Genomic DNA, 57,671 nt, shown 5'->3' with positions numbered 1-57,671 from the left:
GAATGAGAAAAACCACCCTATCCCTTGCGATATTGTTATCGTTCACCGGCCTTGTAGGCTGCCAATCCCAATCAGACCAAACCTCGCCAAGTAAAGTGGTTAGTGGTGAAGTTAGCACGGTTTCTTTTGCGCAGTTTAGTAATGCTTTTATCGATGATTTGTGGCAATTATCACCAACATGGGCGCTATATAGCGGCAAGCATGTTAATGATGGCTATTTAGAAATCCCCAATGAAGCTAGCCGTGTTAAGACACTTGCCTTTGTAAAAACCCAGCAGGCGAAGCTGAAACAGTTTGAAATTAAGTCTCTGAGCTCTAACGAAACCATCGATTATCATTTGATTGATAACCTGCTAAACAGCATGGCGTGGGATATCACTGACTTTAAATCTTGGCAATGGGATCCCTCTAGCTATAACGTGGCGGGCGGTTTTGCACAAATCATCAATGAAAACTTTGCGCCGCTGGATGACAGATTACGCTCGGTATTGGCCAGGATGGAAAATATCCCAGCTTATTACGCCGCAGCAAGAAGTAATATATCGAAACCAACCCTAGAGCATACGGAACTTGCTGTAATGCAAAACCAAGGTGCGTTTTCGGTATTCTCCGATGATTTATTAAAACAAGTGGCGGATTCCGGTCTGTCGGATGCGGAAAAATCGCTATTTAAATCCCGCTTCGATACGGCAACGAAAGCAATTAATGAACATATTCGTTGGTTAAATGCACAGGTTGACTTGCTGAAAAAAGAAGGCGCCCGTAGCTTTAGGATCGGTGAAGAATTATACGAGCAAAAATTTGCCTTTGATATCCAAGCGGGCATGACGGCTAAACAGCTCTATCAAAAAGCCATGGCAGATAAAGATAGGGTCCAAGGTGAAATGGCCAAGATCACCGATAAACTTTGGCCTAAATATTTTACAACGCCAAAACCAAGTGATAATAAAATCGCCATCCGCCAATTAATTGATAAATTGTCGACTGAGCACGTTAAACGCGACGACTTTGTTAGCGAAGTCCGTAAACAAATTCCTGAGTTGATTGAGTTTGTAAATCAAAAAAAATTAGTGACTTTAGACCCAAAAAAACCATTAGTGGTTCGTGAAACTCCTGAGTATATGCGTGGTTATGCTGGAGCGTCGATTAGTGCCCCTGGCCCCTATGATAAATTAGGCAATACCTATTATAACGTCACGCCACTCGATGGTATGAATGATGAATCCGCTGAAAGCTATTTACGCGAATATAACCATTGGATATTACAGATTTTAAATATCCATGAGGCGATTCCAGGGCATTACACTCAATTAGTGTATTCCAATGAATCGCCAAGCTTAGTGAAAAGCTTATTTGGTAATGGCGCAATGGTCGAAGGTTGGGCTGTTTATACCGAACGCATGATGCTTGAAGAAGGTTATGGCAATTTCGAGCCTGAAATGTGGTTGATGTATTACAAGTGGAATCTACGTGTTATCTGTAACACGATCTTGGATTACAGCATTCATGTTAAAGGCATGACTGAAGATCAAGCCATCAGCCTGATGATGGATGAAGCCTTCCAGCAACGAGCTGAGGCTGAAGGCAAGTGGCGCCGTGCTACCCTAAGCCAAGTACAGCTGACCAGTTACTACTCGGGTTACCGTGAAATTTACGATTTCCGCGAAGAATATAAGCAGCTCAAAGGTAAGGATTTTGATCTCAAAGCATTCCATGAGAAGTTTTTAAGCTATGGCAGTGCGCCAGTGAAATATATTCGTCAGTTAATGCTAGAAAAATAAGCCAATAATTGAAAGGGTGCCATCAATGGCGCCTTTTCACTGGCTGTTTTGATATACATTGCGTGGATGAATACGTCTGAATTGATACAACGATTAATTTAGGCCATACAGCAGATTCTGTACGGCCTTGTTATAATTGTTCTTTCTGGAAGGCTGTTTTCGGTATTATTTTTTGTTGGGTAACTCAGCCATAATAGCTAATACATCTTCGTATGAAATGTTAAACTCTCGAGAAAGGTTAATAATTTTAGTCTTATAGGTTTGAATATTTTCTTGCTGTGCAAGTTGGTGTTTCTTTTCTTCAACTAGTTCGTTAACAGTTTCTTGCAATATTAATAAGCGACGTAAACTGTAATCAAGGGATTTGATGTATTTCCCCATTTGTTGTTTATTACGGGCTTGCTCAAGATCCGTTGAGACTTTTTTCTCATATCCATATTCATCGAGTGCAGCGATAGCGCTTTGCAAATCTAGATCAGTTGTCATTTGGTGTTCACTTTATTACGAGACGTTGAGAAGCGAAAGAATGAATGCCTTAACCCAAGAGGGTATCACAAGCATTTTACTATCGCAGATTATAATGTTTATGCCAATGCTGACCAAGTATTAAAGTGCTAAAACCAATAAAAAGCTGGTTTTCTCATAGTACTTGTCGGCGTCTACAATAATGAGTAGTCTAAACTTTTCGCCAAGTGGAGATTGAAATGCTTGATCTATTACCCGATTTGTTTGATCACTATCCATCCAAACTCACTTTGTTGCCGCTAGCGTTTCGTGCTTATGGTGGTAAGAAGTTGTTTTGGGGTGAAGTTGTGACGGTCAAATGTTTTGAAGATAACTCCAAAGTGAAAGAAGTTTTAGCACAGCCAGGTCAAGGGAAAGTGCTTGTTGTTGATGGTGGAGGCTCATCCCGTCGTGCACTGCTGGGAGATTTAATCGCCCAAAGCGCCATGGATAATGGTTGGCAAGGCGTGATTATCAATGGTTATGTTCGGGACGTTGCTAGGCTGAATACTTTTAATTTAGGGGTTTATGCCTTAGGCGCGATGCCCATCAAGACTGATAAGAAAGATCAAGGACAAGTCAATGTGCCTATCGAGTTTGGCAGTGTTACAGTCAAACCCGGTATGATGGTTTATGTTGATGAGAATGGCATTGCCATCAGTGAGGAGTGTTTAAATTTCGCATTTTTAAGTTAAGTTTTTAAATTCAAGATGTTATTGATAAGGATGTTTTCATGAAATTCATTAAGTGGTTTTTAGCCATTCTGGCGACCTTCATCGTCGCTGTCGCCTTATATCTTACTGTTTTCTTTGACCCTAATGATTTTAAACCCGAAATTGTCAACGCTGTTAAAAAACAAACTGGGCGCGAGTTAGTAATAACCGATGACTTGTCATGGACATTTTTTCCGACCATAGGGATTAATTTAGGCGGTGTTTCCCTATCTAACCCTGAGGGATTTACCCCAAAATCGATGCTTGAAGTTAATAAAGCCGTAGCTGAGGTTGAGCTTATACCACTGTTTAGCAAGCAAATTGAAATCGCTCAGCTCACTCTTGATGGCGCAAAAATCAATTTGGTCACCCGTAAAAATGGTAGCTCAAGCCTAGATGGCTTAACGGGCAAGAGCACTGAGCTATCTGCTACCCCATCTGAACCAAGTGCTAAAGCACAACTAGCCAGTATCGATGTAGGTGGTATTTCTATTACGAATACGCAAATCAATTTAATTGATGAAGCTAAAGGGCAAACCCAAACCTTAACCTTAAAACAGTTCACTTTGGGGGCATTTTCACTCGATAAATTTGCGCCGATGGCCTACGAATTTGCCGCGACCTTGCCGGATATGACAGTGAGCAGCAAAGGCGAAGGGCAAATCAAGTTAAGTCATGATTTTAATCAGCTGGTGATTGAGAAGCTGGATATTGAGACTCAAGTTGAAGGCGAGGGGATCCCTAATAAAAAATTGACCGCTGAGGTTAGTCTAAACAGCCAAATTGCATTAGATAAAAAGCAGTTATCGGCGGACATCAGTAAATTAACGGCAATGGATATCAATGCAGCGGGTAAGTTGACCGTCAGTTACGGGAGCAAAGTGCCGAAAATTAGTGCGGATTTCCAACTTGGGGATATTGACCTCGATGCTTTGCTACCAAAATCTGACACTTCAGAAGAACAAACCGCAGCTCCGTCTTCACAGACTCAGGCTGTTGAACCCGATTTAACGGCGCTTAATGGTTTGGATGCGAAGCTAATATTGGCGGTTAAATCGATCAAAGTCGCGAATTTGTCTACGCAAAATTGGTTAATGGATTTAGGCATTAAAAATGGTGAGGTTGATCTTAAGCAGCTAAGTGCAGATCTCTACCAAGGTAAGTTAATGCTCAATGCTCAGGTTGATGCGCGATCAAAAGTGGCAAGTTACCAATTTGATAAGCAAATATCAGGTGTACAAATTCAACCATTACTTAAGGATGCGGCCAAGCTAGATATTCTGGCGGGAACGGCAAATTTTAATGTAAAAGGCAAAGGTAAGAGTTTGATTCCTGAACAATTAAAGAAAAACCTCCTAGCGAATGGTCGTTTTGATATCACCGATGGTGCCCTTTACGGTGTCAATATCCCGCAGATGGTCCGTAGTGCTCAGGCTAAATTAAAGGGGGATTTGTCTGCGGACACGAAAGAGGAGCGTAAAACCGACTTCTCGAGCCTAACCGGTAACTTCTCCCTTGAACATGGTATAGCGACAAACCCTGATCTCGCTATGTCTTCACCTTTGCTTAGGCTTGCGGGTAAGGGCAGCGCGGATCTCTTGACGCAAACTCTGGATTATCGGTTAACGACCAGTTTAGTCAATTCCCTTAAAGGTCAAGGTGGCAGTGAGAAAGATGCGCTGGCAGGAATTGATATCCCTCTCGCGATTACCGGTACTTTCCAAAAACCGGAATATGCCTTAGATACTCAAGCGTTATTAAATAATCAGTTGAAGGAAGAGACTGATAAAGCGAAAGAAAAATTAAAGGATTCGCTACTTAAAAAGTTGGGCGGCTTGTAGGTATGCAAGATTTGCGTGCTCGGTCATCTCCTACGTCAACAGTCGATTTGTGAGCGTAACCGGCAACGTTCTGCTCGAAAGATAACGGCGTATTGAGCCAATAAAAAAGCAGTAACCCAGAGGTTACTGCTTTTTTATGTTGATCTTTATTTTAGATGCAAGACGATTTTATTAACAAATTAAACATAAGGTATTTAGAGTGATTCACACTTAAATGCTCTATGTATTTAAATTGCTTTCATCTACAACCAGTTTCAACACTTGACCGGGTTGAATATATTGTGATGCGGTTAAGCCGTTCCATTCGCGAAGTTCAGGAACAGTCACCTTAAACTTGTTTGCAATTCGGGCGAGTGAATCACCAGCCTTAACTTTGTAGCTGACGGTTCGGATCTGCTCGTTATCGTGTTTTTCTTGTGGTGCAACAATCGTCAATTGTTGACCACTTTGTAATTTGCTGTCTTTGCTTAAATGGTTCCAAGTCATTAATTGTTTGACGCTAACATTATGTGCTTGGGCAATTTGCCACAAACTATCACCGGATTTTACTTTATAGGTCAACTTGTTACCCGAGGTGGCAACAGCGGCCTTTTTAGGTAATTTCTGACTGGTTGATAGGGCATACAGTTGTTTATCATCAGCAGAGACTGGGATAATTAGCGGTCTTCCAGCAATGATATTGTTGTTTTTCATACCATTAGCAGCACGGATCGCATTGATGCTTGTATGATGTTTTTCTGCAATAGACCCTAAACTATCTCCAGGCTTAATCGTATATCTAAGCCAGCTTACACGGGCCTCACTTTCAGTTTCTGCAAGTGCTTTTTTGAACTCTTCAGATTTATCAATGGGTAATACTAAAGTGTGTGGGCCCATTGGTGAGGTTGCCCAGCGATTGTAACCTGGATTGAGCTTTAACAGCTCATTGGTGGTCATATTGGCGAGACCTGCTGCCATGGCTAAGTCAATTTGACTGTCTATATCAACCACTTCGATTGAAGGGCTGTTATCAATGGGTGCCAGAGTAATGCCATATTCATCGGCATGTTTAATCACTTCGGCGAGCGCCAATAACTGTGGCACATAACGTTTGGTTTCTTTAGGGAGATCGAGCGACCAAAAATCGGTTTTAAGACCTTTATCTTCGTTGCGTTTAATCGCATTGAGTACGCGTGACTCTCCTGAGTTGTAGGCCGCAATTGCATAAAGCCAATTATTATTGGTTTTATCGTACAAATATTCGAGCATATCTAGGGCTGCTGTCGTGGATGCAGGCACATCGCGACGGCCGTCATACCACCAGTTCATCTCTAACCCAAAGTGGCTCGCCATCGGGGTGGTAAATTGCCAAAGCCCTGAGGCAGCACTGGCCGAAGAAGCACTGGGATCGAAAGCGCTTTCTATAATCGGTAGCAGGGCTATCTCGATTGGTAGATGGCGTTTTTCAAGTTCTTCGACGATTAAATACATGTAAGGCGCTGCACGCTCAGAAATCAATTCAAGGTGTTTAGGGTTGTTAATGTACCAATCGCGATAATAGTTAACGAGTTTCTTGTCTGGAATGGGTAACTGCATTCCTTGACGAATTCGTTCCCATACATCAGTAATTTGCGCCGATTCAGGTTCGGTTGCGAGATAATACTGTGGGACGGTATTTTCGGTCGTGACGGTTTCAGCTTCAGGTTTGGGCACCTGAGGGTTGTCTAACGTCTGACAACCTGTGAGTAGGGCAAATCCCCCTACTACAACATAAAGTGATACTCTCATGGAAAACGATAGTCCTCTGTTAGTGCATTGCCACTGCACTCTTCGTACAACGTAAATTATCTAACGAATTGATTATGTGAAAAAAAGTGGCAACACAGAGCGCAAAGTATTCACGCAAAAACGAGCCATTCTATGGGATCTTTTCGAGCTTGTCCCTAAATTATCGTACATCTTGTAGGGTCACTTTTGATTTACGTCATCAAAAGTGGAAAAATCTGTATAAATTTCAGCCATAAATGGATCGTTTTTTACTAAAAAATATCTTTCCACTGCCGAAGTAGGGCAAAACAGCTTAGTTCATCAGCTTTAGTCAGATCTTGGTCACAAAACTTACTTTTTATGCTGTTGACTATGGTAGGCGCTAACGGACGAAGGAAGGGATTGATTGCCCGCTCTAACCCTATGGTGGAGGGGATGGTGGCTTTGTTTTGGGCACGCATTGTGGTGGCTTGCTCTACATACTTGTTGAGTGCAGCGTTATCAGCATCTACCTCTTGGGCGAATTTAAGATTCGCAAGAGTATATTCATGGGCGCAGTACACTCGAGTCTCATCGGGTAACGCCGCGAGCAAACTTAAGGATTGCCACATTTGTGCAGGGGTGCCCTCAAATAAACGACCGCAGCCTGCACTAAAGAGTGTATCACCACAAAATAGGGCTCCATCAAGTAGATACGCTATATGACCAGCAGTATGCCCAGGTACAGACAAGATGTGTATGGGCGCATCGATAAAGGGCAATGTAAGTGTATTGCTCTGTGTAGGGTCGATTGGCTGATTGATGCCTTGAATAGCTTCACGTTGCGGACCGTAGACAGCCAGGATCTGGTCTGTTGTCTGCTTAACATGGGCGGCGAGGGCGGTTATTCCACCTGTATGATCATGATGATGATGAGTGATCAAAATACCCGCTAACGTAAGTTGATGTTTACGTAAGTAGTCGAGCACAACATGTGGATCGCCAGGATCAACCACATACACCGTTTGCTGGGAGTCTTGTCGCAACACCCAGATATAATTGTCATTAAAGGCATTAATCGCTGTTATAGTGAGCATAGCACCGCCGATAGCTGTATTTTGATTTCAAGATGAGGTTATTATCCACAGGTGTATATCAGTTGGCGACTATTGTGATTTTTAAATCACCTAATGATGGATGTTCAATGAAGATCTTAACTTGGTAAAAGTAATAAGGTAACGGAAGGGAGGTGAGTTGTGTCGTATAACAGTTCTGTGCGTAAACCTGAGCAATGGGAAGATTTACCCAATGGCGACGCACTCCAGCAAGCTGTTACCGATAAACTCACTGATTGGTGGCCAAGGGTGTTTGGTTATCATTTGTTGAAGTTGGGCCCCTTAAGTGCACAGCTCTCCAGTATGGCATCCCCTGTTGCTCATCATTTTTCACTATGCTCAGCACCAACAGCCTCGTTAATGGGGGATTTTTGTCATTTACCGATACAAAATGGGGTGATTGATGCTGTGGTGATGAGCTTGCTACTAGAGTTTGAGGCTGATCCTTACCGTATTTTACGGGAAACCGACAGAGTGCTGATCGCCGGTGGTTATTTATTTATTGTGGGCTTTAACCCCTTAAGCTCAGTGTTTCTTGGCAAGCTGTGGCCGAAATATCAAGATGATCTACCTTGGTGCGGACGCTTTTTTATGCCATCTAGGGTGCGAGATTGGTTAGGGCTACTTGGTTATCAAGTGGTGAGTGATGAGCGTTTGGTTTACCATCCCCTGATCGGCGAATTGAATCGTGGTCGTTTTTTACAGCAAACCTTAGCTTCATGGCTTCCCAGTGCGGGGAGTTTGTATTTGATTGTGGCTCGAAAATTAGAATCACCATTAACCCCAATCCGTGACAAACGTAAAGTTCGACAACCCAATTGGGCCACTGCGCCAAGTGCCGGACGCACTGGGCATTTATCCGAACATATAAAATAACATCATCGATTAATGAGTCCGATATGCGAATTACCCTAAGGCAACTTGCAGTTTTTGAAGCCGTCGCACGCAGTGGTCAGGTGGCAAAAGCGGCTGAACAAGTTAATCTATCGCCGCCTGCGACCTCTATGGCCTTAGCCGAACTGGAAAAACAGCTCAATGCTCGGTTATTTGAAAGAATTGGCAATCGTCTGCAACTGAATTCGCAAGGTAACCTCTTGTTGCCGTTGGCCACCGATCTTTTACATCGTGTTGAACAAATTGAGCAGGCATTTACTCGTCAAGATGGTGATTTGGTTGGACACTTAAGTGTGAGTGCAAGCTCAACGATTGGTAATTATTTACTGGCGAAAGCGGCAGTCGCATTTTGCCAGCAACATATCCAAACCCATGTAGACGTGGCGATCACCAATACCCAAGAAGTGATTCAATCCGTTGCACAATTTCGTGCCGAAATGGGGTTTATTGAAGGGAATTGTACTGATAACCGTCTTCATATCGAGCCGTGGCACAAGGATCGATTATTGGTGTTTTGCCATCCCGCTCATCCATTAGCAGGGCAAACGGTTAAGCCTATGGCCGTAAAAGGCCAATCTTGGGTGCTGCGTGAAGAAGGATCGGGAACTCGGGAATATTTTGTTAATGCGGCCAATGAACTGGGTATGCAACCGGAGGCTAAGTTCTGCTTTACCACGCCAGATGCCATCAAGTTGGCGGTAAAACAAGGTGCTGGTTTGGGGGTTTTGTCAGAACTTGCGTTGGATAAAGACATTAGTCGAAAAGAATTGGCTCTAGTCACCATTGAAGGATTAGTGCTAGAGCGGCAGTTTTACCGCATAACTCATAAGAGTCGCCAAGCAACGTCGTTAGGGCTGGCCTTTGTGCAGTTTTGCAGTAATTTTTTCCATTTATCACGAGAATAATGGTGTTCTAGCAGCGATAAGTGTTAGGACTCCGCCTGATAACCTGCATCAATTTGCGTAGGATTTGCCTCTGCGGCGGCGCGAGCAAGTTGATCACAGCGTTCATTTTCCGCGTGTCCGGCATGGCCTTTTACCCAGCGCCAATCAATTTGGTGGAGTTGAGCGGCGTTATCTAAACGTTTCCAAAGATCGACATTTTTCACCGGCGTTCTATTAGATGTCATCCAGCCTTTTTTCTTCCAACCGTGGATCCAAGTGGTGATCCCTTGGCGCATATATTGGCTATCGCTGGTGAGAATGATTTTACAGGGTTCTTTTAGGGCCTCAAGCGCAACGATTGGGGCTAATAATTCCATGCGATTATTGGTTGTCAGGGCAAAACCATCGGATATCTCCTTTGTATGGCCCTTATAATTCATTACAATGCCATAGCCACCGGGGCCCGGATTGCCTAAGCAAGAACCATCGGTGAAGATGTGGATTAGTTTTAGTTCAGTCATCAAGTGGTTACCAGCGGCGTAAATATCGGCCGAGTATAACCAAAAAAAGTCATAAGAAGCGCATAAAAGTATGAATATTATCTCAAACGCAAGCCGTCAGGTTATTTTGGATACTGAAACCACTGGTATGAACCAGGGGAGTGGTGCGGTGTATTTAGGACACCGAATTATTGAGATAGGCTGTGTTGAGGTCATCAACCGCCGTTTAACGGGGCGTTATTACCATCAATATATCAATCCTGGCCAAGCGATTGATCCAGAAGCGATTGCTGTTCACGGGATCACCGATGAGCGTGTTGCAAATGAGCCAAGATTTCATCAAATAGCGCAAGAGTTTATCGATTTTATCAGTGGCGCAGAAATTGTAGCCCATAACGCAAACTTCGACGTGAGCTTTATGGACCATGAGTTTTCCTTACTACAACCGTTAGGACCAAAGACTCGCGACATTTGTGATATTTTAGACTCCCTCGATATCGCTAAGTTTTTGCATCCTGGGCAAAAAAACAACTTAGACGCTCTCTGCAAACGTTATGGCATCGACAATTCCCGCCGTCATTACCACGGCGCATTACTCGACGCCGAAATTCTTGCCGATGTGTATTTGTCGATGACGGGAGGTCAGACTAAGTTCAATCTCTCTAACGAAGAAGTTGGTCAAGAGGCGGGAGGCATTCAACGCTTTGATCCCGCATCACTTAATCTTAAAGTGATCAGCGCATCGGCCGATGAACTCGTTATACATGAACAACGCCTTGATTTAGTCGCAAAATCAGGAAAGTGCCTCTGGAGAGGATAATTTTTAGCCTATGACGATGTCGCTGCGAAAATCTCTAGTCAATACCACGTTAATACTCGGCTACCTTAGCTTGAGCACGTCATTGTTTGCGGCTGATACGGAACCAGTGACCGCTAAGCCAACAAAGCCGACTACCGATATGGCAGCTAAGGTTCAAAATACTGCTGAGCCAAGTTCTGAGGTTAAGGTAAACAGTGCTGAGGTTAAGGTAAACAGTGCTGAGAGTATGGTAAACACGTCGTCCAAGCCCTCGAATATGAAAGTCGTGCCCGTAGATACGGCTTCTGAGCTTAAAAATCGTTTTCGGGTGGATCATATGGTCAGCAGTATGACACTCATGATCCAGCGAGAATATGGTTCGGCCCCTGTGGTGATTGTCTTGCCTGATGGCAGTAAGTGGTACGCCAATCGTCATCCAGAAACGGTCAAATGGGTTGATGGTATGACCGGGGATATTATTTATATCGAATCACCTCAGCCAGGCCCTTGGCAATTGGTGGGTAAAGTGGTTGCGGGCTCGAAAATTAAACGGGTTTCAAAGCTTGAGATTGAAGTTCAACGATTACCTCAGCCATTATTTCAAGGCGAACAAACCAAAGTGATTGCCCAATTAATGGGAGATGCAGAGCGCGTTCGCATGCCTGGGATGGACTATTTAGTCGAGTGGACCGCTCACTTTGTCAGTAAGCATCGGACGGGCGATGAAAACTTTGCCGCAGGTGACATTATCGTTGGTTCCTACAAAGATAATGGTGAAAAGTTCGATGAAAGACCTGATGACGGCATATTTACAGGCGATATCAATCTTAAGCAGCCATGGGGTGAGTACGACTTTGTCGTTCAAGCGCGTAACAACGTATTTGAAAGGCAAGTCTCATTTCCTTTTAGCTTATCTCCACGACCCGTAAATGCAGAGGTGATAACTCCTGAAGATCCTTTAACGGGTCAATGGAAAATCATGCTACATGCCGATAGTAGCGTATTACAGCTAGCTGAAACCCATTTTTCATTTGAGCTTGTTGGACCTGCTGGTTTGCAACTTCCCCTCGTAGTTCATGGGCTTAAGGAGAGCGACACTGAACTGCCGATACCGCCTGTGACCGAGTTTGGCAGTTACCGAATAAAAGGCTCTGCTGCGACAACGACAGTCACTGGCCGTGAAATAGTACTCGATTTACCTGAACTGTTCTTCAACCTAGTGCAACCGCCCGAGCCACCACCTAGCGAAGAAGAGCTCGCAGCTGTGGCCGCGCAAAAGGCTGCAGAGGAAGAGGCTCTCGCTAAGCAGGAAGCGATCTTCTGGATTATCACCGTCAATGTGGTGTTAGTGCTACTGGGTGTGGTTGGGCTGATTATTTGGCGTAAGCGTCAAAGTTTGGCACAAGCATTAGCCGCGGCCGAACAGCGGATTTTAGATGAAGCGGAACAAAATAAAGCTGATGTCCCATCCCTTGATGAAATAGATTTAACTATGCCAGATGAACCTGATAATCGTAGATAAAAGTGAAGGAAAGGGTGAGATTTACATCGGAATTTGCAGATATTTTGTTCACTTATCATGGGGTTTTGTTAAGTTTGGCGAAATTTTAACTAATCGATGCAATTGAGTGAAAAAAACGGTTGACGCTTCGAACGCTCAACCGTATTATTCACCGCAACTTGAGTGGAGCGGTAGTTCAGTTGGTTAGAATACCGGCCTGTCACGCCGGGGGTCGCGGGTTCGAGTCCCGTCCGCTCCGCCAGTCAAGTTATTGAAAGTTAAAATTATAGTGCTGTTATAGCGGTATAATAAAAAGTTTGGAGCGGTAGTTCAGTTGGTTAGAATACCGGCCTGTCACGCCGGGGGTCGCGGGTTCGAGTCCCGTCCGCTCCGCCAAATATGAAAAAGCCTCATCATTTGATGAGGCTTTTTCATTTGCGATATCAGTAAACCACTAGTTGCTACCGTCTAAAGAATGTTGATATTTTAAGATTCAATTTTGTTCGTTTGAGCAAGTGCTGCTCGCGAAGCGAGTAAATATGGGTCGTTATTTTACTCAAATTACCAGCGTCTCTAATCACTGAAAGTACAGAGAAAAGTCTTGCCAGAATGAACTCTTCGGGCAGTATTTGGCTGATATTTCTGCGGAGTTATCTTAGTTTTATGTAGCTTAACTATGCAGTATGGACTTTGCCTCGCACAACCAGCCAAACTGCTGAAACAAACCACTCTTAAACATCGCCAACACGCCCTAATATGGTCGTATCTGTTATGTAGTTTTATTCTTATATTGCACTCGCATTCATTTAACACTATCTGTTCATCTATTTTCAGCCAAGTTAAAGCTACAAATGACTGTTTAGCTAAATTTTCATCTTGAAAGCAACTGGAATGCAATCAAGACGGTGAAATAGTTTTACTAGTTTGTTGTTTTGGCATGAGTTATTTTTTAAGTTGAACCTTATCGAGAAAATCATTGTGCTGAAGGTTCTGCTAAGATTCTTATTATTAGCGCTTAACATTGACGCATAGTGAATAACGACTAATATAAGACAGATGAGACACTCATGAGGTGATGCTATGCCAATACCTGTCACAATTGCTGATGATTCTTTAATGTCCAGAAAAGCGGTAAGACGAGCTTTACCGGAGGACTGGGATGTTGAGATCACTGAAGCGTGCAATGGAAAAGAGGCCCTAGAAGCAGCTAATTCAGGTAAGGCTGAGGTACTATTTCTTGACCTGACCATGCCTGAACTTGATGGATTTGGAGTACTTAAATGTCTTCATGAACAACAATCAAAGACGGTTGTGATTGTGATAAGTGCAGATATACAGCCAGAAGCTAAATTGTTAGTTGATTCCCTAGGTGCTTTTCGTTTCTTACAAAAACCGTTACAACCCGCACAGTTAAGAGAAGCACTTTTCGATGTGGGGCTAATATGAACATGTTGCTATCTGAAGAACAGCGAGACGCGCTCCAGGAATTGATGAATATTTCTATGGGGCAAGCAGCTAATTCACTTGCTCGTTTAATCGAAGCTAAAATTACACTATCAATTCCTAAAATCAGTGATGTTACTCCTGAACAATTTGTCTCTATGCTATCGGACGAGGCAATGTGGTACACACGCCAATCATTTTTAGGCAGTATTAAAGGTGAAGTTATTTCAACGCTATCTAAGCAGGGCTGCGATGCGATTGGTACATTAATGGAGTATGAACTGCCACTTACTCAAGACCGGTTAAATGAATTGTTGTTAGAACTTGCCAATATTTTAGCTGGTGCATGTTTAACCGGATTTGCTGAGCAACTTTCATTAAACGCAAAGTTAAGTATGCCGACAATGTATAATGCGGCTAGTCAGCATTACCACTATAGATGGGCAAGTACTTTAATGATGGAGGTTGAGTTTAAAGTGGAAGTGAGTCAGTTTGACTCAAAAGTTGTGATCTGTTTGGAAGAGGCATCAGTTCAAACTTTATTAGTGAAACTACAGCAGCTGCTGGAGTAATTATGAGTCAGTCACAGCTATTGCAGAAGCTTACTTCACGCTTACCACTTGGAATTTGTGTGGTTGATGAGTTTTATCAAATTATTTACTGGAATGAATTTTTTACCGATAGATTGTCAACCGATAATAAGTCAGTTACACACGAAAATAACTTACTCACGTTATTCCCTGATGCCGCAAAATTTCTTCAAAAAAAAATTAATAGCGTTTTTGTGCTTAATAATGCCAGTTTCTCATATTGGGAACATCGTCCACATGTATTTGACTTTAGTAGCAGTCGGCCTATTACAGGTGAAGAGACTGCTATGTACCAAAATATTGAGTTTTTCCCGCTCGATATAGAAAATAATCAAGTGAAAACAGTTTGTTTAATTGTGCAAGATGTAACTGAGCTTGCAAGTTATTACCAAGCACAAAAATGCCTTTCTGAACAATTGGAACAAGAGCATACAGCACTGAGTCTTCTCAATAAAAAACTAGAGGCTGCTCAAAATCAATTATTACAATCTGAAAAAATGGCCGCAATTGGGCAGTTAGCTGCAGGTGTTGCTCATGAAATTAATAATCCAATTGGTTTTGTGAATTCAAACTTACAAAGCTTACAAGATTATAATGATAAGTTATTAAAATTACTTAGTTTTTATCAAAAACTAGTACATAAAATTGGTTCTCCGCCTTATTTTGCACTTGAGCAAGATATGTTGAAGCGACATCAGTTTGAATTTATATGCTCAGATTTACCTGATTTAATCAATGAATCGATTGAGGGATTAGATCGCGTTGCCGTAATTGTGAAAAGTCTCAAGTCTTTTTCTCATGTCGATAGTAGTGAGTGGCAATATGCTAATGTAATAGAGGGTATTGAAAATACATTAAAAATTGCTGCTAACCAGATTAAATATAAAGCTGTTGTTCTTCGTAATTTCCAGGATAATTTGCCAGAGCTATATTGTCAGCCAATGCAGCTTAATCAAATATTCCTTAATTTGTTAGTTAATGCTGCGCAAGCTATAGAGGAAAGAGGTGAAATATCTATCGAAGTAAGTGCGACAGAATCAGAATTTATGATTGTTATTCGTGATACTGGTTCTGGTATTGCAGCACAAGATATACGTAAAATATTTGAACCTTTTTACACCACCAAACCTGTAGGAACAGGCACAGGGCTTGGTTTATCATTATCCTACAGTATAGTTCAAAAGCATAAAGGTGAGATTAAAGTCACTTCTACTTTAGGTGTGGGCACTTCTTTCACTGTGATATTACCTATCTTAACTCCTGCTGATGTTTTTGAATGTTAGGTCTGACTCATGTGTTATCATTGATATTATATCCTATTATTTTTCATTTTCAGCTAAAAGTGCATCCGTTATAGCGGTTGACAATTCGTTGATTTCATCTAGGGTTATCATTCGATTTTTTAGTTGCACATTGAGATGTGCCGCACATGACGATATATTGCTAAGCCCTAAACACGCACTTGTTCCTTTTAGCTTATGTAATTCATGTCCTAACTTTGTTATTTCTCCATCATTGATAAGTTTATTTAATAAGGACAATACATTAGGTAAGGTTTTTAGATATTCAATTGTTAAATCATTATCTAATATGTCATCTTCTTTTTTTTGCTTATTATATTTTGATTGGTTTTCTCCCAGAAAATATTGCAAGGTATCAATGAGTTGTTGTTTGCTAAAAGGTTTTGTGATTTTTTTGTTGAAAGCGCTATTTTTTTCACTATCATCATAAAAAATATCAGCACTTAATAATAATAAAGGAATATTTTTATTCATCGCACGTATTGTATTTGCAGCGGTAAGTCCATCGATAACTGGCATTTGTTGGTCTAATATGATCAGATCGTAATGTTTTAGAGATGCTAATTGTATTGCTTCTTCACCATTGACACCAAAATCTATACTTATTCCGGTATCTTTTAGGTAAATGGCTACTAAGTCTCTAATATCCTCTACATCATCAACAAATAAGATGCTTTTCTTTTTCCAGTCTACGATGTCATTTTGAATAATGTTGATTTCATCATGCGTTATGGCAACGTTATTAATTAATTTTTCTGCGGGTAATGTGATCGAGAAACAAGACCCAATCCCAACTGTACTATGCATATTAAGTTGTAAAGACATAGCATCAGCTAATTGTTTACTGATAAATAATCCTAGACCTGTACCGCCATAATCTCTACTGGTACTGGAGTCTGCTTGAGTAAATGCATGAAATAAACTCGATGCTTGTTCAGATGAAATACCAATGCCGTTGTCGATAATTGCAATATATAACTCATTTTTATCTGTTATGTTCGCAACTAATTTTATAGTACCTTTTTGCGTGAACTTTACTGCGTTACTAATAAAATTGAGTAATATCTGCTTAAGTCTATAAGGGTCTGTTTTTATATATTTAATATTTGATAGATTAATGTCTAACTGAGTGGTTAAATTTTTCGAATGTGCTAAAACAGTTAATGCATCACTTAAGCTGTTTAAAAGCGGTTCAATAGCAACCGATTGCTCAGCTATAGACATTTTTCCTTCATCAATTTTAGCCGCGTCTAAAATGTCATTAATTATACTTTGAAGGTGAGATGTATTTTGTTCAATTTTGCAAAGAGCAGTATGTACTTCACCATGGGTAATGGGTAAAATTTGTTCAGTGAAACCTTTAATTATCGTTATTGGAGTACGAATTTCATGGCTCATATTAGCAAGGAATCTAGTTTTAATTGCTGCTAGATGATTTGCTTTATCGCGCTCTTCTTCTAATTCTCTTGTTCGTTTTTCAACTCTTTCTTCTAACTCTTCATTAAGAAGTCTTACCTCATTCATTGATGATATTGTTGCGTTGTGAGCACCAGTTACTCGTCGTTGCATATTTATAAAGCTATGCGCTAAAGTGTCAATTTCAAGCGCCGATTGAGTAAGATTCAATGCTTTGCTATTTAAGGTTTTGCCATCCCATTGTTGAGTGTAATCTACCAATTGCTCCAATGCCTGTGTGTAGTTTTTTACAAATCTTTTTGATAGTCTAACAGATGTTTCTAATATTATAGTGATTAAGGCTAGAGCAAGAAAAAATAAATTGAAAGTTTTATGAAGAGATCGTTCGTGTCAATGAAAAAATATAACTCCCAACCAGTTAAACCTATTTTTTCATTGATGATAAAGTGATGCGCATCTTTGCTAAATGTAATAGGATTAAGTGGGTTGAATATACTTTTTCTTAGAAATGTATCTTTCATCGGCTCGCTATCTTTAGGTCGAGTCCAGACACTGCCGATATCACCACTTACATTGTTTCCCCATACTTTTCTTCCTGATTTATCTATGAGTATACGATGTGAAATACTATCAATATGTTTATCAAATAATGTCAGTAATGAATTAAGTTTTATTGCTAATTGTAGTACACCATCAAATTTATTTTCTCTTATTATAGGTGTGCTTACAGCAAATAATTGATCATCTCCGAGTGATCTTCCTTTGAAGGTATCACTTATAAAAGACGTTTTTGTTTGTTTTACCAAATAAAAATAGGGACGGTCTGCAACGCTCAAATTGCCGATGTTGTTTGTGTTTGCATCAACTTTGTAGAAATCTCTAACAATACCATTATTATCTGTTACAAGTGAAGATATAAATTCTGGAGATTGTTCCACAAGAAGTTTTAAAGTTTTTTTGGTAACTTGTTTTTCTGTTGTATTAACAATAGTTTCAATCTTTACGATGTAATCTTTTAGTTTTAACTCAATATTGTCCTTAAGAGAGTTAATTTCATTTTGATAATGAACCATTTGTTTCACAAGTTCTAAACTCGTCAGTCCATTGAGACCAAGTGTAATCAGTAATGTTGCAGGGATTGCTGTGTATAATCCGACTCTAAAAGATAGTTGATGTTGCAATGACTGTTTTCTTAATTGCTCATTATTAACATATAATGCAAGGAGTAAACGTGCAGCTTTTACACTCCAAATAAATAATGCCGTTGATAAAGAGCAATATATAATCAAGAAGGATAAATTATCCTTTATAGCTTCCAGTGAAAACATTTTTATAACGAGAATAGCTGCTAAAAAATAAATCACAGTAATTTGCGTTGTGTTTGAGCTATTTTTTTTAATATAAATATTAAATAATACGACTTGTATAAGGCTTAGTATTATAGCAATAAAAGAGGGGAGTGGAGATGCAACAAAAACAAAACATACTAACGCCCACAAGGGACCTAAACGTGCTAGAATCAATAAAGCTGCAACATTGCCTACATTGAGAGGTACTGCAATTGGAACGGTTACAACTGATAAATTGGCAACCAATCCAATGATAATACAATATAATAAGAATAATATTCGATGTTTCTTAATGGATTTATTATGTCTTCTAATTATTGCTAGCATGGCTAGACTCCGGTAGACCTATAACAAATTTTGTACCCGAAGGCCCTGTGTAGTCAAGAGTAATAAATCCATTGTGTTGCTCTACTATAGCTCTTGATATTGATAGCCCTAACCCAGTACCTTCACCAATTTCTTTTGTTGTAAAAAAGGTTCAAAGATATGTGGTATATCAGTCTCATGTATACCGTTCCCATTATCCTTTATTTCAATGTTTATCCAATGATTTATCTTCATGATATCTATTTCAATTAATCCTTTTTGATGTTTTATTGAATAATAGGAGTTGTTTATAATATTTAATATTGCTTGACTTAGTTGTGTTGTGTTTCCTTTGGCTAATGCACTTTCTAAATGATGAGTTAAATTTATTTTTATGTGTTTTTTTAGATTGACTTTAGCTATCTTTACCGTATCTTCAACAAGCTTTACTATGTTTATAGTTGATATGGTTTGTTCATCTGGATGTGTGAAGTTACGTAGGTTTTTAATAATATCTCTCGCACGTCTAGCACCTTCTTGACTTTCATTAATTAATTCAATACTGTCTTTTAATATAAAATCAAGCTTGTGCTTTTTAATGGACTTATTAATTTCTGGATATGTATTGTTTACTTCGTTTATGAATGAGTTGATATCTTTTAAGTACACGTCAAGCGTTTTCAAGTTGCTATAAATAAATCCTAGTGGGTTATTCAATTCGTGGGCAACGCCGGCTGCAAGTTGACCAATTGCCGCTAATTTTCCTTGTTTCGCTAAACTGTTTTCAATTCTTTTTTGTTGTGCAAATAAACTTTCGCGTTCAGCTGCAATATGGCGATAGTCTCTCAATGTGAGTGTGTTTGCGATAAAACTACAGTAGTTTGATATGATAGATTGCGCTCCAGAGTTAAAGCTATAGGGCTCTTTTTTTAGCAAGATGACGGCATAATCACTGTTGTTAAATTTTACAGGCTGAATTAGTGCTGATGTCGCTTGGGGCAATAGGCGTTTTAGAGTGCTTGACCAATTAGAGGTAGAGTCTAAATTGATCACTGTTGTTTCTCTAAATTCAAATTTTACAGTTTTAGTATTTTCGAATGTAATGTGTTTTCCAATTAGTTCCTCATGTGTGCATGCTAAAATACTCAGTTCAGTACTTTCTGGGTTGCAAGTTACGATTAATTGAAGATCAGGTTTTAACTCCTGTTTGACTAGTGAAAATAAGACGCTAAAGGGCATAGCTTGGTCTATGTTTTCCGTCAAAGCTTGCATTGATTTTGAAATTAAATTATTGAGTATTTTAAACTCTAATAATTCCTGATTTTCTGCTCTTAATTGTATCAGCAATTGCTGTTGGTCATTTTTATTCATTCAATAGTCCAAATTGCACAGCTAACTTTATAAGAGTATTAGTCGTTTTGACACAGTTGAAAGAGAGCACGTATGTCAACGTTACAAATGCTAATGGAAGGGATGGAAGTTAGCTTTGTACCAACACTGAGTATAGCTTCGTTTAGCTTGCCAATAATCACCGCAATGGTCATAGGGATGATAACTGTTGAATATTTTCGCTCCTGTCGGACTTTTAACATCACAGCGTGGGCATTTTACATGTATTCAGGGAGTCATATATTTAAGTCATCCCATTGATCTATAATGTTTTAAGCTTTAGTTTGTTTCTATTTCAACTAACAATTGCTCCTTATGTTTTAGCTGATACTTTGATAATTTATCAAGTGAAGCAGAGGTTAGTATATGTCCTTCAGGTAACAGCAGTATGTGCTTAAGATTGTATAAGTTTTGCTTTAATTTCATACCGGCTTTAAGTGCACTCACTTGTAGTCCTCTTCTAGCTTTGTTTGCTATGTCTACTTCTTCGGAAGTGACTAAAATTGACAAAGCGTTGACTATCACTGGGTCATAATAACTGCCCTGGCGTAGTTTTATTGCGTCAAAGCCGTCAGCCATGCTTTTTTTATTACCATCGTATCGGCCTTCAACATGCAGCCAAAAATCTCTCGCTACTGCCAATATTCGTGACCCAAGAGGGATGTCTACGCCTGCTTTTTGAGCGGGTTCACCACCGCCATTAAAGCGTTCTAATTGATTGACGATGATGAGTGACATTTCGCTTAAATGTATCGCGGGCAGTAAGATCTCTTCGGCATGTAATGGATGTTCATTAAATAAACGACGTTCACGATCATAGAGGTCGGTATATGCCGTTTCAGCTATTTTGGTGGGGAGCGCGATTTTACCGATTTCTGAAAATAAGCCCGCTTTTGTTATCGTAACTACCTGTTCTGCGGGCAATTGCAATGCATTTGCAAGATATTCGCAGGTGGCGCTGATTTTACGGGCCAGTTCGCCACTGAGTGGTGGATAACTCACGATGATATTGTAGAGTACCTCTAAGGTAGCAGCTTCATCTTTTTGTCGTTCACTTGCTAAGTTTTTGAATTTTAATAGTGTTTGCTTAAGTTGTTCTGTACGTTTTTGAACGGTTTCCTCAAGGGAGTTATTGAGTTCTTTTAACTGTTTGTTTTGTGCGGCTACCTTGGCAGTAAGTTGTTTGTTTTGACGAATTAAGTGGTACATTGCTAATCCTTCGTCAACCACAGTTAATAGTTCTTGATTATCCCAAGGTTTTTGAACATATCTGTGGATTTTTCCAAGATTGATTGCAGAGACCGTCGAGGCAAGATCAGCATAACCGGTCATTAAAATGCGGTAAGCGTCTGGTTGTAATACCGCCGCTTTAGCTAAAAATTCTGCCCCCGTCATATTCGGCATACGCATATCGGTGATAATGACATTGATTCTATACTGCTTCATTAACTCTAAAGCTTGGCTCCCGCTATCAGCCAATAAAAGCTGCAGCTCCTTACCGATAAAAAGCCGCTGTAGCGATTTTAGAATACTGGCTTCATCGTCTACACACAAAATCAATGGCAGAGTGCTTTCAGATGGGGTTGGCATTAAGTCACCTATCGCATTTGTCCTATTTGTCTTATAGATTAAAATTATGCTATAAGTGTTAACTAAGCAAGAATAATCATGGGTACGAGAGCATGAAAACGCTCAAGCCAAGCGATATTGCTCAATATTGCGATGTTCATCAACGCACAGTGAGTCGCTGGATCGCTAAAGGTCAATTAAAAGGTCACAAATTACCTGGACGGGGTAATTATCGAGTCTTGGTTGATGACTTCATTAGTTTTCTACATCAACAAAACATGCCAATGCCAGAAGCCTTTTTAGCCTCAAATAATAATGAGTTAATGGCTGATAAAAAGTCTATTCTTATCATTGATGATGAATTATCGATGCGAAATGCACTCAGGCGGGCACTCCATTCAACACCCTTTGCAATTTTATCGGCACAGGATGGTTTTCAGGCTGGGGTGAAAATTATTGCTGAAAAGCCAGATTTAATTGTTCTTGACCTGTCCTTACCTGGGTTGAATGGTTTTGAAGTTATCCAATTTATTCGAGAGCGACCGGAGTTAGCAAATATTAAAATTTTAGTATTATCAGGGCTTTCACCTAAAGAGTTAGCAGAGTCGATTAGATTAGGTGCGGATGATGCGATAGCAAAACCTTTTGATAATCATGATCTATTGGACAGAGTAAATATGCTCTTAAGCTAGAGGCCACAATGGATAACTCTTTACTACTAGTCGATGACGATGTTGGCATTTTAAAGGCCCTAAAACGCTTATTAACTCGTTCTGGCTATTCGGTAAAGACTGCTCAAAGTGGAGAAGAAGCGTTAAACCTATTACTCACTTATGATTGTAAAGTTGTTTTGACCGATTTTAGAATGCCCTATATGGATGGAGGGCTGTTACTTTCTAAAATCAAACGCTTATATCCTGAAGTCGTCGGGCTTGTCATTAGTGGTTATTCAGATTTTGAGTCGGTGAAGTCATTACTTAATGCGGGTAGTGCGTATCGTTTTCTGCAAAAACCTTGGGAAGATAACGAGTTACTTGAAGAAATAGCGAATGCATTTACGCATCACAACAAACAGATTTTTCAACGCCAATCCCAAAAAATGTTGTTGGCTAGTTCCGATGCCTTACTCGAGATATCCCCATCTAATCAAATTGTGCATGCTAATATTGCGGCGACAAAGCTCTTGGGTTCAACCTTGGTCGAGGGACGTTTGCTTGATGAGTTTTTGGTTGAAACAGATAGGTTAACCTTGCAGGAACAGACATTTGCAATCGGTCAGAGTGTATCTATTAGGTTATTGAATCACACAGAATTAGAAGTGAGTTGTCGTTTAGCTGGCCCTTCTGGAGTCGTTTTGTGTTTAAATCCCGTGACTGATGGAGAGTTGCTAAACACGGCATTTGAACTTCCTTCGCTGCTTAATTATCAGCAGCTTATCTCGATGATGACACAATATCTCAATTCTCGCAGAGCTATGGTTCTCGTTGTTATCAAGATCAAAAGTTTTGAACTCTGGAGCCGCATGATTGGTTATTCAGAAGCGCAGCGGACTATCGAGCATATTGCATTACAGCTACTTAATTCCACTGGTACGGCAGGGGAGCTTGCACTACTAGCGAATGAACAATTTGTGCTTTGTTTACCTGATATTACCTCCGAGATGGACGCTTTACAGAAGGCCGCTTCAATTATTGACCCCGTGACTGGTAAAGCTAATTTGACCTCATCTAAGTTGGATTATGCTGTTAGTTACTGTCTTATACCCGACGATGGTGATGAGCCTCGAGCCGTTCTGAATAATTTATTACTGGGTAATCTGATGATGGCAGAAGACTCAGTCCGGATGTTCATGCGTTATGATCAGCAAGCTATTGAACGAAAAAAACACCAGATCTCATTAAATCAGGCGTTATTTCATGCGGTGCAACAGCGTCAACTTTTTCTGCATTTTCAGCCAAAATTTGATTTTGCCAAATATAATTTGTCCGGCTGTGAAGCCCTCATTCGGTGGCTGCACCCCGAATTTGGGATGGTTTCACCTGCGTTATTTATTCCTTTAGCTGAGCAACATGGCCAAATGGTTGATATTGGCTATTGGGTACTCAAAACGGCCTTTATTACTGCGGCCAGATGGCGGAGTGAAGGCATTCAATTTGGAAAAATGGCAATTAATATATCTGGTCGACAGTTAACTGAGCCTGATTTTATTCACTGGATAAAGCATCATATTCAGCTGACAGGCGTTTCACCGACAGATTTAGAATTTGAATTAACAGAAACTTTTTTGCTTAATAACCTTGAAGATTGCGCGATCACCCTTAAGGCGATTGCTGAACTCGGTATCAGTATTGCGATAGATGATTTTGGTACCGGTTATTCATCTTTGAGTTACTTGAGTAAACTACCTATTAATGTACTAAAAATTGACCGTTCACTTGTGCTCGATATTGAAAGTAATTTGAATACTGAAAGTTTAGTGGCTAATGTGGTTAGGTTAGCACATGATCTGAACATGAAAGTGGTTGTCGAGGGTATTGAAACATTGGACCAACTCAATATTGTCAAATCCTTAGGTTGTGATGTAGTGCAAGGATACTGCATTTCTAAACCGCAATCTGAAGAGGAGTATTTAGCGCTATTGGCTTCTTTTGAAAGTCTTTCAGCTACAATGGCTTAGGAGAGAGTTATGTTTAATGTACTCTTTGTTGATGATGACAGTTTTATGCTTAGAGCTCTCTTGCGGCTAGCGAAAAGACTGAGACCTGACTGGCAGTTTTGGACTGAGGAGGATGGCCTAAACTGGGCAAAATCTATAGCTAATGATGTTAATGTCGATCTTATAATCTGCGATTATTTAATGCCTGATGTTAATGGCGATAGGGTACTCGTTGAGGTTTCAAAACATTATCCCCAGGCAATTAGAGCGTTACTTACAGGTGACACGACAGAGGAAGTAGTATGCAAAGCGGGCAAAACGGCTCATTTTGTATTGAGTAAACCCTTCAATGAACAGGATATTGTACAACTTCTGACCTCAGTGGAACGGGTTCATAAATTGCCATTCTCCCAAGACGTTAGAGCAATGTTGGGCGCAAGTGCTTTATTACTACCTCTGCCAGACATAGTGCAACAAGTCCGCAAAGTGCTTCTAAATCAGCAATCCGAAGCCGCCGATATTGTTGATCTTATTGCCCACGAACCAATTATTACCGCCAAATTATTACAACTCGCAAACTCTGCGTTTTTGGGTTTTAGCCGCACAACACTGTCAATTGAAGAGGCTATCAAACGCTTAGGGGTGGATTTAACTAGCGCTATTATTAGTTCTATCGCCATTGAGCAATCGGCGACGTCGATTATTGATAAGTCTGCACAGAGTAGAATTAACGAGCATGCGTATCAGTTAGCGCTTAACGCTCAAAAAATCGCTAAAGCACTTAATTTACAAAAGAGTCTACAAGAAGAGCTATTTATTGCCGCTTTGATGTCGTCAATAGGTGAGTTGATTTTGGCATCTCGTATTTGGCAAGATTCGTTTGCGACTCAGTTTACGGAGTGGCCAGTGAGAAAACTCATCGTCTCTATATCAGCCTATCTTTTAACGCTTTGGGGGTATAGCGAATCCTTATGTGACAACATTTTATCCAGCGCAGAGCCTGAGGTGAGTAATGTTGAACATAATCTAGCCTTATTATTATGCTTGGCACACTATGCCACTAAATATCACGGCAGAATCCCCGATGAAATATTGAATAAGCTACCCGATGAGCAAATAAAACTAAAATTAGCTAATCTCTAACTCAAGATACATTTGTGGACATTTAGATCTTACATATTTATTCGATCACTAACTTATCCCAACTTACTGAATAGACTGCAACTTTATTCTCTGTCGCTTTCGTGTTTCCTATATAGCAATGTAACCCTTCGGACTCCCTTGGTATGCGAATAAAGTTGAATATCATCTAACTTATTTGCATCACTAGAGCGTGCTTTTTACTGCTATTGTTATCATTAACCGTTTATTTTCCTGAATGAAAAAGCGTGTTAGGTTAAATCCACAATCGCATGCCTCACCTAACGAAAGGATGTTTTATGGTTGAAAAAATCACTGGGATGCTAGCACTCATCGGCGTGCTTTCGCTTTTTTGTCAATGGCTTGGTTGGAAGTTGAGATTACCAGCAATTTTACCGCTACTCATCTGCGGTTTGATGTTAGGTCCTGGGTTTGGAGTGTTAAATCCCGATGCAATATTTGGGGATTTATTGTTTCCGATTATTTCCCTAGGCGTTGCCGTGATCCTGTTCGAGGGTGCATTAACCCTCAATTTTAAAGAGATTAAAGATCATGGCCGCATGGTGACTCACTTAGTGAGCATCGGTATGGTGATCACTTGGGGCTGTATCAGTACCGCTACCTATTATTTGTTGAATTTTAGTTGGGAAGTTGCGCTGCTATTTGGTGCGTTGGTGGTGGTCACGGGGCCAACTGTGATTGTACCAATGCTGCGCAGTGTGCGGCCTAAGTCGCAGCTCGCGAGTATTTTACGCTGGGAAGGGATTGTGATTGACCCAATCGGCGCACTACTTGCGGTATTAGTATTTGAATATATTACGGTATCTGGCAACCCCACTCACCATGTATTGTTCGCGCTAGGATCAATGTTAACGCTAGGTTTAGGCTTAGGGGCTGCGGCAGGTTATTTAATCGGCCAAGTGATAAGGCATAATTTGCTTCCCCATTATTTACGTAATACAGCGGTATTGACCTTGATGCTCGGGGTGTTTGTTGGCTCAAACCTGCTACAGGAAGAGTCGGGATTACTTACGGTCACTGTGATGGGCATATGGCTGGCGAATATGCGCGGTGTGGATATTGCTGAAATCCTTGAATTTAAAGAAACACTGACAGTTCTGCTGATCTCCGCCTTATTTATTCTGTTAGCAGCGAGACTCGACTCGAATGCCATGATGGATTTAGGCTGGGGCGGCATTGGTGTACTCGCCGTGACCATGCTTATCGCACGGCCGCTCAGTATTTGGGTATCAGGTATTGGCACGTCATTGTCAAAGGCCGATAAATGGTTTTTATGTTGGATCGCCCCGCGCGGGATTGTGGCTGCGGCCGTGTCTTCGTTATTTGCAATTAAGCTAGAAGCCAATAATGTGCAGGGCGCTGATGCGATTGTGCCTTTAGTGTTTTTAATTATTATCGGTACTGTGGTTATCCAAAGTTTAACCGCAGGGCGCTGGGCGAAATACCTTGGGGTCACATCGGGGTCGGCTCAAGGAGTGTTAATCTTTGGCGCCTCTAAATTTTCCCGCGAGCTGGCAAAACTCTTAAAGGCAAAAGAGGTGAAAGTGCTGTTAGCCGATAGCAACTGGGATAACATTCGTCTTGCGCGGATGGACAATATTCCAGTTTATTTCGGCAATCCTGCCTCGGAACATGCTGAAACTTACATGGATTTAACCGGAATTGGCCGCGTGCTGATCATGTCGCCCTATAAACAGTTAAACCCGCTAGTGACGTTTTATTTTCAAGATGTGTTAGGCGCTAAAAAGGTCTTTGGTCTTAATAATGCCGAGCAGGGCAGCGCGCGCCATCAATTGTCTGAGTCTTACAAACAGCGGCTATGTTTATTTGGTGATACGGTTTCCTATGCCAAAATTGCTAGTCAAATGGCGAAAGGGGCACAGCTTAAAGTCACTAACTTAACCGAAAACTTCACCTTTGAGCATTTCCGTAAGCGTTATGGTGAAACCGCTTTGCCGCTAGTGTATCTGACTAAAGAAGGCAAAGTGGTTATCGTTTCAGGCAATGATACTCCATTCCCTAATGGTATTGAGTTAATCAGTTTATTGCCCGTTGAAGCCCTTGAAGAAGCGAAAACTCAGCAGGCGATTGCTGAGCAAGAAGCCAAAGAGGCCCAGGCCAAAGCGGTGGAAGAAGCTGCCCAAGACAAAGCAAAAGTTGAGGAAAAAGCCAAGGCTGATCAGGAAGCAGAAGCTGAGCGTCAAAGACTTGAGCTGCAAGAACAAATTAATGCTGGGGAGCCATCGCTACCAGAGGCTAATGCACAAGATAGCATTAATACATCGGATGAAACTTTAGCTAAGGGATAATGGACGGGATTAAGGATAACTAAGGATTAGCTTGGTATTTTCGAAGAGATAAGCCTGTTAAGTGAGGCGTAGATACAAAGAGGCACTACATAGGTAGTGCCTCTTTTTTATTTGGATAGGCTTAGCTAGTTCAGCTTAGCTATTAAGCGGCGCGTTCCTGTGAAGTCGTCGCGACGACTTCAGGACGCAGTTCTGCTGGGTCGAAGTCATCCACATTGATAGACTTCATGCGGCCGATTTCGGCTCTTTCCAACAGTTGTACTTCGCTGTCGCTTAATACGCCTAAGGCTTTACCTTCAGCAGCGACTTTATCTAACCACATGAAAGGTAAACGCTTGCCACTAGCTTTACAGACTTTGTCGAATAAAGGTTCTGCGGCCAGAATATCCTTCAGCGTTTGCTCTTGAATACCCACGGCATTGTGCTCAGAGTTAGTCCAGAATTGACCTTTACCTAAACGATCACGGCTTTCACAAGGGGTTTGCATGATCTTGGCGACTTTATGATCTAACACATCGCTTGGACGTTTCAGTGGACGGCCGAATGGGAACATGATGGCACGTAATACACCGCCTAGACCCATTGGGAAGTTATCCAGTAAATCGTCTAATGAAGCCTGTAACTTGTACAGAGCATCTTCAACCGCCCATTGTACCAGTGGCAGATCGTCGGTTTGACGGCCTTCATCTTGGTAACGTTTTAAGGTTGCAGAGGCGAGGTATAACTGGCTTAACAGATCGCCTAAACGGGCTGAAATACGTTCTTTACGTTTTAAGTTGCCGCCTAAAGTTGCCATCGCTAAGTCTGATAGCAGGGCTAGGTTAGCACTGAAACGGTTCATATGTTGATAATAACGCTTGGTTTTATCTGAGTAAGGCGCGTTAGAAAAACGGCTTGATGTCAGACCTAACCAGAAGCTACGCACAAAGTTACTGGTTGCAAAACCAATGTGACCGAAGATGGCCGCATCGAAGTTGGCTAAACCTTGGCCAGACTCAGTATCAAACGCTGACTCCATTTCGGCTAAGACATAAGGATGACAACGGATTGCGCCTTGGCCATAGATGATCATCGAACGAGTCAGAATGTTTGCGCCTTCAACGGTAATCGCGATTGGCGCCGCTTGATAGCCACGGCCTAAGTAGTTGTTAGGGCCTAAGCACACACCTTTACCACCGTGGATGTCCATGGCGTCGATAACGCATTTCTGCATACGATCGGTCAGGTGATATTTCACGATAGCCGAGATAACCGAGGGTTTTTCACCTAAGTCGATACCCGTGGTAGTTAATGAAGTCACCGCATCCATCAGATAAGCGTTACCACCGATACGTGCCATTGGCTCTTCAATCCCTTCTAACTTACCAATAGGCAGTTTGAATTGACGACGAATACGCGCATAGGCACCAGTTGCTAATGCTGCGGTTTTGACACCACCAGCAGAGTTTGATGGCAGCGTAATACCACGGCCTACAGACAAACACTCAACCAGCATACGCCAGCCTTGGCCAGCCATTTTCGGACCACCGATGATAAAGCTTAATGGTACGAATACGTCTTTACCGCGAGTAGGACCGTTTTGGAACATACAGTTCAGCGGGAAGTGACGACGACCCGTTTCAACGCCTTCAACGTCTGTTGGGATCAGCGCGCAGGTAATGCCCAGCTCTTCTTTATCGCCTAACAGGTGATCAGGGTCACGCAGTTTAAAGGCTAAGCCTAATACAGTCGCAACAGGTGCGAGGGTGATATAACGCTTGTTCCAGGTTAAGCGCATACCTAAGACTTCTTCGCCTTCCCATTGGCCTTTACACACGATACCAAAGTCAGGGATAGAGCCTGCATCGCTACCAGCCTCTGGGCTTGTCAGTGCGAAACATGGCACTTCTAGCCCTTTGGCTAAACGTGGCAGGTAATAGTTTTGCTGCTCTGGCGTACCATAGTGTTGTAACAGTTCGCCAGGGCCTAATGAGTTAGGTACACCTACAGTGGATGCCAGCTCGCTGCTTAAACCCGCAAGCTTTTGCAGCACGCGTGATTGGGCGTAGGCTGAGTACTCTAAACCGCCGTATTTTTTCTTGATGATCATGGCGAAGAAGCCGTGATCTTTCAGGTATTGCCATACTTCAGCAGGCAAATCAGCCAGTTGATGTGATACTTGGTGTTGGTTCACCATGCGGCACACTTCTTCAACTGGACCGTCTAAGAAGGCTTGCTCATCGGCACTTAAACGAGCGACAGGGTAGTTGTGGAGTTTTTTCCAGTTCGGGTTACCTGCAAACAGATCGGCTTCCCACCATGTGGTACCGGCTTCAATCGCTTCTTTTTCGGTAGAAGACATTTCGGGCATGATGCCTCGGTACATCTTCATCAGTGGGCGACTGATAACATTTTGTCTAAATGCACTGATATTGAGGGGCAGCGCGATCACTAGGAAGATAATCCAAGAGATAGGGCCAACAACATCGAGTGTCCATCCGGCTGTCATCACAACAGCGGCTGCAATAGTGGCAGTGAGCAAAGATACCCGAAGGTAAGCTAGGGCTCCTAGCACTAAGATCATGGCGATGATCCAAAGTAGGGTAGTCACTGTATTTCTCCTTAAGTATGACCGAGTGCCAATCACAGGTCATAACGAGTTTTGTTGATTGCGATCACAATTATAGTTTGTGGTCTGACCTGTGTCGCATAAAAGTTAAACCTAAGGCAGTTTTAATACAAGTATTTTTCAAACAATTGTTTAAATTTTTGTCACCTTTGATCATTCCACAAATGTCATCAACTAGTTACAATGCAAAACTGTGGATATTTGAATAGAGAAAGGCGATAAACATGTGTGAGTTACTGGCGATGAGCGCCAATGTGCCGACCGATATTGTTTTTAGTTTTACGGGTTTAGCACAGCGTGGTGGCGTCACTGGACCCCATGTAGACGGTTGGGGGATCACTTTCTATGAGGGCCGTGGCAGCAGAACTTTTAAAGATGCTTGCCCGAGTAGTGAGTCGCATATTGCAAAATTGATCAAATCCTATCCGATTAAAAGCGAGGTGGTGATAAGCCATATTCGTCAGGCCAATCGCGGCTGTGTTTCCCTGGAAAATACTCACCCATTCACCCGTGAGTTGTGGGGCCGTTATTGGACCTATGCTCATAATGGTCAGTTAAGCGATTATCAGGCGAAGTTTCAGGTGTCTCGTTATCAGAGTGTTGGTGATACCGACAGCGAGCTGGCTTTTTGCTGGATATTGGAGCAAATCGCGGCCAAGTTTGGTGATCGTCGGCCTGAAGATATGCAAGCGGTGTTTCGATTTGTGGCAACGCTGGCCGAACAAATCCGTGCGCTTGGGGTGTTTAATATGATCCTCAGCGATGGCGAATACTTGATGAGTTATTGCAGTAATAATCTGTGTTACATCACCCGCAGGGCGCCGTTTGGCAAGGCAAAATTAATTGATACCGATGTAGTGATTGATTTTGATAAAGAAACCACGCCACACGATGTCGTGACTGTAATTGCCACTCGGCCGCTAACCGAAAACGAAGACTGGCAGGTGATGCAACCCGGTAATTGGAAGTTGTTCCGCTTAGGTGAGCTGCTTATCGATTTGTAATTGGGGCGCTGTCACAGTCAGTCATTGCACTTTGACGGAATTAAATAAGACACAAAAGGCCAAACGGAGTCACTCACGTTTGGCCTTTTGTGCTGTTACGGCATCTTAGAAACAGCGCTAAATCCATCTTAAATTGCGATAAATGTGTAACTGGCTTAATTCGCGCCTGTGCCGAGGAGTTTAGGTACTTTCTGCTCCGTCGGAACTTCAGTATCAACGGCAGCGGGCGCGGCTTCAACTGGCACATCGTCAAAATGATACTTAAGCAGTTTGATATCGAGCTGTTTACTGCCTTTTTCAAAGTGCGTTAGACGAACGGGGAGGTAGGCTAAATCCGGCGCCATCCAAAAGAAGGTTTGGCGTTTATGATTGTCACGCACTACCTCAATTTTGACAGTATCATAACTGCCGCTTTCAATTGTCATCCGTTCCTTACCAATCACATGGAACTTATACTCATCGAGCTCGTTAGATTTAATCATTTTATAATCAAGCACTTCTTTGCCAGCGCTGATATCGAGTCGAAACTGCAGCTGCACCATTAAGGGATCGAAAATATCACCTTCAAACGGGAATTTACCTTTTTCATCCTTATAACGGGTGTGGATCATGCCCTGTGCCTTAGCAAAGGCGGTTTGTTCGATAAAATTTGGGCCGACGCCTTGGCGCTCATGCAAATAGCGCAGCGGCAATAATTGATTCCCCTCTTGGGCAAACTCACTCAGTACATGGCGCACATCGGTCAGTAATAACAGGCTAAGATCGCTGTCGAAGCGATATTTATAGACGCCATCCTCTATGGCTGGCAGTTGATACTTGGCCTTACCCAGTTCAACATCACCATAATTAACTTGATATTCAGCAGTTTGAGGCGTTAAAGGCGTTGGCGCCGCCATCGCAAATACGCTGTGGGTGAGTGCGAGACTCACGAATAACGTTGGAATTGTGCGCAATTAATGCTCCTTTATATCGCAAACAGAAAGCGGCTAACACTGCTTATCCTATGGCTCAGCTATCAAATTTAAGTGTTTATAACCGAGTTTATATTGGAATAAATAGTTTTAGATCAATATATTAAATTAGAACGGGATTGACATCACTAAGGTTGCCATATCCGGTTGCCACTCACATTCAGACAAGTTCACTTTGCCACAGTTCACCATTACACCTTCAAGGCGCAATAATTCCATCTGTTCCTGAAAGGAGGCTGAATGTTTTTCGAAGGAAATTTTTCCTTGACGATTGAGTACTCTATGCCAAGGAAGTGACAAATGTTCGGGGGCCAATTTGAGAGCCCTGGATACATAGCGAGCGCGTCCTGGTAACCCTGCGAAATCGGCGATCTTACCATAACTGCTAACTTTGCCGGGCGGGATCATCGCTACAATCTGCCAAATCTTCGCCATGGGTGATAGGTCATGACTTCGTATATCTTGTGTATTGTCTAACTCGTCTGGCGTATTAGCCTTATCTTGCTCTAAGTAGCGATAAAGTGGAGACTTATCTTTTGCAAACCGCATGATGATGCCAAGTAAAACATGAACAGATGAGCCAGTGTAGCGTTAAACGAAGGCCAAGTGAAACAGAGGCTAGTTTGAAAAGCCGTAATGTCAATCTAAAAAATCGATTGTAATGATTTTTATTAAACTATTTAGTTTTGAATATTGAGAAAACACAGGAATAGTTCATAATGGCGCCAATTTTTTTGACTCCATAAGAGATGAAACAGGCATGGCTGTACTCGATATTCTGACAATTCCCGATGAACGTCTAAAACGCAAAGCGCAACCCGTAAAAGATATAGAAGCAATTCAGGGATTTATCGATGACTTAATCGAAACCATGTACCACACTGACGATGGTATTGGTCTGGCCTCGACCCAAGTGGGCAGTACAGATGCGGTGATTGTGATCGATTTATCCGAAACCCGTGACCAACCCTTAGTGCTGATTAATCCAGAGATTGTTGAAAAGTCTGGCGAATATGTGGGTGAAGAAGGCTGTCTTTCAATCCCTGGCTATCGCGCGAAAGTGAGCCGTTTCGAAAAGGTCAAAGTCACCGCCTTAGACAGACAAGGCAAAGCGGTTGAAATCGAAACCGACGACTTTTTAGCCATTGTTTTGCAACACGAAATTGATCATTTACACGGTAAAGTGTTTATCGAGCATTTATCGGCATTGAAGCAACAAATCGCCTTAAAAAAGGTACGTAAATACGCCTAATTTCCCCAATGTCTTGCTCTGCAAAGCCGCACATTTGATTGCGGCTTTGCTGTTTCTAGGCGGCATTACCCGTCGTACTCATGGTGATAAAATTGTTACGTTGTTGAATGTTTATCTAGATACACGCAAAACGAGTCTGTTATCAGCATCTATGGGCTAACTACGATGGTAATAACAAAAAATCATCAAAAGCATGTTGTGCCAGTAGGTTTGGCACGAAATGGGTACAAATTTAGAGAAAACGGCGAATTTGGGGGAGAACAGCGGTAAATGTGGATTAAGCAATAGAGGAAAAATCAGACAGAGCCGAAGGGTGGGGCATGTTTGAATGTTTTGGAAAACCTAGAACAGGCACGAAGATTTTATCTTAGGCACAAATAAAAATTAAGCATCTTGATGGATGTTTATATTAAATTTAGGTTTTATAGAGAGTTAAAGCTAGAAATGGTACACCCGAGTGGACTCGAACCACCGACCCCTACCATGTCAAGGTAGTGCTCTAACCAACTGAGCTACGGGTGCACTGTTTGAATTTCACTTTTTAGACTCTGTGAAAAGAGTGGTACACCCGAGTGGACTCGAACCACCGACCCCTACCATGTCAAGGTAGTGCTCTAACCAACTGAGCTACGGGTGCATTGTATTAGCTATATCGAAACCGCTAAACGCATCTCGCTTTCGAACGAGCGCTATATTAGGGGGATAGCGAAAGGCTGGCAAGCAAAAAAACGAATTTTATTGTCAAATGGTGAATTGCTGTGCAACTTGCCCAGTGTTTCAGCAAAGTTACTGATAAAACGGCATGTTAGGCTTCAAAGATTGCAAAATTAAAAGAAATTAAACAAAACGGCGAGCTAATGCTCGCCGTTGATTCAGTGAATTATGTCCTATGTCAATGGTGCACGCTGTCGCCTTCAATCAGACTTAAATGTACGCCATGCTTTTGAATATAACGTAGACGGATGAAAAACAGCAGCGCCGCCGAGGTGAGACCTGCAATCAATCCTGCCCAAAAGCCATGGGCGCCCATGGCGGGTACGATAAAGTCGGTATACGCCAAGGTATAACCTAAGGTCATGCCGATTCCCCAATAGGAAAACAGCGTAATATAAAACGCACTGCGGGTATCCTTATATCCACGTAGTGCACCAGCGGCAACCACTTGGACTGAGTCAGATAGTTGATATAGCGCGGCCATCAACATCAAACTGCCCGCAAGTACCACCACTTCAGGATCGCTGTTATATAACTCGGCGATTTGAAAGCGGAATATCACCGTTAAGATTGCCGTCGATAAGGCCAACGATAGTGCCAACCACAATCCGACTTTAGCCACCACGGCAGAAATATCTGCACGATCGCGGCCAAGGTAGTAGCCAATACGAATCGAGACGGCAATACCAATCGACAGTGGCAACATAAATACAATAGCGGAGAAGTTCAACGCTATCTGATGACTTGCCACCACAGTTGCGCCTAATGGCGCCAGCAGCAGGGCGATAATCGCAAACAAACTTACTTCAAAAAATAACGCCATCGCGATTGGCATGCCGAGCTTGGTCATCTTCTTCATGGTGGTAAAATCGGGGCGATGGAATTGGCTAAAGGGCGCCAATGCTGCAAATTTCTTATGAAACTGCATATAAATCGTCATGGCGATCAACATGGCCCAAAATACCAATGCAGTTGCGACACCGCAGCCAGCGCCGCCCATGGCAGGCACGCCGAAGTGACCATAAATAAAGATATAGTTTGCTGGAATATTTACGGCGAGTCCCACAAAACCGATGATCATAGTGGGTAAGGTATATGAAATCCCCTCACTGCAACCGCGCAATACTTGATAGAGCACAAATGCGGGGGCACCCCATAAAATACCGTCGATATATCCTATGGTTAAGTTGTACAATTGGGGCTCTAAATTCATATGGCTGAGCACGAGTGGCGCGGATGCGAGAAACGCCATTACGCCAAGGCCGCCAATTAAGGCTAAGTAGGCGCCTTGAAACGCCAAAGGTTGAATGGCTTTCTGATTATTTGCACCATTGTGATGGGCAAATAATGGAGTAAAAGCCATCAGTAGCCCCTGTACAAATAGAATTGCGGGCAACCAAAGACTGGTTCCCACGGCAACTGCGGCCATATCGACCGCACTGACGCGCCCCGCCATTACCGTGTCGATAAACCCCATCATGGTTTGTGTCACTTGGGCGATCAACACTGGAAGTGCGAGTTGAATTAAGCGTTTGGCCTGAAAGCCTGAATGATTCATAAATACAGCCTTTAACGAATAAGCGAGCAAAAAATGTTTACTGGTATAGTTCAAGCCACCTGTGAGGTGGTTGCAATACATAAGAAAGATGGCCTCAATACCCTTGAGGTAGCGTTTAAACCTGATTTGCATGAGGGACTTGCAATTGGCGCAAGTGTGGCAAATAACGGGGTATGTCTGACGGTGACTCAGGTCGTTGATGATAGGGTATTTTTCGATGTAGTGGAAGAGACCTTAAGATTGACTAACTTGGCAAATTTATCCGTTGGGCAGCGCGTTAATATTGAACGCTCTCTGACTTTTGGTAGCGAAATTGGCGGCCATATCCTATCTGGACACATTCATACCAAGGCAAAAGTCAGTCACATTAGTCACACCGAGCAACATTATGATCTGACCTTAAGCGTCGAGCCTAAATGGATGAATTATATTCTCTATAAAGGCTTTGTTGGGGTAAATGGTTGCAGCCTTACCGTTGGCGAGGTGACCGAGAGTACTTTTATGCTGCACTTGATCCCAGAAACTCTTAAGTTGACTAATTTAGGCCAATGTCAGGTTGGTGATGAGTTAAATATCGAAATTGACAGCCAAACCCAAGCCATCGTCGACACCGTTGAGCGTGTGCTGGCTAAACGTTTTAGCAACCAATCTTAATCAACATGCCTAATAAATTTGCTCGTCGTCCGAGTCAATATATAACTCTATGGTTCGGCGGGCATCATCCACATGTAAACGCAGGTGGATGGGGTTACAACAAATTCGGCAGTCATCGTAATAATCCTGATCGCCGCTGCTGGCATCAATACTAATATGTTGATGGTGTCCGCAGTGGGGGCACGCAATCACTTTATTCATGATCCTCATGGCGCTACTCCTCGCTAATGAAGGGATGACACTTGTCGCTAAGCCGTCATACTGGCTTTGTTGAGTATACAAGAATGTGCCGTGGCAGCTTAGATAAAGTCGATATCAAAATCTCAGTAACTAGATTTTTCCATTCAGCTCAGCGCTTGGTACTTTTTCACTAAAATTTTCTAGCGTAAGAACCGTCAAGCATGTGCACCAGTATAAGTTAACTCAATCCTTTACAGTCATCAGTTCGACAGGTGCCGTCGGTAATATGCCTTCCTCTATATTGTCACTAATGGCCTGCGATAGTCGTTCTATCTGTAGCAAAAGCTCGGCATGGATATCGGCCTGTAAGCCAATAGTATCGAATTGTATAATTTGGCTTTGAACCACTATCGGCTCAGGTTGTGTTTTTGGTATGGGGTTAACAGAGATTGAATTCTGGGCGACTTGGTTAAGTGCAACCGTCAATAGGATACTCGTGAACATACCAACTCCTTTTGCTTCATTATTTACAGCGATGTGACGGCAACGGCATTTGTTATGGCAAATAACAAAGAATCCCGCGGTCATTTAACGCGCATAGCGTAGGGGCGTTAGATGACTGCCACATGAACGATTGACTGCAATATGATGAATTAACGGCAAACTTCGCGGATTGGTTTTAATAAATGCATCGATTTGGGCGCCAACCCCAGCAATCGGGCCATTTAACTTGCGTGTATTAAAGATGATCCCGTAGAATAACTGCCTGCTACGCAAGGCGGCTAAGACTCCTGTACTGTCTTAACCTCGCGAGCATTACTCTTTTTACTTAATCACCATGTGGCCCTACGTGTGGGTCACCACTGGACAAGGATATTTCATGCCTGTAATTACACTTCCTGATGGTAGCAAACGCGAGTTTGCACATCCCGTATCGACTCTCGATGTTGCCGCTGATATTGGCCCTGGTCTTGCGAAAGCCTGTATCGCTGGTCGCGTGAATGGCGAACTCAAAGACGCTTGCGATCTTATCGAAATCGATGCTGAACTTTCTATTATTACCGCTAAAGACGAAGAAGGTATTGAAATCCTTCGCCATTCTTGTGCGCATTTATTAGGCCATGCAATCAAGCAATTATGGCCACAAACCAAGATGGCGATCGGTCCTGTGATCGATAACGGCTTCTACTACGACATCGATCTTGAGCATAAGCTGACTCAAGAAGATATCGAAGCCCTCGAAAAACGTATGCTTGAACTGGCAAAAACCAACTATGACGTAGTGAAACGCGTTGTAAGCTGGCAAGAAGCCCGTGATACCTTCGCCGCTCGCGGTGAAGAATATAAGATTGCGATTCTGGATGAAAACATCAGCAAAGATGCGACACCTGCTCTGTATCATCACGAAGAATATACTGACATGTGCCGTGGTCCTCACGTGCCAAACATGCGTTTTTGCCAGCATTTTAAATTGATGAGCATTGCCGGCGCCTACTGGCGCGGTAACTCTGAAAACAAGATGCTGCAACGTATTTATGGTACTGCATGGGCTGACAAAAAAGCCTTGAGCACCTATTTAACTCGCCTCGAAGAAGCGGCTAAGCGTGACCACCGTAAAATCGGTAAGCAGCTCGACTTGTATCACATGCAAGAAGAAGCACCGGGTATGGTGTTCTGGCATAACGACGGTTGGAGCATCTTCCTCGAATTAGAAAGATTCATTCGCCGTAAATTAAACCAATACACTTACCAAGAAGTGAAAGGTCCACTCATGATGGACCGCGTACTGTGGGAGCGTTCTGGTCATTGGGATAAGTACTCAGAAGCCATGTTCACCACCAGCAGTGAAAACCGTGAATATGCGGTTAAGCCAATGAACTGCCCTGGCCACGTACAGATTTTCAACCAAGGTTTGAAATCTTACCGTGACTTGCCATTGCGTATGGCGGAATTTGGTTGCTGTCACCGTAATGAGCCTTCTGGTTCACTGCACGGCCTGATGCGCGTACGTGGTTTTACTCAAGACGATGCCCATATTTTCTGTACTGAAGAGCAAGTTCAAGCGGAAGTCAGCTCTTGTATCCAAATGGTATACGATACTTACTCTACCTTCGGTTTTGAAAACATCGTGGTAAAACTATCAACTCGCCCAGAAAAACGTATCGGTGACGATGCGATGTGGGATAGAGCTGAAGAAGCGTTGAAACAAGCCTTACGTGCTAATAATATTGAATTCACTATTTTACCGGGTGAAGGTGCCTTCTACGGTCCTAAGATTGAGTTCACACTGCACGACTGTTTAGACCGTGCATGGCAGTGCGGAACAGTGCAACTTGACTACGCATTACCAAGCCGTTTAGGTGCAACTTATGTGGCGGAAGATAATAGCCGTCAAACGCCTGTGATGATCCATCGTGCAATTTTAGGTTCGTTGGAGCGTTTCTTAGGTATTCTAATTGAAGAATATGCTGGTCGGTTCCCAACATGGTTAGCGCCAATGCAAGTTGTCGTGATGAATATCACCGACAAACAGGCTGATTATGTTGAAGAAGTGGTCAAATTCTTCAAAGAACAAGGTATTCGTGCCTCATTTGACTTGAGGAATGAGAAAATAGGCTTTAAAATACGCGAACACACCTTAAGGCGTGTCCCTTATTTATTGGTCGTTGGCGATCAAGAGATGGAAAATAAGGAAGTCGCGGTGCGTACTCGTGATGGCGTTGATTTAGGTAAGATGCGAATTGAAGATTTCGCCGCTAAAATCCATCAACAGATTTCGCTCCGTAGTCTCAAATTGTTGGAGGAATAGGTCATAAAGATCAAGAAAACAGCAGGGCGTCAGCTGGCCCCTAATAGAATCAATGAAGAAATCACAGGTGTACCAGAAGTACGCTTAACCGGCATTGATGGTGAAGCTATTGGTGTGGTGAGCATCAGAGATGCTCAGAATTTGGCAGATGAAGCAGGTGTAGACCTAGTTGAAATTAGTCCAAATGCTGAACCTCCAGTATGTCGCATTATGGACTACGGTAAGTTCCTGTTTGATAAGGCTAAGTCAGCCAAGGAACAAAAGAAGAAGCAAAAGCAGGTTCAGGTTAAGGAAATTAAATTCCGTCCTGGAACTGACGAAAACGACTATCAGGTAAAACTACGCAACCTGATACGTTTTCTGGAAGACGGGGACAAAGCGAAAATTACGCTGCGTTTCCGAGGTCGCGAAATGGCCCACCAAAATCTTGGTATGGATCTGTTGAACCGTATTAAGACTGATTTGGATGAGTATGCGGTTGTTGAATCTTTCCCGAAAATGGAAGGCCGACAAGCCATCATGGTGCTAGCGCCTAAAAAGAAATAAGTAGGGCAACCTATAAAAGTAGCGAAGGCTATATGCCTTCGCTCGCCTTGCTTTTTATTTAACATCCCAATGCGGAGTTTTAGTAATGCCTAAAATGAAAACCGACAGAGGTGTAGCGAAGCGTTTTAAGAAAACCGCTAATGGTTTCAAGCGCAAGCAAGCCCATTTACGTCACATTCTGACCAAAAAGAGCACTAAGCGTAAGCGTCACTTACGTAACAAGTGTTTAGTTGCCAAAGTTGACGTTCCAGCAATCGCGCGTCAATTACCATACGCTTAATTTAGGAGATTAGAAAATGCCAAGAGTTAAGCGTGGTGTAACCGCACGTGCTCGTCACAAGAAAGTTTTAAAATTAGCTAAAGGTTATTATGGCGCTCGTAGCCGTACTTACCGCGTTGCTGTTCAAGCAGTAACTAAAGCTGGTCAATATGCTTACCGTGACCGTCGTCAGAAAAAACGTCAATTCCGCCAACTGTGGATTGCACGTATTAATGCTGCAGCTCGTCAAAATGGTCTGTCTTACAGCCGTTTCATCAACGGTCTGAAAAAGGCGTCTATCGAAATCGATCGTAAGATTTTGGCTGACATCGCTGTATTTGACAAAGTTGTATTCGCAACTTTAGTTGAAAAAGCAAAAGAAGCGTTAAACTAAGCAATTAGTTTGTCGCACTTAAGAGGGGACCATTTGGTCCCTTTTTTTGTTGCTGTTTTTTAGCCACAACATGCAGATAAAAAAAAGCAGGCTAAGGTAGTTAACCTGTGCCTGCTATTATTTGAGTTTAGATAAGACTTACAGTAGATTATTTCTTCGCGTCTAAGTAACGCTCGGCATCTAATGCTGCCATACAACCTGTACCCGCAGAGGTAATCGCTTGACGGTAATGTTGGTCCATCACATCACCTGCGGCAAACACGCCTTCTATACTGGTTTGCGTGGCGTTACCTTGGAGACCACTCTGCACCTTCAAATAGCCGTTGTTCATCTCTAATTGGCCTTCAAAAATCCCTGTGTTTGGGCTGTGACCAATGGCCACGAACACACCGGCAACGGCTAGATCAGTGATAGAACCGTCTTTGGTGCTCTTCATTTTTAGACCTGTTACACCCATTGCATCACCAACCACTTCTTCCATGGTTTGGTCTAGATGCAGGATAATGTTGCCGTTGGCGACTTTATCCATTAAACGGTCGATAAGAATTTTTTCTGAGCGGAAGGTGTCGCGACGGTGAATTAAGTGCACTTCGGCGGCGATATTGCTTAGGTATAGTGCTTCTTCAACGGCTGTGTTACCACCACCAATCACTGCAACTTTTTGATTACGATAGAAGAAACCATCACAGGTTGCACAGGCCGATACGCCGCGTCCTTTGAACGCTTCTTCAGACTCAAGTCCTAGGTAACGGGCAGAGGCGCCAGTGGCGATGATTAGCGCATCACAGGTATATTCGCCGTTATCGCCTTTTAAACGGAAAGGGCGCTCAGTTAGCGTCACTTCATTAATATGATCGAACAGAATTTCAGTATCAAATTTTTCCGCATGCTTTTGCATACGTTCCATTAATGCTGGACCCGTTAAGTCTTCTGCATCACCTGGCCAGTTTTCAACTTCAGTCGTGGTCGTTAACTGACCACCTTGCTGCATACCTGTGATCATCACAGGCTTTAAGTTTGCGCGCGCAGCATAAACTGCAGCGGTGTATCCTGCGGGACCTGAACCTAAAATCAATAGGTTACTATGTCTGACTTGGCTCATTTTTCTCTCCGTGCTTTTAGCAAATTGCATGGATTGTAGGGAATTTACCTGTAGGGGTAAAGCGATGTTTGGTGATTCTTTTAGATTATGCTAATCGAATCCTAAGGCAAATTGTCAGCCTGAGTTTACTAAGGCTATGGCTTAAAACCGGCGTGAGTGAAGATAATTGTGATCTGCATAAAAAATCGGCCTCAACAGAGTGAGGCCGAACAAAGCAGAGTAGGTCCGTGTGAACCTAGGCTCTCATATGATTAGGCTAATAAACTTGCTGGCGCTGTGTACTCAAGATTTAATGCTTGAGCCACTTCTTTACAAACCAGTTTGCCGTGCATTACGTTCAAACCGTTTAGTAAGTGCTTGTCTTGTAACAGGGCGGCTTTATAACCTAAGTTAGCTAACTTAAGGATATAAGGCAGAGTTGCGTTATTGAGAGCGAAGGTTGATGTACGGGCTACTGCGCCTGGCATGTTCGCTACACAGTAGTGCACAACATCATCAACGATATAAGTTGGATCTTGGTGAGTCGTTGCATGGGAGGTTTCCACGCAACCGCCTTGGTCGATAGCAACGTCTACGATAGCACTGCCTGGTTTCATACGAGAAATCATGCTACGTGTCACCAGTTTAGGTGCCGCAGCACCAGGAATTAATACGCCACCAATGACTAAGTCAGCTTCTAATACATGGCGCTCAATCGCATCGGCAGTCGAGTAAACCGCTTTAACTGCAGAACCAAATTGCATGTTTAAGCGACGTAGTGCATCGATGCTACGATCAAGCACAACTACATCTGCGCCCATACCGACAGCCATTTGCGCTGCATTAGTACCGACCATGCCACCGCCAATGATCACAACTTTAGCTGGCTCAACACCGGGTACACCACCTAATAACATACCACGACCACCAGAAGATTTTTCCAGCGCCATCGCACCCGCTTGGATAGACATGCGGCCAGCCACTTCTGACATCGGGGCTAACAGCGGTAAGCCACCACGGTCATCGGTCACAGTTTCGTAAGCGATACATACGGCACCACTTTTAATTAAATCTTCAGTTTGTGGTAAATCCGGTGCTAAATGCAGATAAGTGAATAAAATCTGGTCATGACGCAGCATGGCGCGTTCAACTGCCTGAGGCTCTTTTACCTTTACAATCATCTCTGCTTTAGCAAAGACTTCAGCAGCAGTTGCTAATATTTTTGCGCCTGCATCAATATAATCCTGATCAGTAAAACCAATTCCCGTGCCGGCATTCGTTTCTACAAACACTTCATGACCTTTGATTGTCAATTCGCGAACGCTTGAAGGAACCATACCGACACGATACTCGTGGTTTTTAATTTCCTTTGGTACACCAATAATCATTTTTGAGCCTCAATTGCCTGAAAAACCCACTTTTAATGGGCATAATTGTTATTTTATCGTGACCTGAACGTGATTAATTCAGGGATATCTAGTATAGTATCGGCGACGCAGTTTATGCTGCTGAACTTTAGACATACGTAGAATAAAATGTTGTTTTAGTGATAAAGCAAGGTTAAATAAATGGCATATAATAAAAAGAGTCCTGTAAAAGACTTGGATCGCATCGATCGCAACATTCTTAATGAATTACAAATTGATGGACGCATTTCAAATGTGGAACTATCTAAAAGAGTGGGATTAAGTCCTACTCCGTGTTTAGAAAGAGTGAAACGACTCGAAAAGCAAGGATATATCAATGGCTATACTGCTTTGGTGAATCCTCATTTCTTGGGTGCATCCCTACTGGTATTCGTGGAAATCACATTAAGCCGTGATACTCCCGAAGTATTTGATAAGTTTAATCGCGCTGTGCAACTGTTGGATGATATTCAAGAATGTCATCTCGTTTCTGGTGACTTTGACTACTTATTAAAAACACGTGTTTCTGATATGTCGGCTTATCGCCGCCTATTGGGCGAAACTTTACTGAAATTACCTTCTGTTTCTGATACCCGTACCTACGTGGTGATGGAAGAAGTTAAACATACTAGTCGTGTTGCGATAAACCAGCTGCTCTGCGATATTTAATACCCTGAAACGGTTACAATAAGGGGCCTAGGCCCCTTATTTATTCCAGTGTAAGCCTTTTAAAACCACACTTATAACCTTGCTTTTGCCCTTAAGTTAGCCAGCTTAGGGGCATATTTTTATCTGGCATTTGTCTTCAACAATGTAGCCTAAATTGATTGCGGAATAATCAGTTAATGGTCAAAGTCCTAGCTTTTATGAGCCAAGAGCGTTTTTTTAGCTTATAGCAGTAATTCTTAGGAGAAAAACCGCCTAAGATGCTCCACATTTAATGGGATTCTGGTATCGTTAGCCCACCTGTTTCAATTTTATGGATTAAGTCGTTTGTCTCAAGGAAATAGTGTACGCACGCTCTCAGGCTTGCAGCGTCTGCTCGAAGGCGGACTCATCATTTGCTGTGTTGTAGCCACTTATATTTTGCTCGCTTTAGCCAGTTTCAGTCCCTCAGATCCGGGTTGGAGTCAGTCTCATTTTCAAGGTGATATCAATAACTGGACAGGGGCTGTTGGTGCTTGGATCGCCGATATTCTGCTGTATTTTTTTGGCGTGACAGCCTATATCATGCCAATTATTGTCGCCTCTACTGGTTGGCTGCTTTTTAAGCGGGCCCATGATTTGTTGGAAATCGACTACTTTTCGGTTGCATTGCGGATCATTGGTTTTCTGCTACTTATTCTTGGTTTTTCGGCATTAGCCAGCATGAACGCCAATAATATCTATGAGTTTTCCGCAGGCGGTGTAGCTGGTGATGTCATTGGCCAAGCGATGCTGCCATATTTTAATAAGTTAGGCACAACCTTATTGCTATTGTGCTGTTTAGGCTCGGGTTTTACGCTATTAACAGGGATCAGTTGGCTGACTGTGGTTGAAAAGGTCGGCTTTGTCTCAATCTGGTGCTACAAACAACTCAAACGTTTACCTCAGTCGTTAAAGCGTGAGCGAGAAACGGAAGATACTCGCGGTTTTATGTCTGTTGTGGATAAATTCCGCGAGCGTCGTGATTCGCAGCATGTGCTTGATAAAGCTAAAATACGTCAACCAGATACAACACAAAGTCGCGTGATCCATACACGGGCTTTACCAGAAGAGCCCCGTGAAGAATTCATCACTGAAGCCAGTAGTGGTAAAGGTAAGTTATCTTCTTTGGTTAAAATTTTAAGTTTAAACAACAATAAAGCAAAAGCTGAACCTAAAGGCCAGCAACGCGTTGAGCCGCAACTTGATCCTGTTAGCGCGGTGGCTGAATATGGTCATTTTGAAGCGCCACCTTGGGTAGCTAAAGCGCAAGATGCTGATTTGGAAGAAGATGAAACCGATAACGGTTTCAACGCTCAGGTTTTCGACGACGATGAGGATGAACCAGTATTGCATCGCGAAGCTATCATTGATGAAGATGATGACATCTTAACGTTCAATGATGACGATGTGATCGATTTTGATACCAAAGCATCTACGGGGGCAGTGACTCAAGCGCAGCGCCAAAAGCAAGCTCCTAAGGCTAAGATTGTCGATGGCATTGTCGTATTACCCGGCCAAGAAGATAAACCTGTGCCGACTAAGCCTATGGATCCGTTGCCAAGCATCAGTTTGCTCGATGTGCCTGATCGCAAAAAGAACCCGATTAGTCCCGAAGAGTTAGAACATGTGGCACGTTTGGTTGAAGCTAAGCTTGCCGACTTTAATATTGTTGCCACTGTTGTGGGGGTCTATCCAGGTCCGGTGATCACTCGTTTTGAGCTTGAACTTGCGCCAGGTATTAAAGCCTCTAAGATTTCAAACCTTGCAAATGACTTAGCCCGTTCACTGCTGGCAGAGCGTGTGCGAGTCGTTGAGGTGATCCCAGGGAAATCTTACGTTGGCCTCGAACTGCCAAACAAGTTTCGCGAAACAGTGTATATGCGTGATGTACTCGACTGTGAAGCCTTTACTCAGAGCAAATCGAATTTAACTATGGTGCTTGGCCAAGATATCTCCGGTGAGCCTGTGGTGGTTGACTTAGGTAAAATGCCGCACTTATTGGTTGCTGGTACGACAGGCTCGGGTAAATCAGTCGGGGTGAACGTGATGATCACCAGCTTGCTGTATAAGTCTGGTCCTGAAGATGTTCGCTTTATCATGATTGACCCGAAAATGCTTGAGCTCTCGGTTTATGAAGGTATCCCGCATTTACTCTGTGAAGTCGTTACCGACATGAAAGAAGCGGCCAATGCGCTGCGTTGGTGTGTGGGTGAGATGGAGCGCCGCTACAAGCTAATGTCTATGATGGGCGTTCGTAACATCAAGGGCTATAACGCGAAAATCGCTGAAGCTAAAGCCAATGGTGAAGTGATTTATGATCCTATGTGGAAATCGTCTGACAGCATGGAGCCAGAGGCACCAGCCTTAGATAAACTGCCTTCGATTGTGGTGGTTGTCGATGAATTTGCCGACATGATGATGATTGTCGGTAAGAAAGTGGAAGAACTGATCGCCCGTATCGCCCAAAAAGCCCGTGCTGCGGGTATCCATTTAATCCTCGCGACCCAGCGTCCGTCGGTGGATGTGATCACCGGCTTAATCAAGGCTAACATTCCGACGCGGATGGCGTTCCAAGTGTCTTCCCGTATCGACTCCCGTACCATTTTAGATCAGCAAGGTGCCGAAACCTTACTCGGTATGGGTGACATGTTGTACTTACCGCCCGGAACCGCAGTGCCAAATCGTGTCCATGGTGCCTTTATCGATGACCATGAAGTTCACCGTGTGGTAGCCGATTGGTGCGCCCGTGGTAAGCCACAATACATTGATGAGATCCTCAATGGCGTCAGTGAGGGTGAACAAGTGCTATTGCCGGGTGAAACCGCCGAATCCGATGAAGAATACGATCCGCTCTACGATGAGGCCGTCGCCTTCGTGACCGAAACTCGCCGAGGTTCGATTTCGAGCGTGCAGCGTAAATTTAAGATTGGTTATAACCGTGCTGCGCGTATTATCGAACAAATGGAAATGCAGGGCGTGGTGTCGGCGCAGGGCCATAACGGTAACCGCGAAGTGTTAGCGCCTCCGGCCCCAAAACACTATTAATGTTAAGCTAGATGTCAGTTTGAACTCGCCATAATGCGGCGAGTTCAACTTTTAGTCCAAAGGATACCTATGAAAAAACTGTTGTGTGCTGTGTTGTTATCACCATTGTTATACAGCAATGCAGTGTTGGCCGATGATGCTAAGCAATTACGCGAAACCTTAAACGGCACGGAGTCCCTTAAGGCGGATTTTAAGCAAACCGTTACTGATGTGAATAAAAAAGTTATCCAAAGCGGTGCTGGCGTATTTGCACTTGCTCACCCTAATCAGTTTTATTGGCATTTAACGGCGCCCGATGAGTCTAAAATTGTCGCCGACGGTAAAGACTTATGGATCTACAACCCCTTTGCCGAGGAAGTTGTGATTATGGATTTTGCTGAAGCTATTAATGCATCGCCTATCGCTTTATTAGTTCACCGCGATGATGCCACTTGGTCGCAATATAGCGTGACCAAGAAGCAAGACTGTTATGAAATCAAACCTAAGTCGATGGACGCTGGTATTTCTGCGGTCAATGTGTGTTTTAACAAAGGCACACTGAATAAATTTAATGTACTCGATGATAAAGGCAATCTGAGCCAGTTTGACTTAAGCAATCAACACACTATTAGTTCTGCGGATAAAGCGCTGTTTAAGTTTGTGTTGCCAGATAACGTTGATGTTGATGACCAACGTGTTAAATCCCAATAGGTTAGCGAGTGAGTAGTTTATCGTTTAATTTTGCGCCCGATTTTCGTCCTTTGGCCGCGCGTATGCGCCCAAGGACGATAGCTGAGTACATAGGTCAAGCTCATTTGTTAGGTGAGGGCCAACCACTACGCCAAGCATTAGAAGCGGGCCGCGCCCATTCGATGATGTTATGGGGACCGCCGGGCACAGGTAAAACGACCCTTGCTGAACTTATCGCCCATTATTCTAATGCCCATGTCGAACGTATTTCGGCGGTCACGTCGGGTGTAAAAGATATTCGCGCCGCCATTGAGCAAGCGCAAGCGATTGCTCAATCCCGTGGCCAACGTACCTTGTTATTTGTTGATGAAGTGCATCGCTTTAATAAGAGTCAACAGGACGCCTTTTTGCCCTTTATTGAAGATGGCACTGTGATTTTTATTGGGGCGACCACGGAAAACCCTTCATTTGAAATCAATAATGCCTTACTGTCGCGGGCGCGAGTCTATCTTATCAAGCGCTTAAGCCATGACGAGATAGTGCATATTATCACCCAAGCCTTAACGGACACCGAACGCGGCTTGGGGCAACGACAGTTAATTATGCCAATTGATGTGCTCAGTAAGCTGGCGCAGTTATGTGATGGCGATGCGCGTAAGGCGCTGAACCTGCTTGAGTTGATGAGCGATATGGTGGCCGATGGTGGCAGTTTTACCACTGAAATGCTGGTACAAGTCGCCGGTCATCAAGTGGCGGGGTTCGATAAAAATGGCGATCAGTTTTACGATTTGATTTCAGCGGTACATAAATCGATTCGTGGCTCGGCGCCCGATGCGGCGCTGTACTGGTTTTGCCGCATTTTAGAAGGCGGCGGCGATCCGCTGTATGTCGCCAGACGTTTATTAGCTATAGCCTCAGAAGATGTGGGCAACGCGGATCCCGCTGCGATGACCATTGCGCTCAATGCCTGGGATTGTTTCCACCGCGTAGGTCCTGCCGAAGGTGAGCGGGCGATTGCCCAAGCGATTGTGTATTTAGCCAGTGCGCCTAAAAGTAATGCCGTGTATACAGCCTTTAAAGCGGCGAGGGCGCTGGCGCGCGAAACGGGCCAAGAGGCCGTGCCTTATCATTTACGTAATGCACCCACAAAACTCATGGCGGAAATGGGTTTTGGCGCCGAGTATCGTTATGCCCACGATGAACCCAATGCCTATGCCAGCGGCGAGAATTATTTCCCCGAATCCTTACAAGCATCGCAATTTTATTTCCCGACTGAACGCGGATTTGAGAAGCGGATTAAGGACAAATTGGCGCAATTAGCGCAATTAGATCAAGCCAGTGGGAGAAAAAGGTATGAATAATCTCATACTTGTGGCCTTAGGTGGTTCCATTGGTGCGGTTTTTCGCTATCTTATTTCAATATTCATGATCCAAGTATTTGGCAGCAGTTTTCCTTTTGGTACACTGTTGGTCAATGTCCTTGGTTCATTTTTAATGGGCGTCATTTACGCACTGGGACAATTGAGTCATATCAGCCCAGAACTCAAAGCACTAATTGGTGTTGGCCTGTTAGGTGCTTTGACAACGTTTTCAACCTTCTCAAACGAAACTTTATTGCTGATGCAAGAAGGAGATTGGTTGAAGGCAGCTTTGAATGTGGTGTTGAACCTAAGTCTATGTTTGTTTATGGTTTACTTAGGTCAACAACTGGTTTTTTCTCGCATTTAACTATTAAGAATATATCACATGTTAGATCCTAAATTTTTGCGCAACGAATTAGCAGTGACCGCTGAGCGATTAGCTACCCGTGGTTTTATTTTAGATGTCGCTCATCTCACCCAATTAGAAGAAAAACGTAAGTCACTGCAAGTGGCAACGGAAGAGCTGCAAGCCTCGCGTAATGCTATTTCCAAGTCCATCGGACAAGCTAAATCCCGCGGCGAAGATGTGGATGCCATCATGGCGCAGGTAGGCGATTTAGGTGCGCAATTAGATGCGAAGAAAGTCGAGCTGGCCGCGGTACTTGAAGAAGTGAACGCGATTGCTATGTCGATGCCAAACCTGCCAGACGAGTCTGCGCCTATCGGTGCTGACGAGACTGAAAACGTCGAAATCCGTCGTTGGGGCACGCCACGCAGCTTCGATTTCCCTGTTAAAGATCATATCGATTTAGGTGAAGGCCTAAACGGTTTAGATTTTAAGAGCGCAGTGAAAATCACTGGCTCACGCTTTATCGTGATGAAAGGCCAAATTGCCCGTTTAAATCGTGCATTAGGGCAGTTCATGCTAGATCTACACACCACTGAGCATGGTTATACCGAAGCCTACGTGCCATTACTGGTTAACGAAGCAAGCTTATTGGGTACTGGCCAATTACCTAAGTTTGGTGAGGATTTATTCCACACAAAACCTGCGACCGAAGAAGGCCAAGGCTTAAGCCTTATTCCAACCGCAGAAGTGCCATTAACCAACTTAGTGCGTGATACCATCGTTGATGAAGATGAGTTACCCATTAAATTAACCGCACATACCGCGTGTTTCCGTAGTGAAGCAGGGTCTTACGGTAAAGATACCCGTGGCTTAATTCGTCAACATCAGTTTGATAAAGTAGAATTAGTACAGCTAGTTAAGCCAGAAGATTCAATGGCTGCACTCGAAGTGTTGACTGGCCATGCGGAAACGGTTTTACAACGCTTAGGCTTACCATATCGTACAGTGGTGCTTTGTACCGGTGATATGGGCTTTGGCTCAAGCAAGACCTACGATATTGAAGTGTGGTTACCTGGGCAAAACACTTACCGTGAGATCTCTTCATGCTCAAATATGAAGGATTTCCAAGCGCGCCGTATGCAAGCCCGTTACCGTGTTAAGGCTGATAACAAACCCGCATTATTACATACCTTAAATGGCTCTGGTCTTGCGGTAGGTCGTACCTTAGTTGCAATTTTGGAAAACTATCAAAATGCTGATGGTAGCGTGACTATCCCTGAGGCGCTGCGTCCATACATGGGCGGGCTCACACAGATCGGTTAATTGACATAACACAATACCATGGATAAAGGTCAACGCTATCTTCGTTGGCTTTCCTATACTGCGGTCATCGCCATATTTTGCGCTGTTATGCTCGCAACCTTAGGTAAAGCTGTCTGGGTTGTGTTAGAAAACGTCAATTAGCACGACTCAATGTTAAGATTCAAAATGAAAAGGGATATCTGCAATAGATATCCCTTCTTTTTGATTTTATTACATGATTACTTTGAATATTGATACGCTGAATCAGCCTTCCACGTTCTAAAGCGCAGTTCTGCACCCTCGGGTAGATAAAACACCTTTGGTAAACGACTGTCATAACGCAGTGTTAATTCACTTGGGATCCTCAGAAATGCTTCTTTTTTGGCTAATTCAAAACAGGCCATCATAGTGCTTGGGCCTTCTGATATTTCATCGACCTGATAGTAGTTATAACCCCAACCTTCAACGGTGAGCTCTTTAAGCTGACCATTGAGTCCATGTTTATTGCAATCAACAAGTTGTTGAGTTTGGCCTATTTGGATCTCGACCATGTAGTCTGCTTCATTCTCAAGCTTAGGTAATGTCAAAATATGTTGAACCATGCCTTTGTTGGGGGCAGGGAACATTTTAACGGCTTCCCCTGGAGCATAATTATTGGTGTTCATACGAGAAACATTAATCATTGGGGCATTAAGTCCTGTTGGATGAGGCGGACTGACAGCACTGGCATTAAAAGAAAGCAACGTAAAGGCCAGTGGTACTACCGCAAGATGACGCAATTGAGTTAATTTCATACATTTCTCCTTAAGACTTAAAAAGAGGTTGCTAGGATAATGGAACAACCATTCTACGGTACCTATAAACGGCTTACTTGCAAGAAAGGGTTATTTATGCAGGAAAATTTAAGCCCATAACTCATTTTCCTTAAGATCTTTATCTAGCATTCGGCTATAAAATCAATGAATTTTAGAGAGTTGAACTGTGTTTTTGAAAAATGGCGCATTCATAGAAAATTTTATAGTCTCGATGCTGTGGTTTGTTTGAGGGGTCGCCTCAGAAAACGGAAAATAAAGCACGCTAAGCCCTTACTTACCCAGATGTTTGACTGTTCGTGGCACTTTCACCATGGCAATTGCAATTGCCCAACCCTTGCAAAATGCCGCACGCCTCTACAGATCGAGAGCCAGAACACTTCTCGCGCAAATCAACCAAGTGCCGTTTTAACTGCAACAGCGCGGATACACGCATTTCCACCTGTTGAATATGGGCCTCCAGCAGCGTGTTGACCTCCCCACAGTCCTGCATCGGGTTGTCTCGCAGACCCAGCAATGCGCGAATCTCGCTCAACGTCATCTCGAGCGAACGGCAATGACGGATGAATTGCAAGCGCTCAATGTGCGCCTCACCGTACAGCCGGAAGTTGCCACCGCTTCGCGCTGGCTTCGGCAGTAGCCCTTCCTTCTCGTAGTAGCGGATGGTCACGACCTCGCACCCAGAGCGCTTGGCGAGGTCGCCAATTCTGATTTCCATGCATCAATCTCCAATTATCACTTGACTCTATAGTGACTATAGAGATTTTAATGGAGGCTGAATAGAAGATTTTCAGGAGTTACTCATGAGCGAATGCGCTTCAAAGGGGTGTGGCTGCACGACTGAGCCGATCATCCAACCCACGGCACCGGCCCCGCTGGCAACCGGATCGGCTCAAGCGGTGTACCGCATCGAGAACATGGATTGCCCGACCGAAGAGGCGCTGATCCGAAGCAAACTGGCCGGTCTGGCGGGGGTGGCGGGTCTTGAATTCAACCTGATGCAACGTACCTTGGCCGTGCGACACGAATTGCCTTCGTTGTCTCCCGTCGAGCAGGCGCTGAAGGCCATCGGCATGCAAGCTGTGCGCATGGATCAGGCGTCGGCCGAGCAGACGACCAAGCTGTCCATTGCCAAGATGGATTGCCCGACCGAAGAGACGTTGATCCGCAACAAGCTCGGCACCGTGGCCGGTGTTGCTGATCTCGATTTCAACCTGATGCAGCGCACGCTGTCGGTACGCCATGCGAACCAGGTTCTGCCAGACGTGCTCGTGGCACTGCAAGCGCTTGGATTCGAGGCGCAGGTCGTGGACACGGCAGAGGTCGCATCTCCATCCGCCGCCCCTGTGACCACGCCGACCAACTGGTGGCCGCTGGGCATCTCCTTGGTCACTGCATCGGCGGCCGAGGCGGTCTACTGGCTCCACAACGGCAATCACTGGTCGGTTGTCGTTCTGGCGCTTGTCGCGGTCTTCACGGGTGGCCTCTCCACCTACAAGAAGGGGTGGATTGCGCTCAAGAACCGTAATCTCAACATGAACGCCCTCATGTCGATTGCGGTCACGGGTGCCATGTTGATCGGCCACTGGCCCGAAGCGGCAATGGTGATGGTACTGTTCGCGCTGGCCGAGGTAATCGAAGCCAAATCGCTGGATCGCGCTCGTAACGCTATCCGTGGCCTGCTCGACCTGACCCCGGAACAGGCCACGGTACAGCAGGCTGACGGCACATGGCGCGAGGTGGGCGCCAAGCAAATCACCATCGGCGCCCGCGTCCGGGTCAAACCAGGTGAGCGCATCGCCCTTGATGGTGAGGTGCTGGAAGGCCGCTCTGCCGTCAACCAAGCCCCGATCACGGGTGAAAGCCTCCCGGTCGAAAAATCCCCCGGTGATTCGGTGTTCGCTGGCACGATCAACGAATCCGGCTCGTTCGAGTACCGCGTCACCGCCTTGGCCAACAACTCCACTTTGGCCCGGATCATTCACGCGGTAGAGGCTGCGCAAGGTAGTCGTGCGCCGACTCAGCGTTTTGTCGATCAGTTCGCCCGCTGGTACACCCCCGTTGTATTCGGCGTTGCCATCGCCGTCGCGTTGTTGCCGCCGCTGTTCATGGGTGCGGCATGGCTCGACTGGATCTACCGTGCATTGGTTCTGCTGGTGGTCGCCTGCCCGTGCGCACTGGTGATCTCTACACCGGTCAGCATCGTCAGCGGCCTGGCCGCCGCCGCCCGCCACGGCATTCTCATCAAAGGTGGCGTCTATCTGGAAGAAGGCCGCAAGCTGCGCTGGCTGGCTCTGGACAAGACCGGCACGATCACGCACGGCAAGCCCGCACAGACCGACTTTGTCACATGGGGCAATGCACTCGCCTCGGACAGCCGCAGCATCGCTGCCAGTCTGGCGGCCCGCTCGGACCATCCTGTATCCAAGGCGGTGGCACTGGCCGCGCAGACGGACGGGGTTGCCTTGCTCGACGTGGCCGAATTCAACGCGCTGCCCGGTCGGGGTGTGCAGGGCCAAATCAACGGTGAAACCTACCATCTTGGCAACCAGCGGATGCTAGAAGAGCTGGGGCAGCGTACTCCCGAGCTGGAACAGCGCATCGCGGCGCTGGAAACCATGGGTAAAACTGTCGTGATGTTGGTCAGCGCAAAAGGGGTTCATGCCTTATTTGCCGTAGCGGACACCATCAAGGAAAGCAGCAGGAGCGCCATTGCCGAGCTTCATGCACTGGGCATCAACACCATGATGCTGACCGGCGACAACCCCCACACGGCACAGGCCATTGCCGCACAAGCCGGGATCGACCGTGCGCAAGGCAATCTGCTCCCAGACGACAAACTGCGCGAAGTTGAGCTACTGGCCATAAAGGGCAAGGTCGGCATGGTCGGTGATGGCATCAACGATGCCCCGGCCTTGGCGCGTGCGGACATCGGCTTTGCCATGGGAGCGGCTGGCACAGATACCGCCATCGAGACCGCTGACGTGGCCCTGATGGACGACAACCTGGGCAAGATTCCGACCTTCGTGCGCCTGTCGCGTGCGACGGCGCAGGTGCTGATGCAAAACATTGTGCTGGCCCTTGGCATCAAGGCAGTATTTCTGGTGCTGACCTTCACGGGTCAAGCGACCATGTGGATGGCGGTGTTTGCTGATATGGGGGCCAGCTTGCTCGTCGTTGGCAATGGCTTGAGGCTGTTGCGCAAATGAGCTGGAAATTCTTTCTCTACGACTGGGGTGGTCTGAACATCGCGTTGTTCCAAGCCATCAACATGAGCACACCTGCAGCGCTGGAACCGCTGGCATCGTTCTTCAACCTTGTGATAGGCAACTACTGGACTGCACCACTGATGCTCTTGGCGATGTGGGGATGGTCAAAGTCGGCACCTGACCCAACGCGGGCCGATGCCATCCGGTACAGACTCAGAGTCTTAGCGTGGCCTTTGCGTTGGCATTTCTCGTCGCCACCATCTTGAAGCTATGGATCGACTTTCCACGCCCGCCTGCCGTTTTTGGCGACATGGTGCGCGTTATCGGGGGCATCGAACGACACTACAGCCTGCCCAGCGGGCATGCCACCTATGCCGCGCTGGTGGTCGGCGCGCTCTGGCCTTTGATAGGCCGTCGTGGCCGCATCGGCTTGGTGTTGTACGCCGCATTGGTCGGTTGGTCACGCATCGCAGCCGGAATGCACTTTCCTGCCGATGTGCTGGCGGGGTGGGTACTTGGATTGAGTTGCACGGCGCTCGCCGGGTGGCTGATGCCGCTGGCCGCCCCTGTGTGGCAATCGGCTCGCCGCACATCGACTTGGGTCTGGTTCGCAGTGGCCGCCAGTGCTGTCATGACCGATCAGCTCGCAAAGTTCGCCATCACCCGCACGTTTGCCTACGGTGAACAGGTCGAAGTCACGCCCTTCTTCAACTTCGTCCATGTCCTGAATCCCGGCGCGGCATTCAGCTTTCTGGCGAACGCTGGCGGCTGGCAACGTTACTTTTTCATCACGCTGGGCCTGGTCGTTTCTGCTTGGCTGGGACGCATGCTGTGCCAGCAATTGCCCCGTCTCGAAGCGATGGGATACAGCCTGATCCTCGGCGGTGCGCTGGGCAATGTCGCGGATCGTGTGCTGCGTGGACAGGTTGTTGATTTCCTTGACTTCCATTGGCGACTTGCGCACTGGCCCGCCTTCAACCTCGCTGATGTGGCGATAACTATCGGAGCGCTCTGCCTGTTCTTGACGGTTGTACCGAAAAGCAGTAAAGGCACAGAGGCCGAGGTGTCCGGTTAAGCTATACCCTAACCTGATGTCAGATGCTTGGCGCAAAGCACGTCAGAATAGAGTTGTAGTTTGTATTTATTGACACAAGCCGCCAAGGGTAATAGATTTCATCCTGACACTTTTACCTTTGGAGGCATCTTGCAAGGTCAACGTATCGGCTATATCCGCGTCAGCAGCTTCGACCAGAACCCTGATCGGCAACTGGAGCAAATCGAAGTCGGTAAGGTATTCACCGATAAGGCTTCCGGAAAGGACACGCAACGTCCCGAACTTGAAAGGCTGCTGGCCTTTGTGCGCGAGGGCGACACCGTGGTGGTGCACAGCATGGACAGGTTGGCACGCAATCTCGATGACCTGCGCCGCATCGTTCAGGGGCTGACACAACGGGGCGTGCGGATGGAGTTTGTCAAAGAAGGGCTGGCGTTCACCGGCGATGACTCACCGATGGCCAATTTGATGCTGTCGGTCATGGGGGCTTTTGCGGAGTTCGAGCGCGCACTGATCCGCGAACGCCAGCGCGAGGGAATCGTGCTGGCCAAGCAGCGCGGTGCCTACCGGGGACGAAAGAAATCGCTGAACAGCGAACAAATTGCCAAGTTGAAACAGCGAGTCGCGGCAGGCGATCAAAAAACCTTGGTGGCCCATGACTTCGGCATCAGTCGCGAAACCTTGTACCAGTACCTGCGGGAAGACTGATCATGCCGCGCCGCTCAATCCTGTCCGCCACCGAGCGCGAAAGCCTGCTGGCACTACCAGATGCCAAAGACGAACTGATACGGCACTACACGTTCAACGAAACCGACCTATCGGTGATCCGCCAGCGTCGCGGCGCTGCGAATCGATTGGGCTTCGCCGTGCAGCTTTGCTACTTGCGATTCCCTGGCATCTTCTTGGGCATCGATGAGCCTCCGTTTCCGCCCCTGCTGCGCATGGTGGCCGCACAACTCAAGGTGCCGGTGGAAAGCTGGAACGATTACGGCCAGCGCGAGCAGACACGGCGGGAGCACTTGGTCGAGCTGCAAACGGTGTTTGGATTCAAGCCCTTCACCATGAGTCACTACCGGCAAGCCGTGCATACATTGACCGAACTGGCCTTGCAAACAGACAAAGGCATTGTGCTGGCCAGCACCCTTGTTGAAAACCTGCGGCGGCAGAGCATCATCCTACCCGCCATGAATGCCATCGAGCGCGCAAGCGCCGAGGCCATTACCCGTGCCAACCGGAGCATCCATGCGGCATTGGCCGATTCCTTGATACCTGTCCATCGCCAGCGCCTGGACGAACTGCTCAAGCGCAAGGATGGTAGCAAAATGACGTGGCTAGCGTGGCTGCGCCAATCGCCCGCCAAGCCTAACTCGCGCCACATGCTTGAACACATCGAACGCCTCAAAGCCTGGCAAGCGCTTGACCTACCTGCTGGCATCGAACGGCAGGTACACCAAAACCGCTTGCTCAAGATCGCCCGCGAGGGCGGCCAGATGACGCCCGCCGACCTGGCCAAGTTCGAGTCGCAGCGGCGTTACGCCACCTTGGTAGCACTGGCCATCGAAGGCATGGCCACCGTCACTGATGAAATCATCGACCTTCACGACCGCATCATCGGCAAGCTGTTCAATGCGGCCAAGAACAAGCATCAACAGCAGTTCCAGGCTTCCGGCAAGGCGATCAACGACAAGGTGCGGATGTATGGGCGCATCGGTCAGGCGCTGATTGAAGCCAAACAAAACGGCGGCGATCCGTTCGCCGCCATCGAAGCGGTCATGCCGTGGGACACCTTCGCCGCCAGCGTCACCGAGGCGCAAACGCTGGCGCGGCCTGCAGATTTTGATTTCCTGCACCATATCGGCGAGAGTTACGCCACGCTGCGCCGCTATGCGCCGCAGTTCCTGGACGTGCTCAAACTGCGCGCCGCGCCCACCGCCAAGGGTGTGCTCGATGCCATCGACGTGCTGCGCGGCATGAACAGCGACAGCGCGCGCAAGGTGCCCG

48 protein-coding genes, 4 tRNA genes and 1 pseudogene are annotated in these 57,671 nt (G+C 44.6%); 33 read left to right on the top strand and 20 right to left on the bottom strand.

The genetic code is table 11. The annotated features are described in order from the left end of the window. The first annotated feature begins 2 nt into the window (after positions 1 to 2). On the top strand, positions 3 to 1,781 hold the full coding sequence (locus SHEWPOL2_RS08610) for a DUF885 domain-containing protein (protein WP_037427664.1): 1,779 nt from the start codon (positions 3 to 5) through the stop codon (positions 1,779 to 1,781). Between the two features lie 165 nt (positions 1,782 to 1,946). Here the strand turns inward: SHEWPOL2_RS08610 and SHEWPOL2_RS08605 are convergent, their stop codons facing one another. Beyond that, positions 1,947 to 2,267: a hypothetical protein gene (locus tag SHEWPOL2_RS08605; RefSeq protein ID WP_037419155.1), complete on the bottom strand. Its 321-nt coding sequence runs from the start codon at positions 2,265 to 2,267 to the stop codon at positions 1,947 to 1,949. Between the two features lie 218 nt (positions 2,268 to 2,485). On the opposite strand from SHEWPOL2_RS08605, the gene SHEWPOL2_RS08600 reads away from it, so the two are divergent. Together SHEWPOL2_RS08600 and SHEWPOL2_RS08595 are read left to right on the top strand one after the other, a co-directional pair. After that, positions 2,486 to 2,980 carry a putative 4-hydroxy-4-methyl-2-oxoglutarate aldolase gene (locus tag SHEWPOL2_RS08600; protein ID WP_037419152.1) on the top strand — a complete coding sequence of 165 codons (495 nt, stop codon included), beginning with the start codon at positions 2,486 to 2,488 and terminating at the stop codon, positions 2,978 to 2,980. A 38-nt stretch (positions 2,981 to 3,018) separates the two neighbouring features. Beyond that, positions 3,019 to 4,839, top strand: a complete 1,821-nt coding sequence (locus SHEWPOL2_RS08595; protein WP_037427662.1) for an AsmA family protein — start codon at positions 3,019 to 3,021, stop codon at positions 4,837 to 4,839. Positions 4,840 to 5,058: 219 nt separating this feature from the next. On the opposite strand, the gene SHEWPOL2_RS08590 is transcribed toward SHEWPOL2_RS08595, so the two are convergent. Further along, positions 5,059 to 6,606, bottom strand: a complete 1,548-nt coding sequence (locus tag SHEWPOL2_RS08590; RefSeq protein ID WP_037427661.1) for a LysM peptidoglycan-binding domain-containing protein — start codon at positions 6,604 to 6,606, stop codon at positions 5,059 to 5,061. Positions 6,607 to 6,857: 251 nt separating this feature from the next. Beyond that, positions 6,858 to 7,661 (bottom strand): hydroxyacylglutathione hydrolase, encoded by an 804-nt coding sequence (gene gloB / locus SHEWPOL2_RS08585; protein ID WP_037427660.1) that lies wholly within the window; start codon positions 7,659 to 7,661, stop codon positions 6,858 to 6,860. Positions 7,662 to 7,820: 159 nt separating this feature from the next. Between gloB and SHEWPOL2_RS08580 the strand changes: the two genes are divergently transcribed. Both SHEWPOL2_RS08580 and SHEWPOL2_RS08575 read left to right on the top strand, forming a co-directional pair. After that, positions 7,821 to 8,555, top strand: a complete 735-nt coding sequence (locus SHEWPOL2_RS08580; protein ID WP_037419144.1) for a methyltransferase domain-containing protein — start codon at positions 7,821 to 7,823, stop codon at positions 8,553 to 8,555. Between the two features lie 23 nt (positions 8,556 to 8,578). Further along, positions 8,579 to 9,478, top strand: coding sequence for a LysR substrate-binding domain-containing protein (locus tag SHEWPOL2_RS08575; protein WP_037427658.1), 900 nt, complete (start codon positions 8,579 to 8,581; stop codon positions 9,476 to 9,478). 23 nt (positions 9,479 to 9,501) lie between these two features. On the opposite strand, the gene rnhA is transcribed toward SHEWPOL2_RS08575, so the two are convergent. Beyond that, on the bottom strand, positions 9,502 to 9,978 hold the full coding sequence (rnhA, locus tag SHEWPOL2_RS08570) for a ribonuclease HI (protein WP_037419137.1): 477 nt from the start codon (positions 9,976 to 9,978) through the stop codon (positions 9,502 to 9,504). Positions 9,979 to 10,048: 70 nt separating this feature from the next. On the opposite strand from rnhA, the gene dnaQ reads away from it, so the two are divergent. From dnaQ to SHEWPOL2_RS08535, 7 genes are all read left to right on the top strand, one after another. After that, a complete protein-coding gene (gene dnaQ / locus SHEWPOL2_RS08565; protein WP_037419134.1) occupies positions 10,049 to 10,777 on the top strand; it encodes a DNA polymerase III subunit epsilon in 729 nt (242 codons plus the stop codon). 226 nt (positions 10,778 to 11,003) lie between these two features. Further along, positions 11,004 to 12,278, top strand: coding sequence for a TIGR03503 family protein (locus SHEWPOL2_RS08560; protein WP_239642751.1), 1,275 nt, complete (start codon positions 11,004 to 11,006; stop codon positions 12,276 to 12,278). Between the two features lie 164 nt (positions 12,279 to 12,442). Next, positions 12,443 to 12,519, top strand: a tRNA-Asp gene (locus SHEWPOL2_RS08555). Between the two features lie 57 nt (positions 12,520 to 12,576). Then, positions 12,577 to 12,653 (top strand) — tRNA-Asp (locus SHEWPOL2_RS08550). Positions 12,654 to 13,337: 684 nt separating this feature from the next. Next, complete coding sequence (locus tag SHEWPOL2_RS08545) at positions 13,338 to 13,703, top strand: response regulator (RefSeq protein WP_037419128.1); 366 nt, start codon at positions 13,338 to 13,340, stop codon at positions 13,701 to 13,703. Next, complete coding sequence (locus SHEWPOL2_RS08540) at positions 13,700 to 14,272, top strand: chemotaxis protein CheC (protein ID WP_037427655.1); 573 nt, start codon at positions 13,700 to 13,702, stop codon at positions 14,270 to 14,272. The genes SHEWPOL2_RS08545 and SHEWPOL2_RS08540 overlap by 4 nt, the downstream gene beginning before the upstream one ends. A gap of 2 nt (positions 14,273 to 14,274) precedes the next feature. Continuing rightward, positions 14,275 to 15,573: an ATP-binding protein gene (locus SHEWPOL2_RS08535; protein WP_037427653.1), complete on the top strand. Its 1,299-nt coding sequence runs from the start codon at positions 14,275 to 14,277 to the stop codon at positions 15,571 to 15,573. A gap of 36 nt (positions 15,574 to 15,609) precedes the next feature. On the opposite strand, the gene SHEWPOL2_RS23040 is transcribed toward SHEWPOL2_RS08535, so the two are convergent. The 4 genes from SHEWPOL2_RS23040 to SHEWPOL2_RS08515 form a co-directional block, all read right to left on the bottom strand. Continuing rightward, a complete protein-coding gene (locus SHEWPOL2_RS23040; RefSeq protein WP_037427652.1) occupies positions 15,610 to 17,268 on the bottom strand; it encodes an ATP-binding protein in 1,659 nt (552 codons plus the stop codon). Between the two features lie 80 nt (positions 17,269 to 17,348). Then, complete coding sequence (locus SHEWPOL2_RS23035; protein WP_037427650.1) at positions 17,349 to 18,683, bottom strand: hypothetical protein; 1,335 nt, start codon at positions 18,681 to 18,683, stop codon at positions 17,349 to 17,351. Between the two features lie 108 nt (positions 18,684 to 18,791). Further along, on the bottom strand, positions 18,792 to 20,033 hold the full coding sequence (locus tag SHEWPOL2_RS08520) for an ATP-binding protein (RefSeq protein WP_037427648.1): 1,242 nt from the start codon (positions 20,031 to 20,033) through the stop codon (positions 18,792 to 18,794). Positions 20,034 to 20,330: 297 nt separating this feature from the next. Then, positions 20,331 to 21,641, bottom strand: coding sequence for an HD domain-containing phosphohydrolase (locus tag SHEWPOL2_RS08515; protein ID WP_050991328.1), 1,311 nt, complete (start codon positions 21,639 to 21,641; stop codon positions 20,331 to 20,333). 92 nt (positions 21,642 to 21,733) lie between these two features. On the opposite strand from SHEWPOL2_RS08515, the gene SHEWPOL2_RS08510 reads away from it, so the two are divergent. The 4 genes from SHEWPOL2_RS08510 (at position 21,734) to SHEWPOL2_RS08495 (ending at position 27,746) form a co-directional block, all read left to right on the top strand. Further along, positions 21,734 to 22,312: a response regulator gene (locus SHEWPOL2_RS08510; RefSeq protein WP_037427647.1), complete on the top strand. Its 579-nt coding sequence runs from the start codon at positions 21,734 to 21,736 to the stop codon at positions 22,310 to 22,312. Between the two features lie 8 nt (positions 22,313 to 22,320). After that, positions 22,321 to 24,297 (top strand): EAL domain-containing protein, encoded by a 1,977-nt coding sequence (locus tag SHEWPOL2_RS08505; protein WP_037427646.1) that lies wholly within the window; start codon positions 22,321 to 22,323, stop codon positions 24,295 to 24,297. A gap of 9 nt (positions 24,298 to 24,306) precedes the next feature. Beyond that, the gene (locus SHEWPOL2_RS08500; RefSeq protein WP_037419113.1) at positions 24,307 to 25,419 is read left to right on the top strand and encodes an HDOD domain-containing protein; all 1,113 of its coding nucleotides are present in this window, start codon (positions 24,307 to 24,309) and stop codon (positions 25,417 to 25,419) included. Positions 25,420 to 25,715: 296 nt separating this feature from the next. Further along, on the top strand, positions 25,716 to 27,746 hold the full coding sequence (locus SHEWPOL2_RS08495; RefSeq protein ID WP_037427645.1) for a cation:proton antiporter: 2,031 nt from the start codon (positions 25,716 to 25,718) through the stop codon (positions 27,744 to 27,746). 142 nt (positions 27,747 to 27,888) lie between these two features. On the opposite strand, the gene fadE is transcribed toward SHEWPOL2_RS08495, so the two are convergent. Then, entirely contained in the window at positions 27,889 to 30,336 is a 2,448-nt protein-coding gene (gene fadE / locus SHEWPOL2_RS08490; protein ID WP_037427644.1) for an acyl-CoA dehydrogenase FadE, read from the bottom strand. A 242-nt stretch (positions 30,337 to 30,578) separates the two neighbouring features. Between fadE and SHEWPOL2_RS08485 the strand changes: the two genes are divergently transcribed. Continuing rightward, positions 30,579 to 31,358: a class II glutamine amidotransferase gene (locus SHEWPOL2_RS08485; protein WP_037427643.1), complete on the top strand. Its 780-nt coding sequence runs from the start codon at positions 30,579 to 30,581 to the stop codon at positions 31,356 to 31,358. 155 nt (positions 31,359 to 31,513) lie between these two features. Here SHEWPOL2_RS08485 and SHEWPOL2_RS08480 read toward each other — a convergent pair whose 3' ends face one another. Beyond that, a complete protein-coding gene (locus tag SHEWPOL2_RS08480; RefSeq protein WP_037427641.1) occupies positions 31,514 to 32,311 on the bottom strand; it encodes a DUF3108 domain-containing protein in 798 nt (265 codons plus the stop codon). A 126-nt stretch (positions 32,312 to 32,437) separates the two neighbouring features. Next, on the bottom strand, positions 32,438 to 32,881 hold the full coding sequence (locus SHEWPOL2_RS08475) for an MGMT family protein (protein ID WP_109277771.1): 444 nt from the start codon (positions 32,879 to 32,881) through the stop codon (positions 32,438 to 32,440). Positions 32,882 to 33,089: 208 nt separating this feature from the next. Here SHEWPOL2_RS08475 and def point away from each other — a divergent pair, with 208 nt between their 5' ends. Continuing rightward, positions 33,090 to 33,581 (top strand): peptide deformylase, encoded by a 492-nt coding sequence (gene def, locus SHEWPOL2_RS08470; RefSeq protein ID WP_037427638.1) that lies wholly within the window; start codon positions 33,090 to 33,092, stop codon positions 33,579 to 33,581. Positions 33,582 to 34,026: 445 nt separating this feature from the next. On the opposite strand, the gene SHEWPOL2_RS08465 is transcribed toward def, so the two are convergent. The 3 genes from SHEWPOL2_RS08465 to SHEWPOL2_RS08455 form a co-directional block, all read right to left on the bottom strand. Next, positions 34,027 to 34,103: transfer RNA gene (locus SHEWPOL2_RS08465), tRNA-Val, on the bottom strand. Between the two features lie 38 nt (positions 34,104 to 34,141). Continuing rightward, positions 34,142 to 34,218: transfer RNA gene (locus SHEWPOL2_RS08460), tRNA-Val, on the bottom strand. A 255-nt stretch (positions 34,219 to 34,473) separates the two neighbouring features. Beyond that, entirely contained in the window at positions 34,474 to 35,853 is a 1,380-nt protein-coding gene (locus SHEWPOL2_RS08455; protein WP_037427637.1) for an MATE family efflux transporter, read from the bottom strand. A gap of 33 nt (positions 35,854 to 35,886) precedes the next feature. Here SHEWPOL2_RS08455 and SHEWPOL2_RS08450 point away from each other — a divergent pair, with 33 nt between their 5' ends. Continuing rightward, entirely contained in the window at positions 35,887 to 36,507 is a 621-nt protein-coding gene (locus SHEWPOL2_RS08450) for a riboflavin synthase (protein ID WP_037418419.1), read from the top strand. Between the two features lie 9 nt (positions 36,508 to 36,516). On the opposite strand, the gene SHEWPOL2_RS08445 is transcribed toward SHEWPOL2_RS08450, so the two are convergent. After that, positions 36,517 to 36,717: a CPXCG motif-containing cysteine-rich protein gene (locus SHEWPOL2_RS08445; protein WP_011622722.1), complete on the bottom strand. Its 201-nt coding sequence runs from the start codon at positions 36,715 to 36,717 to the stop codon at positions 36,517 to 36,519. 213 nt (positions 36,718 to 36,930) lie between these two features. After that, the gene (locus tag SHEWPOL2_RS08440) at positions 36,931 to 37,191 is read right to left on the bottom strand and encodes a hypothetical protein (protein ID WP_235522180.1); all 261 of its coding nucleotides are present in this window, start codon (positions 37,189 to 37,191) and stop codon (positions 36,931 to 36,933) included. A 376-nt stretch (positions 37,192 to 37,567) separates the two neighbouring features. Between SHEWPOL2_RS08440 and thrS the strand changes: the two genes are divergently transcribed. The 4 genes from thrS to rplT all read left to right on the top strand — a co-directional run bounded on the left by thrS (position 37,568) and on the right by rplT (position 40,695). Continuing rightward, the gene (gene thrS, locus SHEWPOL2_RS08435; RefSeq protein WP_037418422.1) at positions 37,568 to 39,496 is read left to right on the top strand and encodes a threonine--tRNA ligase; all 1,929 of its coding nucleotides are present in this window, start codon (positions 37,568 to 37,570) and stop codon (positions 39,494 to 39,496) included. A 3-nt stretch (positions 39,497 to 39,499) separates the two neighbouring features. Then, complete coding sequence (infC, locus tag SHEWPOL2_RS08430) at positions 39,500 to 40,042, top strand: translation initiation factor IF-3 (RefSeq protein ID WP_011072302.1); 543 nt, start codon at positions 39,500 to 39,502, stop codon at positions 40,040 to 40,042. A gap of 85 nt (positions 40,043 to 40,127) precedes the next feature. Further along, positions 40,128 to 40,322, top strand: a complete 195-nt coding sequence (gene rpmI, locus SHEWPOL2_RS08425) for a 50S ribosomal protein L35 (protein ID WP_011072303.1) — start codon at positions 40,128 to 40,130, stop codon at positions 40,320 to 40,322. A gap of 16 nt (positions 40,323 to 40,338) precedes the next feature. Then, the gene (rplT, locus tag SHEWPOL2_RS08420) at positions 40,339 to 40,695 is read left to right on the top strand and encodes a 50S ribosomal protein L20 (protein WP_006081652.1); all 357 of its coding nucleotides are present in this window, start codon (positions 40,339 to 40,341) and stop codon (positions 40,693 to 40,695) included. A 148-nt stretch (positions 40,696 to 40,843) separates the two neighbouring features. Here the strand turns inward: rplT and trxB are convergent, their stop codons facing one another. Beyond that, positions 40,844 to 41,797: a thioredoxin-disulfide reductase gene (trxB, locus tag SHEWPOL2_RS08415; protein ID WP_011622726.1), complete on the bottom strand. Its 954-nt coding sequence runs from the start codon at positions 41,795 to 41,797 to the stop codon at positions 40,844 to 40,846. A gap of 251 nt (positions 41,798 to 42,048) precedes the next feature. Beyond that, positions 42,049 to 43,164, bottom strand: coding sequence for an alanine dehydrogenase (gene ald, locus SHEWPOL2_RS08410; RefSeq protein WP_037418428.1), 1,116 nt, complete (start codon positions 43,162 to 43,164; stop codon positions 42,049 to 42,051). Positions 43,165 to 43,344: 180 nt separating this feature from the next. Between ald and lrp the strand changes: the two genes are divergently transcribed. From lrp to serS, 6 genes are all read left to right on the top strand, one after another. Beyond that, the gene (lrp, locus tag SHEWPOL2_RS08405; RefSeq protein WP_037418431.1) at positions 43,345 to 43,851 is read left to right on the top strand and encodes a leucine-responsive transcriptional regulator Lrp; all 507 of its coding nucleotides are present in this window, start codon (positions 43,345 to 43,347) and stop codon (positions 43,849 to 43,851) included. A gap of 324 nt (positions 43,852 to 44,175) precedes the next feature. Next, positions 44,176 to 46,914, top strand: coding sequence for a DNA translocase FtsK 4TM domain-containing protein (locus SHEWPOL2_RS08400; protein WP_037427635.1), 2,739 nt, complete (start codon positions 44,176 to 44,178; stop codon positions 46,912 to 46,914). A gap of 69 nt (positions 46,915 to 46,983) precedes the next feature. Then, positions 46,984 to 47,604, top strand: a complete 621-nt coding sequence (lolA, locus tag SHEWPOL2_RS08395; protein ID WP_037427634.1) for an outer membrane lipoprotein chaperone LolA — start codon at positions 46,984 to 46,986, stop codon at positions 47,602 to 47,604. An 8-nt stretch (positions 47,605 to 47,612) separates the two neighbouring features. Beyond that, a complete protein-coding gene (locus SHEWPOL2_RS08390) occupies positions 47,613 to 48,944 on the top strand; it encodes a replication-associated recombination protein A (RefSeq protein ID WP_037427631.1) in 1,332 nt (443 codons plus the stop codon). Next, entirely contained in the window at positions 48,937 to 49,311 is a 375-nt protein-coding gene (crcB, locus tag SHEWPOL2_RS08385) for a fluoride efflux transporter CrcB (RefSeq protein WP_037418443.1), read from the top strand. The genes SHEWPOL2_RS08390 and crcB overlap by 8 nt, the downstream gene beginning before the upstream one ends. Before the next feature lie 18 nt (positions 49,312 to 49,329). Beyond that, entirely contained in the window at positions 49,330 to 50,616 is a 1,287-nt protein-coding gene (gene serS / locus SHEWPOL2_RS08380; RefSeq protein WP_037418445.1) for a serine--tRNA ligase, read from the top strand. Between the two features lie 218 nt (positions 50,617 to 50,834). On the opposite strand, the gene eco is transcribed toward serS, so the two are convergent. Beyond that, entirely contained in the window at positions 50,835 to 51,389 is a 555-nt protein-coding gene (gene eco, locus SHEWPOL2_RS08370) for a serine protease inhibitor ecotin (RefSeq protein WP_037427630.1), read from the bottom strand. 295 nt (positions 51,390 to 51,684) lie between these two features. Beyond that, positions 51,685 to 52,125 (bottom strand): Cd(II)/Pb(II)-responsive transcriptional regulator, encoded by a 441-nt coding sequence (cadR, locus tag SHEWPOL2_RS08365; protein ID WP_011638890.1) that lies wholly within the window; start codon positions 52,123 to 52,125, stop codon positions 51,685 to 51,687. An 85-nt stretch (positions 52,126 to 52,210) separates the two neighbouring features. Here cadR and SHEWPOL2_RS08360 point away from each other — a divergent pair, with 85 nt between their 5' ends. The 4 genes and pseudogenes from SHEWPOL2_RS08360 to SHEWPOL2_RS08345 all read left to right on the top strand — a co-directional run. Next, complete coding sequence (locus SHEWPOL2_RS08360; RefSeq protein WP_037427629.1) at positions 52,211 to 54,616, top strand: heavy metal translocating P-type ATPase; 2,406 nt, start codon at positions 52,211 to 52,213, stop codon at positions 54,614 to 54,616. Further along, positions 54,613 to 55,691: pseudogene (gene lspA, locus SHEWPOL2_RS08355) on the top strand (signal peptidase II). Before SHEWPOL2_RS08360 ends, lspA begins: the two are co-directional and overlap by 4 nt. Before the next feature lie 129 nt (positions 55,692 to 55,820). Further along, positions 55,821 to 56,378, top strand: a complete 558-nt coding sequence (locus SHEWPOL2_RS08350; RefSeq protein ID WP_037427667.1) for a recombinase family protein — start codon at positions 55,821 to 55,823, stop codon at positions 56,376 to 56,378. A gap of 2 nt (positions 56,379 to 56,380) precedes the next feature. Next, on the top strand, positions 56,381 to 57,671 hold a 1,291-nt coding region (locus SHEWPOL2_RS08345; RefSeq protein ID WP_037427627.1), incomplete at its 3' end, for a DUF4158 domain-containing protein.

This window comes from Shewanella sp. POL2 (assembly GCF_000282755.1).
Classification (GTDB): Bacteria; Pseudomonadota; Gammaproteobacteria; order Enterobacterales; family Shewanellaceae; genus Shewanella; species Shewanella xiamenensis.
Note: the sequence above shows the minus strand (reverse complement) of the source record. Positions and strands in the feature narration are given on the sequence as shown.

Bases quoted from the DNA above. Each gene is read 5' to 3' on its own strand.
- SHEWPOL2_RS08610 (WP_037427664.1), top strand. From the start codon at position 3: ATGAGAAAAACCACCCTATCCCTTGCGATATTGTTATCGTTCACCGGC.
- SHEWPOL2_RS08605 (WP_037419155.1), bottom strand. From the start codon at position 2,267: ATGACAACTGATCTAGATTTGCAAAGCGCTATCGCTGCACTCGATGAA.
- SHEWPOL2_RS08600 (WP_037419152.1), top strand. From the start codon at position 2,486: ATGCTTGATCTATTACCCGATTTGTTTGATCACTATCCATCCAAACTC.
- SHEWPOL2_RS08595 (WP_037427662.1), top strand. From the start codon at position 3,019: ATGAAATTCATTAAGTGGTTTTTAGCCATTCTGGCGACCTTCATCGTC.
- SHEWPOL2_RS08590 (WP_037427661.1), bottom strand. From the start codon at position 6,606: ATGAGAGTATCACTTTATGTTGTAGTAGGGGGATTTGCCCTACTCACA.
- gloB (WP_037427660.1), bottom strand. From the start codon at position 7,661: ATGCTCACTATAACAGCGATTAATGCCTTTAATGACAATTATATCTGG.
- SHEWPOL2_RS08575 (WP_037427658.1), top strand. From the start codon at position 8,579: ATGCGAATTACCCTAAGGCAACTTGCAGTTTTTGAAGCCGTCGCACGC.
- rnhA (WP_037419137.1), bottom strand. From the start codon at position 9,978: ATGACTGAACTAAAACTAATCCACATCTTCACCGATGGTTCTTGCTTA.
- dnaQ (WP_037419134.1), top strand. From the start codon at position 10,049: ATGAATATTATCTCAAACGCAAGCCGTCAGGTTATTTTGGATACTGAA.
- SHEWPOL2_RS08560 (WP_239642751.1), top strand. From the start codon at position 11,004: ATGGTAAACACGTCGTCCAAGCCCTCGAATATGAAAGTCGTGCCCGTA.
- SHEWPOL2_RS08545 (WP_037419128.1), top strand. From the start codon at position 13,338: ATGCCAATACCTGTCACAATTGCTGATGATTCTTTAATGTCCAGAAAA.
- SHEWPOL2_RS08540 (WP_037427655.1), top strand. From the start codon at position 13,700: ATGAACATGTTGCTATCTGAAGAACAGCGAGACGCGCTCCAGGAATTG.
- SHEWPOL2_RS08535 (WP_037427653.1), top strand. From the start codon at position 14,275: ATGAGTCAGTCACAGCTATTGCAGAAGCTTACTTCACGCTTACCACTT.
- SHEWPOL2_RS23035 (WP_037427650.1), bottom strand. From the start codon at position 18,683: ATGCTAGCAATAATTAGAAGACATAATAAATCCATTAAGAAACATCGA.
- SHEWPOL2_RS08520 (WP_037427648.1), bottom strand. From the start codon at position 20,033: ATGAATAAAAATGACCAACAGCAATTGCTGATACAATTAAGAGCAGAA.
- SHEWPOL2_RS08515 (WP_050991328.1), bottom strand. From the start codon at position 21,641: ATGCCAACCCCATCTGAAAGCACTCTGCCATTGATTTTGTGTGTAGAC.
- SHEWPOL2_RS08510 (WP_037427647.1), top strand. From the start codon at position 21,734: ATGAAAACGCTCAAGCCAAGCGATATTGCTCAATATTGCGATGTTCAT.
- SHEWPOL2_RS08505 (WP_037427646.1), top strand. From the start codon at position 22,321: ATGGATAACTCTTTACTACTAGTCGATGACGATGTTGGCATTTTAAAG.
- SHEWPOL2_RS08500 (WP_037419113.1), top strand. From the start codon at position 24,307: ATGTTTAATGTACTCTTTGTTGATGATGACAGTTTTATGCTTAGAGCT.
- SHEWPOL2_RS08495 (WP_037427645.1), top strand. From the start codon at position 25,716: ATGGTTGAAAAAATCACTGGGATGCTAGCACTCATCGGCGTGCTTTCG.
- SHEWPOL2_RS08485 (WP_037427643.1), top strand. From the start codon at position 30,579: ATGTGTGAGTTACTGGCGATGAGCGCCAATGTGCCGACCGATATTGTT.
- def (WP_037427638.1), top strand. From the start codon at position 33,090: ATGGCTGTACTCGATATTCTGACAATTCCCGATGAACGTCTAAAACGC.
- SHEWPOL2_RS08455 (WP_037427637.1), bottom strand. From the start codon at position 35,853: ATGAATCATTCAGGCTTTCAGGCCAAACGCTTAATTCAACTCGCACTT.
- SHEWPOL2_RS08450 (WP_037418419.1), top strand. From the start codon at position 35,887: ATGTTTACTGGTATAGTTCAAGCCACCTGTGAGGTGGTTGCAATACAT.
- SHEWPOL2_RS08445 (WP_011622722.1), bottom strand. From the start codon at position 36,717: ATGAGGATCATGAATAAAGTGATTGCGTGCCCCCACTGCGGACACCAT.
- SHEWPOL2_RS08440 (WP_235522180.1), bottom strand. From the start codon at position 37,191: ATGTTCACGAGTATCCTATTGACGGTTGCACTTAACCAAGTCGCCCAG.
- thrS (WP_037418422.1), top strand. From the start codon at position 37,568: ATGCCTGTAATTACACTTCCTGATGGTAGCAAACGCGAGTTTGCACAT.
- rpmI (WP_011072303.1), top strand. From the start codon at position 40,128: ATGCCTAAAATGAAAACCGACAGAGGTGTAGCGAAGCGTTTTAAGAAA.
- rplT (WP_006081652.1), top strand. From the start codon at position 40,339: ATGCCAAGAGTTAAGCGTGGTGTAACCGCACGTGCTCGTCACAAGAAA.
- trxB (WP_011622726.1), bottom strand. From the start codon at position 41,797: ATGAGCCAAGTCAGACATAGTAACCTATTGATTTTAGGTTCAGGTCCC.
- ald (WP_037418428.1), bottom strand. From the start codon at position 43,164: ATGATTATTGGTGTACCAAAGGAAATTAAAAACCACGAGTATCGTGTC.
- lrp (WP_037418431.1), top strand. From the start codon at position 43,345: ATGGCATATAATAAAAAGAGTCCTGTAAAAGACTTGGATCGCATCGAT.
- lolA (WP_037427634.1), top strand. From the start codon at position 46,984: ATGAAAAAACTGTTGTGTGCTGTGTTGTTATCACCATTGTTATACAGC.
- crcB (WP_037418443.1), top strand. From the start codon at position 48,937: ATGAATAATCTCATACTTGTGGCCTTAGGTGGTTCCATTGGTGCGGTT.
- serS (WP_037418445.1), top strand. From the start codon at position 49,330: ATGTTAGATCCTAAATTTTTGCGCAACGAATTAGCAGTGACCGCTGAG.
- eco (WP_037427630.1), bottom strand. From the start codon at position 51,389: ATGAAATTAACTCAATTGCGTCATCTTGCGGTAGTACCACTGGCCTTT.
- cadR (WP_011638890.1), bottom strand. From the start codon at position 52,125: ATGGAAATCAGAATTGGCGACCTCGCCAAGCGCTCTGGGTGCGAGGTC.
- SHEWPOL2_RS08360 (WP_037427629.1), top strand. From the start codon at position 52,211: ATGAGCGAATGCGCTTCAAAGGGGTGTGGCTGCACGACTGAGCCGATC.